Annotated in this window: 58 protein-coding genes, 3 tRNA genes and 1 other RNA gene (1 of these 62 running past the window's edge); 15 read left to right on the forward strand and 47 right to left on the reverse strand. The window is 30.2% G+C overall.

Annotation, left to right across the window (positions count from 1 at the left end):
- Positions 1–554 precede the first annotated feature (554 nt).
- On the forward strand, positions 555–1,052 hold the full coding sequence (locus H9661_RS14225; protein WP_143318119.1) for a PTS sugar transporter subunit IIA: 498 nt from the start codon (positions 555–557) through the stop codon (positions 1,050–1,052).
- A gap of 139 nt (positions 1,053–1,191) precedes the next feature.
- Here the strand turns inward: H9661_RS14225 and H9661_RS14230 are convergent, their stop codons facing one another.
- The 3 genes from H9661_RS14230 to H9661_RS14240 all read right to left on the reverse strand — a co-directional run bounded on the left by H9661_RS14230 (position 1,192) and on the right by H9661_RS14240 (position 4,965).
- The gene (locus H9661_RS14230) at positions 1,192–2,892 is read right to left on the reverse strand and encodes a PTS transporter subunit EIIC (RefSeq protein WP_191769504.1); all 1,701 of its coding nucleotides are present in this window, start codon (positions 2,890–2,892) and stop codon (positions 1,192–1,194) included.
- A gap of 268 nt (positions 2,893–3,160) precedes the next feature.
- The gene (gene glcT, locus H9661_RS14235) at positions 3,161–4,015 is read right to left on the reverse strand and encodes a glucose PTS transporter transcription antiterminator GlcT (RefSeq protein ID WP_143318117.1); all 855 of its coding nucleotides are present in this window, start codon (positions 4,013–4,015) and stop codon (positions 3,161–3,163) included.
- A complete protein-coding gene (locus H9661_RS14240) occupies positions 4,015–4,965 on the reverse strand; it encodes a GNAT family N-acetyltransferase (protein ID WP_143318116.1) in 951 nt (316 codons plus the stop codon). Before H9661_RS14240 ends, glcT begins: the two co-directional genes overlap by 1 nt.
- A 147-nt stretch (positions 4,966–5,112) precedes the next feature.
- Here H9661_RS14240 and H9661_RS14245 point away from each other — a divergent pair, with 147 nt between their 5' ends.
- Positions 5,113–6,285 carry a class I SAM-dependent methyltransferase gene (locus H9661_RS14245; RefSeq protein WP_191769506.1) on the forward strand — a complete coding sequence of 391 codons (1,173 nt, stop codon included), beginning with the start codon at positions 5,113–5,115 and terminating at the stop codon, positions 6,283–6,285.
- A 219-nt stretch (positions 6,286–6,504) separates the two neighbouring features.
- Here H9661_RS14245 and H9661_RS14250 read toward each other — a convergent pair whose 3' ends face one another.
- A complete protein-coding gene (locus H9661_RS14250; protein ID WP_143318123.1) occupies positions 6,505–7,263 on the reverse strand; it encodes a tRNA threonylcarbamoyladenosine dehydratase in 759 nt (252 codons plus the stop codon).
- 144 nt (positions 7,264–7,407) lie between these two features.
- On the opposite strand from H9661_RS14250, the gene H9661_RS14255 reads away from it, so the two are divergent.
- The 4 genes from H9661_RS14255 (at position 7,408) to H9661_RS14270 (ending at position 11,327) form a co-directional block, all read left to right on the forward strand.
- Positions 7,408–8,277, forward strand: a complete 870-nt coding sequence (locus tag H9661_RS14255; protein WP_191769508.1) for a CPBP family intramembrane glutamic endopeptidase — start codon at positions 7,408–7,410, stop codon at positions 8,275–8,277.
- A 95-nt stretch (positions 8,278–8,372) separates the two neighbouring features.
- Entirely contained in the window at positions 8,373–9,065 is a 693-nt protein-coding gene (locus H9661_RS14260) for a 5'-methylthioadenosine/adenosylhomocysteine nucleosidase (RefSeq protein ID WP_191769511.1), read from the forward strand.
- 83 nt (positions 9,066–9,148) lie between these two features.
- Positions 9,149–10,252 carry a metallophosphoesterase gene (locus H9661_RS14265; protein ID WP_143318112.1) on the forward strand — a complete coding sequence of 368 codons (1,104 nt, stop codon included), beginning with the start codon at positions 9,149–9,151 and terminating at the stop codon, positions 10,250–10,252.
- A gap of 133 nt (positions 10,253–10,385) precedes the next feature.
- Positions 10,386–11,327: a DUF2935 domain-containing protein gene (locus H9661_RS14270; RefSeq protein ID WP_191769513.1), complete on the forward strand. Its 942-nt coding sequence runs from the start codon at positions 10,386–10,388 to the stop codon at positions 11,325–11,327.
- 186 nt (positions 11,328–11,513) lie between these two features.
- Here H9661_RS14270 and H9661_RS14275 read toward each other — a convergent pair whose 3' ends face one another.
- The 20 genes from H9661_RS14275 to H9661_RS14370 all read right to left on the reverse strand — a co-directional run bounded on the left by H9661_RS14275 (position 11,514) and on the right by H9661_RS14370 (position 29,665).
- On the reverse strand, positions 11,514–11,951 hold the full coding sequence (locus H9661_RS14275) for an NUDIX hydrolase (RefSeq protein ID WP_143318110.1): 438 nt from the start codon (positions 11,949–11,951) through the stop codon (positions 11,514–11,516).
- A gap of 63 nt (positions 11,952–12,014) precedes the next feature.
- Positions 12,015–12,689 (reverse strand): HD domain-containing protein, encoded by a 675-nt coding sequence (locus tag H9661_RS14280; RefSeq protein ID WP_143318109.1) that lies wholly within the window; start codon positions 12,687–12,689, stop codon positions 12,015–12,017.
- A 261-nt stretch (positions 12,690–12,950) separates the two neighbouring features.
- Positions 12,951–14,195, reverse strand: coding sequence for a DUF1015 domain-containing protein (locus H9661_RS14285; RefSeq protein ID WP_191769515.1), 1,245 nt, complete (start codon positions 14,193–14,195; stop codon positions 12,951–12,953).
- Between the two features lie 22 nt (positions 14,196–14,217).
- On the reverse strand, positions 14,218–15,126 hold the full coding sequence (locus H9661_RS14290) for a D-2-hydroxyacid dehydrogenase (RefSeq protein ID WP_143318107.1): 909 nt from the start codon (positions 15,124–15,126) through the stop codon (positions 14,218–14,220).
- Positions 15,127–15,210: 84 nt separating this feature from the next.
- A complete protein-coding gene (locus tag H9661_RS14295; protein WP_143318106.1) occupies positions 15,211–16,284 on the reverse strand; it encodes a pyridoxal-phosphate-dependent aminotransferase family protein in 1,074 nt (357 codons plus the stop codon).
- Positions 16,285–16,505: 221 nt separating this feature from the next.
- The gene (locus H9661_RS14300; RefSeq protein WP_207706263.1) at positions 16,506–16,718 is read right to left on the reverse strand and encodes a hypothetical protein; all 213 of its coding nucleotides are present in this window, start codon (positions 16,716–16,718) and stop codon (positions 16,506–16,508) included.
- Positions 16,719–16,721: 3 nt separating this feature from the next.
- A complete protein-coding gene (locus H9661_RS14305; protein WP_143318105.1) occupies positions 16,722–17,699 on the reverse strand; it encodes an ABC transporter ATP-binding protein in 978 nt (325 codons plus the stop codon).
- Entirely contained in the window at positions 17,699–18,697 is a 999-nt protein-coding gene (locus tag H9661_RS14310) for an ABC transporter ATP-binding protein (protein WP_143318104.1), read from the reverse strand. Before H9661_RS14310 ends, H9661_RS14305 begins: the two co-directional genes overlap by 1 nt.
- 11 nt (positions 18,698–18,708) lie before the next feature.
- Positions 18,709–19,608 carry an oligopeptide ABC transporter permease gene (opp4C, locus tag H9661_RS14315; protein ID WP_143318103.1) on the reverse strand — a complete coding sequence of 300 codons (900 nt, stop codon included), beginning with the start codon at positions 19,606–19,608 and terminating at the stop codon, positions 18,709–18,711.
- An 11-nt stretch (positions 19,609–19,619) separates the two neighbouring features.
- Positions 19,620–20,582, reverse strand: a complete 963-nt coding sequence (locus tag H9661_RS14320) for an ABC transporter permease (protein WP_143318102.1) — start codon at positions 20,580–20,582, stop codon at positions 19,620–19,622.
- Between the two features lie 86 nt (positions 20,583–20,668).
- A complete protein-coding gene (locus H9661_RS14325; protein WP_143318101.1) occupies positions 20,669–22,387 on the reverse strand; it encodes an ABC transporter substrate-binding protein in 1,719 nt (572 codons plus the stop codon).
- A gap of 271 nt (positions 22,388–22,658) precedes the next feature.
- Positions 22,659–22,829 carry a hypothetical protein gene (locus H9661_RS14330; RefSeq protein WP_185966879.1) on the reverse strand — a complete coding sequence of 57 codons (171 nt, stop codon included), beginning with the start codon at positions 22,827–22,829 and terminating at the stop codon, positions 22,659–22,661.
- A gap of 297 nt (positions 22,830–23,126) precedes the next feature.
- Entirely contained in the window at positions 23,127–24,350 is a 1,224-nt protein-coding gene (locus H9661_RS14335; protein WP_143318100.1) for an ABC transporter permease subunit, read from the reverse strand.
- Positions 24,350–25,264: an ABC transporter ATP-binding protein gene (locus H9661_RS14340; RefSeq protein ID WP_143318099.1), complete on the reverse strand. Its 915-nt coding sequence runs from the start codon at positions 25,262–25,264 to the stop codon at positions 24,350–24,352. The genes H9661_RS14335 and H9661_RS14340 overlap by 1 nt, the downstream gene beginning before the upstream one ends.
- A gap of 156 nt (positions 25,265–25,420) precedes the next feature.
- Positions 25,421–25,687: a pro-sigmaK processing inhibitor BofA family protein gene (locus tag H9661_RS14345; protein ID WP_143318098.1), complete on the reverse strand. Its 267-nt coding sequence runs from the start codon at positions 25,685–25,687 to the stop codon at positions 25,421–25,423.
- A gap of 20 nt (positions 25,688–25,707) precedes the next feature.
- Positions 25,708–25,986: a DUF2508 family protein gene (locus H9661_RS14350; RefSeq protein ID WP_143318097.1), complete on the reverse strand. Its 279-nt coding sequence runs from the start codon at positions 25,984–25,986 to the stop codon at positions 25,708–25,710.
- A gap of 194 nt (positions 25,987–26,180) precedes the next feature.
- Positions 26,181–26,777, reverse strand: a complete 597-nt coding sequence (recR, locus tag H9661_RS14355; RefSeq protein ID WP_143318096.1) for a recombination mediator RecR — start codon at positions 26,775–26,777, stop codon at positions 26,181–26,183.
- 96 nt (positions 26,778–26,873) lie between these two features.
- Positions 26,874–27,218 carry a YbaB/EbfC family nucleoid-associated protein gene (locus H9661_RS14360; RefSeq protein ID WP_143318095.1) on the reverse strand — a complete coding sequence of 115 codons (345 nt, stop codon included), beginning with the start codon at positions 27,216–27,218 and terminating at the stop codon, positions 26,874–26,876.
- A gap of 81 nt (positions 27,219–27,299) precedes the next feature.
- Entirely contained in the window at positions 27,300–28,925 is a 1,626-nt protein-coding gene (gene dnaX, locus H9661_RS14365; protein WP_191769518.1) for a DNA polymerase III subunit gamma/tau, read from the reverse strand.
- Between the two features lie 185 nt (positions 28,926–29,110).
- The gene (locus tag H9661_RS14370) at positions 29,111–29,665 is read right to left on the reverse strand and encodes a biotin transporter BioY (protein WP_143318093.1); all 555 of its coding nucleotides are present in this window, start codon (positions 29,663–29,665) and stop codon (positions 29,111–29,113) included.
- A gap of 131 nt (positions 29,666–29,796) precedes the next feature.
- Between H9661_RS14370 and H9661_RS14375 the strand changes: the two genes are divergently transcribed.
- The 3 genes from H9661_RS14375 to H9661_RS14385 all read left to right on the forward strand — a co-directional run bounded on the left by H9661_RS14375 (position 29,797) and on the right by H9661_RS14385 (position 32,134).
- Positions 29,797–30,753 carry a biotin--[acetyl-CoA-carboxylase] ligase gene (locus H9661_RS14375; RefSeq protein WP_143318092.1) on the forward strand — a complete coding sequence of 319 codons (957 nt, stop codon included), beginning with the start codon at positions 29,797–29,799 and terminating at the stop codon, positions 30,751–30,753.
- Positions 30,754–30,851: 98 nt separating this feature from the next.
- Positions 30,852–31,643, forward strand: a complete 792-nt coding sequence (locus H9661_RS14380; protein WP_143318091.1) for a thymidylate synthase — start codon at positions 30,852–30,854, stop codon at positions 31,641–31,643.
- Complete coding sequence (locus tag H9661_RS14385) at positions 31,643–32,134, forward strand: dihydrofolate reductase (protein ID WP_191769520.1); 492 nt, start codon at positions 31,643–31,645, stop codon at positions 32,132–32,134. Before H9661_RS14380 ends, H9661_RS14385 begins: the two co-directional genes overlap by 1 nt.
- 153 nt (positions 32,135–32,287) lie before the next feature.
- On the opposite strand, the gene ffs is transcribed toward H9661_RS14385, so the two are convergent.
- From ffs to H9661_RS14425, 8 genes are all read right to left on the reverse strand, one after another.
- Positions 32,288–32,551, reverse strand: an RNA gene (gene ffs, locus H9661_RS14390) — signal recognition particle sRNA large type.
- Between the two features lie 3 nt (positions 32,552–32,554).
- Positions 32,555–32,644 (reverse strand) — tRNA-Ser (locus H9661_RS14395).
- A 130-nt stretch (positions 32,645–32,774) separates the two neighbouring features.
- Complete coding sequence (lgt, locus tag H9661_RS14400; protein WP_143318089.1) at positions 32,775–33,548, reverse strand: prolipoprotein diacylglyceryl transferase; 774 nt, start codon at positions 33,546–33,548, stop codon at positions 32,775–32,777.
- Between the two features lie 26 nt (positions 33,549–33,574).
- Positions 33,575–33,665, reverse strand: a tRNA-Ser gene (locus tag H9661_RS14405).
- Positions 33,666–33,671: 6 nt separating this feature from the next.
- Positions 33,672–34,112, reverse strand: coding sequence for a nucleoside deaminase (locus H9661_RS14410; protein WP_143318088.1), 441 nt, complete (start codon positions 34,110–34,112; stop codon positions 33,672–33,674).
- Between the two features lie 41 nt (positions 34,113–34,153).
- Positions 34,154–35,410, reverse strand: a complete 1,257-nt coding sequence (locus tag H9661_RS14415) for an HlyC/CorC family transporter (RefSeq protein WP_191769522.1) — start codon at positions 35,408–35,410, stop codon at positions 34,154–34,156.
- 223 nt (positions 35,411–35,633) lie between these two features.
- Positions 35,634–35,708 (reverse strand) — tRNA-Arg (locus tag H9661_RS14420).
- A 125-nt stretch (positions 35,709–35,833) separates the two neighbouring features.
- A complete protein-coding gene (locus H9661_RS14425; RefSeq protein ID WP_143318086.1) occupies positions 35,834–38,230 on the reverse strand; it encodes an HAD-IC family P-type ATPase in 2,397 nt (798 codons plus the stop codon).
- 314 nt (positions 38,231–38,544) lie between these two features.
- Here H9661_RS14425 and H9661_RS14430 point away from each other — a divergent pair, with 314 nt between their 5' ends.
- Positions 38,545–39,261, forward strand: coding sequence for a lysophospholipid acyltransferase family protein (locus tag H9661_RS14430; protein ID WP_191769524.1), 717 nt, complete (start codon positions 38,545–38,547; stop codon positions 39,259–39,261).
- Between the two features lie 123 nt (positions 39,262–39,384).
- Here the strand turns inward: H9661_RS14430 and H9661_RS14435 are convergent, their stop codons facing one another.
- The 5 genes from H9661_RS14435 to H9661_RS14455 all read right to left on the reverse strand — a co-directional run bounded on the left by H9661_RS14435 (position 39,385) and on the right by H9661_RS14455 (position 43,486).
- A complete protein-coding gene (locus H9661_RS14435; protein WP_191769526.1) occupies positions 39,385–40,041 on the reverse strand; it encodes a DUF6483 family protein in 657 nt (218 codons plus the stop codon).
- 509 nt (positions 40,042–40,550) lie between these two features.
- Entirely contained in the window at positions 40,551–41,363 is an 813-nt protein-coding gene (locus H9661_RS14440; protein ID WP_191769528.1) for a nitroreductase family protein, read from the reverse strand.
- An 18-nt stretch (positions 41,364–41,381) separates the two neighbouring features.
- Entirely contained in the window at positions 41,382–41,978 is a 597-nt protein-coding gene (locus H9661_RS14445; protein WP_143318079.1) for a TetR/AcrR family transcriptional regulator, read from the reverse strand.
- Positions 41,979–42,161: 183 nt separating this feature from the next.
- Positions 42,162–42,629: a chemotaxis protein CheX gene (locus H9661_RS14450; protein ID WP_143318078.1), complete on the reverse strand. Its 468-nt coding sequence runs from the start codon at positions 42,627–42,629 to the stop codon at positions 42,162–42,164.
- Positions 42,611–43,486, reverse strand: coding sequence for a response regulator (locus H9661_RS14455; protein ID WP_143318077.1), 876 nt, complete (start codon positions 43,484–43,486; stop codon positions 42,611–42,613). The genes H9661_RS14450 and H9661_RS14455 overlap by 19 nt, the downstream gene beginning before the upstream one ends.
- Positions 43,487–43,969: 483 nt before the next feature.
- Between H9661_RS14455 and H9661_RS14460 the strand changes: the two genes are divergently transcribed.
- Genes H9661_RS14460 through H9661_RS14480 form a run of 5 tightly spaced genes read left to right on the forward strand, consistent with a single transcriptional unit; the run spans position 43,970 to position 48,463 of the window.
- On the forward strand, positions 43,970–45,115 hold the full coding sequence (locus H9661_RS14460; RefSeq protein ID WP_191769530.1) for an ABC transporter substrate-binding protein: 1,146 nt from the start codon (positions 43,970–43,972) through the stop codon (positions 45,113–45,115).
- A 23-nt stretch (positions 45,116–45,138) separates the two neighbouring features.
- On the forward strand, positions 45,139–46,014 hold the full coding sequence (locus H9661_RS14465; protein WP_191769532.1) for a branched-chain amino acid ABC transporter permease: 876 nt from the start codon (positions 45,139–45,141) through the stop codon (positions 46,012–46,014).
- Positions 46,015–46,022: 8 nt separating this feature from the next.
- Positions 46,023–46,997 carry a branched-chain amino acid ABC transporter permease gene (locus H9661_RS14470; RefSeq protein ID WP_191769535.1) on the forward strand — a complete coding sequence of 325 codons (975 nt, stop codon included), beginning with the start codon at positions 46,023–46,025 and terminating at the stop codon, positions 46,995–46,997.
- Positions 46,998–47,756 carry an ABC transporter ATP-binding protein gene (locus tag H9661_RS14475; protein ID WP_191769537.1) on the forward strand — a complete coding sequence of 253 codons (759 nt, stop codon included), beginning with the start codon at positions 46,998–47,000 and terminating at the stop codon, positions 47,754–47,756.
- A 2-nt stretch (positions 47,757–47,758) separates the two neighbouring features.
- On the forward strand, positions 47,759–48,463 hold the full coding sequence (locus tag H9661_RS14480) for an ABC transporter ATP-binding protein (RefSeq protein WP_143318072.1): 705 nt from the start codon (positions 47,759–47,761) through the stop codon (positions 48,461–48,463).
- Positions 48,464–48,585: 122 nt separating this feature from the next.
- Here H9661_RS14480 and H9661_RS14485 read toward each other — a convergent pair whose 3' ends face one another.
- From H9661_RS14485 to H9661_RS14530, 10 genes are all read right to left on the reverse strand, one after another.
- Entirely contained in the window at positions 48,586–48,768 is a 183-nt protein-coding gene (locus H9661_RS14485) for a (2Fe-2S)-binding protein (protein ID WP_143318071.1), read from the reverse strand.
- Between the two features lie 188 nt (positions 48,769–48,956).
- On the reverse strand, positions 48,957–49,499 hold the full coding sequence (locus H9661_RS14490) for a glutathione peroxidase (protein ID WP_191769539.1): 543 nt from the start codon (positions 49,497–49,499) through the stop codon (positions 48,957–48,959).
- Between the two features lie 14 nt (positions 49,500–49,513).
- Complete coding sequence (gene trxA, locus H9661_RS14495) at positions 49,514–49,825, reverse strand: thioredoxin (RefSeq protein WP_143318069.1); 312 nt, start codon at positions 49,823–49,825, stop codon at positions 49,514–49,516.
- Between the two features lie 12 nt (positions 49,826–49,837).
- A complete protein-coding gene (locus tag H9661_RS14500; protein ID WP_191769541.1) occupies positions 49,838–50,710 on the reverse strand; it encodes an NAD(P)/FAD-dependent oxidoreductase in 873 nt (290 codons plus the stop codon).
- A gap of 26 nt (positions 50,711–50,736) precedes the next feature.
- A complete protein-coding gene (locus H9661_RS14505) occupies positions 50,737–51,216 on the reverse strand; it encodes a glutathione peroxidase (RefSeq protein WP_143318067.1) in 480 nt (159 codons plus the stop codon).
- A gap of 365 nt (positions 51,217–51,581) precedes the next feature.
- Complete coding sequence (locus H9661_RS14510) at positions 51,582–52,658, reverse strand: CatB-related O-acetyltransferase (RefSeq protein ID WP_243240453.1); 1,077 nt, start codon at positions 52,656–52,658, stop codon at positions 51,582–51,584.
- 138 nt (positions 52,659–52,796) lie between these two features.
- Complete coding sequence (locus tag H9661_RS14515) at positions 52,797–54,128, reverse strand: FAD-dependent oxidoreductase (protein ID WP_143318066.1); 1,332 nt, start codon at positions 54,126–54,128, stop codon at positions 52,797–52,799.
- A gap of 116 nt (positions 54,129–54,244) precedes the next feature.
- On the reverse strand, positions 54,245–55,510 hold the full coding sequence (locus H9661_RS14520) for an FtsX-like permease family protein (protein ID WP_191769543.1): 1,266 nt from the start codon (positions 55,508–55,510) through the stop codon (positions 54,245–54,247).
- Positions 55,511–55,521: 11 nt separating this feature from the next.
- Positions 55,522–56,499 carry an ABC transporter ATP-binding protein gene (locus tag H9661_RS14525; protein ID WP_341480434.1) on the reverse strand — a complete coding sequence of 326 codons (978 nt, stop codon included), beginning with the start codon at positions 56,497–56,499 and terminating at the stop codon, positions 55,522–55,524.
- A 477-nt stretch (positions 56,500–56,976) separates the two neighbouring features.
- On the reverse strand, positions 56,977–57,671 hold the 3' portion of the coding sequence (locus H9661_RS14530) for a S8 family serine peptidase (protein ID WP_191769545.1). 838 nt of this gene lie beyond the right edge of the window; only the last 695 of its 1,533 coding nucleotides appear in the window; its start codon lies off the right edge, out of view; the stop codon is at positions 56,977–56,979.

Consider the following 57,671-nt stretch of genomic DNA (forward strand, 5'->3'; position numbering starts at 1 on the left):
CTACTCAAAAAACTTACTCTAAAAGAATTGCTGGTTTTTAACTTATTTATATCTGTTCAATTTTCAAAGACCATTTTCTTTATCGCCCTTAAGCGACTTTCTCATCTTATCACTTTTTTCAACATTTGTCAACATTATTTTTTATGAATCTAATCATGTTTACCAAGTTGCCTTAGCGACATGACTTATCTTATCATCCATATACACATGCAAATTTGACTAAACACTTCAGATTTATAATTTAACTATCTTAATCCCCCACTTTTCTTTTAATTTCTCACTCTCTTACATGCAGATACACTAGGGGGAGTTTTTATGTAGAATACAGGTTTCTAACTACATATCAATTAATACACTTTATTTTTACAATTTAGTTGACACACAATTTTCTGAATAATATAATAATGTTATAGATGTGTAACTGTTAAATCAGGCATGAATTTTGTATAAAAATTTATGCCTTTTTTTATTTTTTGGTGAACTTTCTATAACATTGAAAAGTACAGTAATAATAATGAAAGGATGTGAATAATCCTGTTATTCAGGATAAGCATATGTTTGGATTTTTTAAGAAAAAAAATAATGAAGTAAAAAAAGGACCAGAATTAGTAGCAGCAGTAAGTGGTAAGGTTATTCCTTTATCAGAAGTACCAGACCCTGTTTTTGCACAAAAAATGGCAGGAGATGGAGTTGCTATTGATCCAACAGGTGATCTAGTTGTCGCACCAGCTGATGGTGAGTTAAGTTTAGTTTTTAATACAAAACATGCTTTTGCGTTAACTCTTGATAATGGAATTGAACTTCTAGTTCACATAGGTGTTGATACAGTTTCCTTAAATGGTGAAGGTTTCGAACAACTTGCCGAACAAGGAACTAAAGTTAAAGCAGGAACTCCAATAATCAAAATAGATAGAGAATTCATTAAAAGCAAAGGCTTCTCATTAATGACTCCTGTGTTAATAACTAATCCAGATATTGTAACTTCAATTGAGCCTATAGAAAACATAGATTCAGTTGCAGGAGAAACAACAATAGTTAAATATACTTTATAAAATAATAAAAAAGCTTTCCTATTTTAAATTAGGAAGCTTTTTTCTTTAATCAAAATTATATAAATAATACAGAAAACCAAGGTGAGTTTTAACCTACCTTGGTTTTCTGCATTATTATGATTTATATATTAAGCTTAAATTATTCAATTCCTAATATTGAATTGATTTCGTTCTTATATCTATCTGCCTTAACTCCAAATATAGCTTGCATTCCATTACCTACTTCAACTACTCCTGAAGCACCTAATTTCTTTAATTCATCCTTATTAACTTTAGACTTATCTACAACTTCAATTCTAAGTCTTGTTATACAAGCATCAACACTTACTATATTCTCAGCTCCGCCAAATGCTGCTAGTACTAAAGGTGCTTTTTCAACTATTTCATTTGAACCACCTTTTGAACTACTTACTTCATCAGCCTTATTAAGACCTTTTGCTGCTTGATAATCAGCCTTTGAATAAAGTTTTGTTTCTTCTTCATCTTCTTCTCTACCTGGAGTCTTTAAGTTAAATTTCTTAATCATGAATAGGAATAAGAAATAATAAACTACTGCATATGCTAAACCAACTAATATAATCATATACCAGTTTGTTGGCACTCCAGCTCCTGCTGGAAGTAATCCAAATAATGAGAAGTCAATTAAACCTCCAGAGAAAGTCATACCTACGAATACATTTAGTAAATCCATTAACATGAATGATAAACCAGCTAATATACAGTGAACTCCGTATAATACTGGAGCAACGAATAAGAATGTAAATTCGATTGGTTCAGTAATACCTGTAAGCATTGCTGTAACAGCTGCTGATATTAATAATGATCCTACTACCTTCTTTTTGCTTGGTTTAGCTGTTCTATACATTGCTAAAGCTGCTGCTGGTAGCCCAAACATCATGAATGGGAACTTACCTGCCATAAATCTTGTTGTTCCACTAACTATAGTTGCCATAGTATCAGAAGATGCTCCAACTAGATCTCCCATGCTTGATAATTGAGTAAAGTAAGCAGTGTTAGCACCAGCAACTGTTTGCCATGCACCATTAACTAATACCTTACCTTCAACAAATGAACTAAACCAGAATGGGGTATAGAATACATGATGTAATCCAAATGGAATTAATGCTCTTTCTATAATACCGTAGAAGAATGTTCCAACAGGACCTGCTTCTCTAACTAAATTAGCTACTCCTGCAATACCACCTTGAATTACTGGCCATGCAAAAGCTAATATCCCTCCAACTATTGCCATAGTAATAGATGTTATTATTGGTACGAATCTAGCTCCTGAGAAGAATCCAATAACTTGTGGTAATTGAATTGTGTGGAATCTGTCATGTAATATCGCTGTAATTATACCTGTTATAATACCACCAAAAACTGACATATTTAATGTAAATATTCCGAGACTCTTTGTAACATAAGTCGCATACGCTGCCTTATCTGGATCAGTAATGTTACTTGCAGTTAAAACTCCAAGTTGAGTTACACCTAATCCAAGTAATGTTGAAATAACTTGATTCATTACTACGAAACCGAATACTGCTGCTAGCGCTGCTGTACCTTTATCTTTCTTAGCTAAGCCTACTGCAACACCTACTGCAAACAATACTGGAAGATTTCCAAAAATAATGTTACCGATATCATTCATTACAGTTAATATTGCTGTAACTGCTGATATGTTAACGAAAGCTATAAGTGGTTCATATACTGCTGGTGGATTGTCTAATTTTGCAATTCCAAGTAGTGCTCCACCTATTCCTAGTAATATACCTGCTATTGGTAAAGCTGCTATTGGTAGCATAATTGCTTTACCTATTCTTTGTAAATATTTAAGCATTGATAATTCCTCCAAATCTTTATATAGATTAATAAAAATTTTTAATAAGGTATTCTTTATATTAAGCTGGCCAGCTTATATACTAAAATTGAGTAACAAAAAAAGACTTTAATAATAACTTATTATGCCCTGCATATTTTTAAATATGCAAAAACACATTTCGTTATATAAAGTCTTGCCTGCATTACCAGTTACACCTTAATTATTTGATTATGTTTACATAATACCACATGATTTTCGCTTTGTAAAGGTTTAATCGACATTTTTTTTATTGATTTAAAGAAATTCTAAATCTTTCAATGTGAATTGTTAAGAAAGTCACTTCATCATCCTTAACATGTACCTTTAGCTCTTTGCCTATTATTTCTGCAACTTCTTTTGCTATTTCATAAGATTCTTTATATGTATTTTTTATAATTTCTCCTAACTGGTTATCAACATTCTTATTTTCTAATATTCTTTGTACTGCAAATTTAATATGAGTCAAAAATCTAGCATAATCCAAAGACTTCCTATCTATTTCTATATTTAACCTATCCTCAACATGTTCAACTATGGTGCTGCCTAAATAATTATTTTTAAGCGTATTAGATATACTTCCGTTATTTATAGCCGAATGTATATGTAGTGCTATAAATCCAATTTCATCATCTGGCATATCCACTTTTGCAAAGTTAGCCACTTTATCAGCTACCATCCTTGCAAGGGTAAACTCTTTTGGATACAGTGTTTCTATTTCAACTAAAAAGGGATTTTCAATTATCTCTTTGCTCTTCATTCTCTTAATGGCAAAGGACAAGTGATCAATAAGGCCTATATGAATACTTTCGTTTAATTCCTTATTTATTTGCTTAGAGACTTCATATATTGCTTCTTCACAAACTGCAAAGAAATCTTTATGAACTTTGTCAATTATATTATTAAAATTAGCTCTATTTTCAGTATCTTCTATAGTAAATATCTTATCAACTTCAGTTCCTTTACATATAGTCTGCCCATGTTTCTTCCCAAAACCAATTCCCTTAGCAAAAAGAATCTTTTCCTTATGATCTGAATTTACCAATATAATGTTATTATTAAAAACTTTAGAAACGACTTCATCATGTTTAAGTTTTATACTCATTACGCCATCCCCTTCATACGTTTATTAGTAATATAATAAGTTATATGATCTCTCCATTTTCCATTTATAAAGAGATACTGTTCATTTACTCCTAATTCCTTGAAGCCACATCCTAATAATACATTCTGTGATTTTTTGTTTTCTACTAACGCAGATGCTTCTAATCTATGAAGTTGCAACTCTTCAAAAGCATAATTTATTGCTAAATTAACAGTTTCCTTCATGTATCCCTTCCCTTGTTCATCCTTATCTATAGAATACCCTATTGTTGCGCTTTTAAATATCCCATTAACTATATTTGAAATTTTTAACTTCCCAATAAACCTATCGTCCTTATAAATCCCAAAATCTACAGCCGTCCCATTTAGAAATTGTCTATAACTCTGACTTAATATATTTTTCTGCACTTCTATAGTATAAAAACTATTATCTCTCATAGGTTCAAAAGCCCTTAAATGTTCTTTATTATCTAGATAATACTTTAATAGTGCTTCAGAATCTTCAGGTGTTAGTAGTTTTATCATAATATTATCAGAATATAATTCTACTAAGTTATTTCTAACTCCTACATTATAATCATCTCTTGAAATCCCCATAGATATCTCATTCCGATAGATCCCTTGAGAATATATATTGTCAAAAAATATTCCTTCAAGAATAAACCCTAAATCTAAAAAAGATGATAGTGATATAGTATCTACTGTGTAAACATTAACCTTATTTATATTTATATCTTTAAACGTAGCTTTCAATATCAAACTTAAAGTTTCTTTCAACAATTCATAATCATCATTTCTATAAAATTTTAACTTAATGCTACATTTTTTATTCTCTTCATCTAAATCTACAATTGTAAATCTACCAATATTAATTTTATTTTTATCTCTTATTACATAATCTTTTGCATTATCGGAACTTCTTACAATAGTTACACCTTGTTCTTGCAACATAAAGTCATCTCCCACCACTTACATCTTATAATTATCATTATATATTATTTTTTTATAATTCAGCAATACTATGATTACTATTGATATTTAATTCTATTATGCTTATATTAGTTTATAGCAACTTTTTTATAAAGGATAGGTGATAATTTGAATAAGCAAAATATATCTAAATTGAATTTCTTCTTTTTAGGACTACAGAATAGATTTATTGAAAATAATGATTTATTTAAAAGTATTAGCATTGTATATATTGCTGGTCTAAAGAAATTTAAAGGAATAGGGACATATTATAATAACAATATAACATTCAACTTTAACGGAATAAGTTCATCCCTCACTATGGAAAATTTACTTGCTAATATATGTGAGGAAGCTGAAAAATACGAGTCTTTAACATTAACCTACTCTGAAAGAGGTACTATTATTACAATAACTGCTGATAATAAAAATGTTAAAATGACAACTAAAGAAGAAGAAAGTATCGAAGAAACTGATAATCATGAAAATACATCTACATTATTAAATAGAAATTATTTAATTAAGGTCGGAAAAGCTAATCCTCTTCTTAAAGCAATAGGAATAATGAGTAAAGATGGTAAGATATTAAACGATAAGATTAGAAAATATAATCAGATTGACCATTATGTTGAACTTATTGAAAAAGAATTAGATACTTTACCAAAAGATGAAACAATAACTATCTTAGATTGCGGTTGTGGAAAATCTTATTTAACTTTTGTTTTAAATTATTATTTAACAGAAGTAAAAAAAATCAAATGTAACTTTATAGGTCTTGATATTTCTGAAAATGTAATAAAAGCATCTAGATCTATTGCTAATGAACTTGGATACAGAAACATGGAATTTGCAGCTATAGACATTAAAGACTACAAGCCAAATAGAAAAATAAATATGGTTATGTCATTACATGCTTGTGATACAGCTACTGATATGGCTCTTGCCCTTGGTATAAAAGTAAAATCTGACCTTATCATTGCTGTCCCTTGTTGCCATCGTGAACTATTAAGTCAGTATAATTACGATCCATTCAAATCTATAACTAAATATGGAATCTTAAAAGCAAGAATAGCCGATGCATTAACTGATGGAATGCGTGGTCTTATGCTTGAATCTAAAGGTTATAATGTTTCTATTGTAGAATATATTTCGCCTCTTGAAACGCCAAAAAACCTTATGATAAGAGCACAAAAATTGACTAAAGAACAACCTAATAAATTAGAAGAATATAAAGCTTTATGTAAGTCATTAAATGCTAATCCAGCGTTATTAAGATTTCTAGAGGAACAGTGGAGATCTTAGCAATTTAGAAATTAAAGTTAAAAATTGAGAATGGTGGATTAAAATCTTTCAGAATTTCTAAAGACGTAAGACTTTTTGAAAAAATCTTACGTCTTTTATCCTCAATTCTCAATTAACTAACCATTCTCTACTGGCATTTTATCAGCATATTCTTAAGAATATTACCATATATATGGTGAAGAATATTACCATACTAGAATATACTTTAAATTATTTATCCTAATTTATACCTATTATATCCTTTATTACTTCTCCCCCAATAATCATACCTGCAACAGGTGGTACGAATGAAATACTTCCTGGTATCTGTCTCTTAGCTGCACATTTCTTAGTACCTCCAGTACACACACAACCTGTTTTACATGTAACTACATCTTCAACTCTTGGCTTTGTAGGAATTTCTTCCGAATATACTACCTTTAGTTGTTTTATACCTCTCTTTTTCAGCTCACGCCTCATAACTTTTGCTAACGGACAGATTTTAGTATCATATATATCTGCAACTTTAAATTGAGTTGGATCGAATTTATTTCCTGTTCCCATAGAGCTCATTATTCTGATATTCTTTTCATTACAATACTCTACTAATGCAATTTTAGCTGAAACTGTATCAATGGCATCTACAACATAATCTGTGTCATCTGGTATAAGATCAGGTATATTATCTTTATCTACAAATACTTGATGAGTTGTGACAATGCACTTTCTATTTATTGAAAGAATTCTTTCTTTCATAACTTCTACTTTTACTTTGCTTATAGTATCATATGTAGCATGAATCTGTCTGTTTAAATTAGTCAAACAAACAGTATCATCATCAATCAATATAAGCTCACCAACTCCAGCTCTAGTTAGTGCTTCTACTGTAAAACTACCTACTCCACCAACACCAAATACTACTACTTTACTATTTTTTAATTTATCTAAACCTTCTCTTCCTACTAATAACTCTGTTCTAGATAAGGAATGTTGTAACATACTCATATATTAAGCACCTTCTTTCCTATATATTTTATTTTATATTTTTTCTTAAAACAAGAGTTCTAATCATAAAATTATATACAAATACTCTATGTTTTGTATATAATTAAAATTAAGTTGCAAAATTAGGGAGGTTATTCTTTGAAAAAAATATTAAATTTTATTATAAATCCACTAGTTAATATAGAAAATGAGAGTTTCAATTTTAAAGTAGGTTTTTGGAAAGGTCTTGGTGCACTGTGTATAATGCAATTGCTATCCCTATTCTTTACTATCTATGCCTCAAAGATATTTGGATATGATTTTGCTACTGACAACTATACCCTTATAGCCATCATCGAGCTTCTTTCCATTCCACTTTTCATTTTTATAATGTCCAATACCTTTGGTAAACTTAAGTGGGAAAAGAACACATATAAAAAAGTTAGTAAAAAATCACTTATATTTATGGCCCTATCAATACTTGTCTTAAGGTTGCTATTCGATGCATATTTATATCCTTTAGTATCATTATTACCTGAAAGCGAGATTTTGAGCGAGGCATCAAGTATCTTTGAAAATAACTATTTTTATTTAATAAGTAGCGCATGCTTTTATGCACCTATAGTTGAAGAAGTAGTTTTTAGAGGAATAATTCTCGGAGGATTATTAAAAAAATATTCTCCTAAAATAGCTTTACCTATTTCCGCATTCCTTTTTGCCTTTGCACATTTAAATCTGCAACAAGGTATAAATGCATTTTTACTTGGATTGTTTTTAGGTTATGTATATTATAGAACAAAATCTATATTTCTTACCATTTCAGGACACTTTGCTAATAATGTCCTTGCATTAATAGCCTTTGTTCCATCTAGCCTTACTGGATTGATTATAAATGCTATAATATCTACTTTAATAAGCATACCTATTATTATTTTATTAAAAAAGAAATTTGAACTAACTTATGAAGAACATTTTGAAAGTACTTTAGATCCAAATAAGAAAATATTTATATTTAAAGAAATGGAATAGTATTTCTTAAGTAAATTTGATACACTATACTTATTGGAAACATTATTTTTTAGGCTACATAAAGTTAGCCTAATTTTTTTGGAGGTTTATAAAATATGACTTTAGGAATAATAGCCGCTATGAGCGAAGAGTTAGAAATTTTACTTCAAGATATGTCTCTTGAAGTAAAAAAAGTTAAAGCTAACATGACTTTTAACAAAGGAAAGTTATGGGGTAAAGATGTAGTTGCTGTAGTTTGTGGTATAGGTAAAGTTAACGCAGCAATCTGTACACAAATTCTTGCTTCAGAATATAAGGTTGATAAAGTGATAAACGTTGGTGTTGCTGGAGGAATCGGAAAAGAGATATATCCAGGAGACATAGTTATCGCTGACAACTTAGTGGAACATGATATGGACACTACAGCCTTTGGTGATCCACATGGTCAAATTCCAAGAATGGATACTTTTGATTTTAAATGTGATACAGAATTAGTTGAATTAGCTAGAAAAGCTTGCAAATCAATTAAAGACATAAACACATTTGTCGGAAGAATTGTATCAGGAGATGAATTCGTAGCAAGCATAGAAAAAATTCAATGGCTTGAAAAGGAATTTTCTGCCCTATCATGTGAAATGGAAGGAGCAAGCATTGCCCATGTATGTTATCTAAATAATATACCTTTTGTTATAATAAGATCAATTTCTGATAATGCTAATAATGGAGCGCATATGGATTTTGAAAAATTCACTCCAATCGCTGTTAAAAACTCCACTGCATTACTAAAAGAGATAGTTTTATCTATGTAACTTAGAAAGCGTTAACTCATCATTATGTATGAATTAACGCCTTTGTTATACATACTAAAACATTATAACCTAGGAGGGATATTATGCTTGCATTTATTATAATCTCTATATTATATTTCTTACTAAGTTTCTTAGTTGGCAACAGAATTTATAAATCTATTAATAAGGTAAACAAATTAAATAAGATTGTATATTGGTGCATATTTGCCTTTATTTCTTCTTCTTTTATAATATACGAAACTGCAACCTATAATCTTCCTAGTATATTAAACAAGGTTTTAGCTTTTATAAGTTCCTACTATCTTGCTTTTTTTGCTTATATTTTAATGCTATTTCCTATAGCTTTTATTCTAACAAAATTATTAAAGCCAAAAAACAACAAGTTAGACTTTTACATGATATCATTATTAATAACTACTTTAATAGTAGGAATTGGTACCTTTTTAGCTAATTCACCTTACGTAAAAGAATATACTATAAGTACTGACAAACAACTTAAGGATGGTAAATTAAAAATTGCTTTAGTATCCGACCTTCACTTAGGATATTTCAGAGGAAACAATAGAATAGACCTATTGAAAAGTGAATTAAACAAATTAGGCGCTGATGTAGTGATAATAGCTGGAGATCTTGTAGATGGTAACTTAGATCCTATTATTGAAGATAATATGTTTAGTCATCTTAAAGATATAAAAAGTACTTATGGGACTTACTTTGCTACAGGAAATCATGATTTTTATACAGGAAAAGTTGATGAGTTATGTACTCTCTTAACTGAACAAGGTATTCATATTTTGAGAAACGAATCAACCTTAATAAATGATGAATTCTATATCTTAGGTAGAGATGATGTTACTGCTGATCGTCTAGGTACTAAAAGACCACCTTTAGATAATATGTCTTCAAATATAGATAACAATAAATTTAGTATCCTTATAGATCATAATCCTCAAAATATAAAAGAAGCTGAAGGAGATAATATTGATCTTCAAGTTTCAGGCCATACACATAAAGGTCAGATTATCCCTGGAAATTTAATTACACATGCCATTTTCCCTTTAGATTATGGATATGGTAAATTTGGCAATACAAACCTTGTAGTTTCTTCAGGATATGGTCTATGGGGACCTCCTATTAGAACTGGAAGCAGATCTGAAATAGTTTTAATTACACTTTCTAATAAATAATAATAAAGATATATTAGGTGAAGATTCATCAGATCTTCACCTCTTTTCTATTTAACTCTAATTAGATTCACTTAATTTATTACTCTGAATATATTATATATTGTTAAAATAATAATAATATCGGGAGAACATAATGATTTCAAATCAAGAATTCATTAATCAATCACTAGAAACAAATTTATTCTTTCTAAGAATAATGAAAGAACATTCTATCTTTCTAGAAGCAGCATTCTCAATAAAAGATCAAAACCTAATTGCTCAAGCTGATTATTTTAAAAATCAATTTACTAACCTTCTTACAAATGCAATATCCATATCTAACGGTGTAATACCAGCTAGAGTATTAAACTCTAATGAAATAGTAACTAAATATACAATGGATGCTGAAAGAGCAACACAATCTGTTAGCGGTATTTATATAGACTCAAACATAACTTCTATGGAAAATTCTTTATCTGCTAATACAAATAATAATAGCAATAATAATATTGCAATGTTAACAGACTATGTTTCCAGATTAAATCAGTATTCTATAGAATTGACAAGCATGCTCATTAAATTTAAAACCGATCTTAGAGATAATGTTTTATCCTGCAAGATATTCACCACAGCTTATCCACTATTAATAGATCACATACTTAGGGAGGCAATACTTTTTAGAGAAACATTAACAAAACTACAATCGGGAATTTCTATTAGTGCGGAGAATGATAAAGATATACTTGAACAAGAAACTTTTTGGAACAGGATAATGTCAGAGCATTCTTATTTCATTAGAGGATTACTAGATCCTACAGAAGCAGAATTATTTGATATAGCAAATAACTTTGGACAAGAATTCGAAACCTTACGAGAAGAATCGTCCACAGCTGATAATATTTCATCAACACTATCTGATTTAACAAATACTACCTTAGATGAAACAATTAAATTAAGAGATTTTAAAACTCAAGGAACTGAAGGACTTTTGGGCTGCAAAATTAAATCAATAATTGTCCCTCTTCTTGGAGATCATGTCCTTAGGGAAGCCAATCATTACATTAACCTTCTTCAATTATTTAATAACTTGTCTTGATAATTTATACAAAAAAGGATAGCCTCCCCCAGCTATCCTTTTAGCTAATGTTCCTATAAAATAAAGATTGATAAAATCAACACTATAGAAGTAATGAAATAATAATTATATTGATAAAATCCTGTTTCTGCTAAATGCTTTCCACAACAATTTTCCCTCATATTCTTATTGCAAAAATACATACAATTAAACTTTATTGATAAATTCTAATACTTTCTTATGCAAAAACGGTTGAATTAACGGATAAGTTAATTCGTTTGGTATATCATCAAATAATTTAATTTCATTTATCTCAAAATCAGGCAACTTACCCAACGCTTTCACTCCTGAATAAAATAATGCACCTAAGGACTCAGTATAATCTCCTGCTTGATCACTTTCTACTGAATATATGCATACAGGAGTAAGATTAAACTCCGTTGCTCCTGTTTCTTCAAATAATTCTCTTGAAGCAGTATCATCTATATTTTCATTTGGTTCTCTATGACCTCCAGGTATTTCCCAAGTCTGTCTCTTCTTGTGCTTTACATAAATCCACCGCCCATTAAACTTTGCCATTATCACAGCAAATAATAATTTATCTTCTTTTATTGTATTTAATTTATGAAAATTGATTTTTAGCATATTCCCATTTTATCCCTCTCTAATTTTATACATTATACTTTATAAGAGTAATTTGGATTAATCTCACTTAACACCATCTATTTCTAACCTTAATCTATTAAAATATTCAGCCATAAATTTTAGTCTTTCTTTTCCTATTTCTCTTGCTTTATCCGTATACAATTTATCTGGAATCTTTTTAAATTTCATCTCGTACTCAATAAAAGGAGTATGTTTTGAAACATCTTTCAACCTTCCATTTTCAACTGTATTATCCTTAAGATATTCATTAAAAGACTCATTTGCTATTAACCTTTGTCCAAATTGTCCTGCTAACATAAAAGTACGAGCAATTCCACTTGCTCCTATAACATCAAGTTTATCTGAATCAAAAAGTATTTTAGCTTCTATTGTTTTAGGCTCATTTCCCGTTCTGAACCTATGTGTTATGATACAATGTTTGATTTTCTTTATTTTCTCTTCTTCATAACCTAAATTTCTTAATATATCCGCTGCCAACATACTACCTAAAACTGCGTGATCAATCTTTCCTGTTTTATCTTGGCTCTCTTCTACTCTGGCAATATCATGTAATAACGCTGATGGAATAAGTATTTCTAAATCAACGCTCTTCTCATATTCTGCAAGTAATAAGCAAAGATTATAAACTCTAAATACGTGATCTAAATTATGTGCTGAACACGTTAATCTTTGCTCCACAATTTCTATAATTTTTTTATATTTCTTCTCTACATTCATATATATATCCATCCTATTTAAATAGTACTCCTATGAAGAACATTATCAAACATACGTCCCTTGTCAAATTATTTTATAATTCTCATATAATTAAACTTTTCATAGATCTTTGATAAAAAAAGAGCATAAATCCGAGTTTTTCAAATCTGCTCAAAGACTTTGATTCCTCCCTTTTATGCTCTCTTCTTTTATATCTTTGCTTCTCTCTGCCTCTTTATTAGCTCTTCCTATCTCTTAGTCGAACTTCTTTGAAAGATGCAACTAACTTAATTTATGCACAAACAATCCACTTCTAAGTTTTGGCTCAAACCATGTTGACTTAGGTGGCATTACCTCTCCTATATCCGCAACATCCATTATATCTGAAACTTCTGTTGGATACATAGAAAATGCTATCTTCATATCTTTATGAACTCTTCTTTCAAGTTCTTTAATACCTCTAATTCCTCCAATAAAATCAATTCTATCAGAAGTTCTTACATCTTCTATTCCTAAAATAGGAGTTAACACATTATTTTGTAGTATAGCAACATCAAGACAATCTATAGGATCATTTTCATTATATATGCCATCTCTAGCCTCTAAAACATACCAATTATCCTCTACATACATTCCAAAAGTATGTTTTTTACTTGGCTTAACAGCTTCATTATCTTTAGATTTTGTTACTATAAACTTATCTTGAAGCTTATCTATAAGTTCAGCTTTAGTTAATCCATTTAAATCCTTAACTACTCTGTTATAATCCATTACCATTAAATCATTATCTGGAAATGCTACTGCTAAAAAATAATTAAATTCTTCTTCTCCAGTAAAATTTGGATTAGCTTCTCTTCTTTTAAGCCCAACCTTTACAGCTGAGGCTGACCTATGATGTCCATCAGCTATATAAAATGCCTTAACATCCTTAAACAACTCAATTACTTCATTTACTATAATTTCATTATCTATAACCCAAACAATATGACTTATTCCATCTTCTGAAACAAAATCATATACTGGTCTTCTTTTTGTCCATGCTTTTATAACTTCCGAAGCTACATCATCTTCTTTATAAGTTAAAAATATAGGTCCTGTATTAGCATCACAATAATCAACATGATTTATTCTATCTTGCTCTTTATCAGCTCTAGTAAACTCATGTTTCTTAATATTATTATTAATGTAATCATCTATAGATGCACAAAATACTAATCCTGTTTGAGATCTTCCTTTCATTATTTGTCTATAAATATACAGACATGGATGTTCATCTTGAACGTATTCTTTATTAATAACTTTATTATCTAAATTTTCTCTTGCCTTTGCATAAACCTTCTTATCATGTATATCTATCGATGGATCTAAATCTATCTCAGCTCTATCTACATGCAAAAATGAATAAGGATTATCCTTTACCATTACTCTTGCTTCATCGCTATTCATTACATCATAAGGAAGTGCAGCTATCTTTGACGCTAATTCTTCAATTGGTCTTATTGCCTTAAAAGCTCTAACTATAGCCATCTCGATTTCCCCCTAGTATTTATTAGATGTTAAAGAATGTTCTAATTGTAGAAACTACTTCCTCACCTATTCTATTTTGAGCTTCTTTAGTTGATGCCCCTATATGTGGAGTAACACTTACTCTTGGGTGTTTTACTAAAGCTTCATTTAATGTTGGTTCTTGTTCAAATACATCTACTCCAGCACCTGCAACTTTACCACTTTCAAGAGCTTCTAATAAAGCTTTTTCATTTACAACTTTACCTCTAGCACAGTTTATCAAATAAACTCCATCTTTCATTAAATCAAATTCTTTCTTTCCTATCAATGATCCCTTAGTTTTATCATATGGAACATGTAATGATATAAAATCAGAAGCTTTAAATAATTCTTCCATTGAAAGAAAATCATATACTAATGAATCTTGTTTACCAAACAAATCAGTATAAACTACCTTCATCCCTAAAGCAGTAGCTTTAGCTCCTAAAGATCTACCGATTCTACCCATTCCAACTATTCCTAAGGTTTTTCCGCTAAGTTCTATTCCCTCATACTTTTTCTTATTCCATTCTCCATCTCTCATAGTTACATTTGCAATATTTACAAATCTTGCAACTGCAAACATGTGAGCAAGTGCTAATTCAGCAACTGAACCAGAACTAGCATTTGGTGTATTTTTAACTGTAACACCTTTTTCATCAGCTGCTACTACATCTATATTATCTATTCCGACACCTGCTCTTACCACTAATTTTAATTTTCCGCCTTCTTCTTTATCTAAAACCTCTTTAGTAACTTTTGTTGCTGATCTAACAACTAACGCATCAAATTCTTTTAACGCTTCCCCAAGCTTGTCTTGATCTATATGCTCATTAACAACTTCTATTCCTGCTGCTTTTAAATTTTCTATGGCAGTTGCTTCTAACCCATCGTTTGTTAATACTCTAATCATATTAAATTAATCCCCCTTATAATCTTTACTTATTGTTTATATAGTTATTAGAGTTTAGAGATTTTTATCTCTAAACTCCATCTATTAAAATTCTAATATTTCATCAATGTTTTTTAATAAGTCTTTAATATCTTTAACTTGACAGTCTGCCATATGAGCTATTCTAAAAGTCTTATCCTTTAAACTTCCATATCCATTAGATATTTGGAATCCTCTTTCCCCAAGCGCTTTATTTAATGCTGACACATCAATATTTCTTGTATTCTTAATATTAGTTACTGTATTTGATAAGTGATTTTCATCAGAATATAGCTCAAAATGTTCTCTTGCCCAATTTCTAACAACTTCAGCCATTTCTTTATGTCTCGAAAACCTGTTTTCTAATCCTTCTTCATTCAATATATAATCTAGTTCATAATCTAAAGCAAACATATGCGAAAGTGAAGGAGTTGACGGATATTGATAATCTTTCTTTTGAATATACTTGTAAAGTTGTAGTAAATCCAAATAATATCCTCTATTTGGTACTTGCTCTGCTCTCTTAAGAGCTTTTTCAGAGAAAGTACAGACTGCTAATCCTGGAGGTAACCCAAGACACTTTTGAGATGATGTGATACATATATCTATACCACACTTATCTACTTCCACCTTACTACCAGCTGCTGAACTCACCATATCCACAATGTAAACAACATCTGGATACTTTTTAATTACTTCCCCAATTTCTTCAACAGGATTCATAACACCAGTTGAAGTTTCATTATGAGTTACTGCAACTAAATCATATTCGCCAGTTGCTAATGCCTTTTCGACATCACTTGGATCAACTGCTTTCCCCATTTCATATTCAAAGATATCTGCTGATACATTATTGAACTTGGCCATTTCATACCATCTCTTACCGAAGGCCCCAACTGAAAATACTGCCGCTTTCTTTAGTGTTCCACATCTTATTGCTCCTTCCATAAGACCACTACCTGAAGTGGTTGAAAGAAGGATCTCACTCTTAGTGAAAAATACTTTTCTCAAATTATCACTAATTCTTCTTTGAAGTGCTGAAGCATCCTTACTCCTATGTCCTATCATAGGTGTTGCCATCTTTTCTAAAACTTCAGGACGGACTTCAACTGGACCTGGAATAAATAATCTCTTATGCATATAGCATATCCCCCCAATTTTTATTATATTATCAAGGTTAATAGTATATTTTAACCTTTTTGTTAATTTTACTACTAATTACATTTCAATTCAATACTTTACCACTCCAAATTATCCTACAATATATTATTATTTCCCCTTAATTTTTTTTTCATCATAAAAGAAAAGGAACTGATTTATATAAGAATTAAATCTTATTTAAATCAGTTCTTTTTTCATTTCTAATACATCCATACTTTTGTCAAAAAAAGTATAACCAAGAAATATAAAAAAGCTACAATTGCTGCTATAGGAAGAATTAATTGAAATAAAGCTATTATAAGAGCTAAAATATCTTTTTTCCCTAAATTCTCACTCTTTAGTTGTTGTAATTCCTCTTTTCGTTTTTCTTTGTCTTCTATCTTTTCAAATCTCCTAATACTAAATGGATTCATCTTCTATCCCTCATTTGCTTTATGACAAGCTACAAAATGATTTTTTATTACTTCTCTATACTCTGGCACTTCATTTTCACATATATCACTTGCATAAGGACACCTAGTATGAAACTTGCATCCATTAGGAGGATTTGCTGGAGACGGAATATCTCCTTTTAATATTATTCTATCTCTTTTTGCTGTTGGATCTGGAATAGGAATTGCAGACAATAATGCTTTAGTATATGGATGCAGAGGATTTTCAAATAATTCTTCTTTATCTGTAAGCTCCATCATAGAACCAAGATACATAACACCTACTCTAGTACATATATGCTCAACTACAGAAAGGTCATGAGATATAAACATATATGTAAATCCCTTTTCCTTTTGAAGTTTTACTAACAAATTAATTATTTGAGCTTGTATAGAAACATCTAATGCCGAAACTGGCTCATCAGCTACAATAAATTCAGGATCTAATGCTAGAGCTCTAGCAATTCCTATTCTTTGTCTTTGTCCCCCTGAAAATTCATGTGGAAATCTATCTATATAATATTCTGGCAACCCACACTGACTCATTGTATCAAGAACTTTTTTTCTTAATCCATCTTTTGATACTAATTTATGATCAATTAAAGCTTCTCCTATTATTTGACCAACTGTCATTCTTGGATTTAATGACGAATATGGATCTTGGAATACTAACTGCATCTTAGGACGAAGACTTCTAAGTTCTGTCTTTTTCATAGCACTTATTTCTTGTCCTTTAAAATATACTTTGCCTGCCGTAGGTTTAAGTAATTGTAATATAGTTCTCCCAGTAGTAGATTTACCACACCCAGATTCCCCCACAATACCTAAGGTTTCCCCTTTCTTTATTTCAAAAGAAACATCATCAACAGCTCTTACATCTCCAACTCTATGTTTAAAAAAGCCCCCCATAATAGGAAAGTATTGCTTTAAGTTTTCTACTTTTAATACTAATTCCTCTGTCATTATTTCTTCTCCTCCTTTGATGCAGTCTCTTCATCATATAACCAACATGCAACCTTATGATTTTCACCAATAAGCTTCAAACTAGGTATAGAGGTTTTGCATATATCCATCACCTTATCACATCTATCACAGAAATAGCAACACTCCTTCATTCCTACTGGATTTGGAACTTGCCCTGGTATTGAATAAAGTTCTGTTTGTCTTTCTGATAATTTGGGTTTTGATTTTAGCAATCCAATAGTATATGGATGAGAAGTTTCTTTAAATATCTCCATAACAGGGGCCTCTTCTACAACTTTTCCAGCATACATAACCACAACATAATCTGCCATTTCAGCAACAACTCCAAGATCATGTGTAATCAAAAGTATGGAAGTTTTGAATTTATCTTTAATGCCTCTCATAAGGTCTAAAATTTGAGCTTGAATCGTAACATCCAATGCCGTTGTCGGCTCGTCTGCTATTAATACTTTCGGATTACAAGAAAGCCCCATAGCTATCATTACTCTTTGTCTCATTCCTCCTGATAACTCATGCGGATATGAATCTACTATTTCATTTGCTCTAGGTATTCCTACTTCTTCTAATAACTCTATAGATCTCTTTCTTGCAGCCTTTTTATCCATTCCTTCATGAATCATTAAACTCTCTGAAATTTGAAGTCCAATTGTAAATACAGGATTCAAAGAGCTCATAGGCTCTTGAAATATCATAGCAATATCCTTACCTCTTATTTTTCTCATTTCTTCATCTGACAATTTTAACAAGTCTTTGCCATCATATAATATTTCTCCACCTTCAATACTACCATTGTCCTTTGAAATTAATCCCATAATACTCATGGCAGTTATTGATTTTCCACAACCTGATTCCCCAACTATACAAACTGTTTCACCTTTTCTTACACTAAATGAAACATCATTAACTGCTTTGACTATTCCAGCTTCTATCTTGAAAAAGGTCTTTAAACTCTTTATTTCTAATAAATTATTACTCATACCTCTTCCCCCTATCTCTTCATCTTTGGATCTAATGCATCTCTAAGTCCATCACCTAATAGATTTACTCCCATAGTAATTATTAGTATGCATATACCTGGTGGTACCCAAAGCCAAGGTCTATTTTTAAAATCCGGAAGATTATTTGCAATAGTAATCATATTTCCCCATGAAGGAACAGGTTCAGCAACTCCCATTCCAAGATAACTTAAAGCTGATTCTGTTAAAATAGCTGATGCTATTCCAAGAGTTGCATTTACTATTATTACTGGAATAACGTTCGGAATTAAATGTCTTATTATTTTTCTTCTATCTCTAAGACCTAAAGCTTCTGTTGCCTGCATAAATTCTTGTTCTCTTAAAGATAAAATCTCACCTCTAACAAGTCTTGCAATAGTTGGCCAAGATAATATTCCTATTATGAAAATTAAAAATACAATCCTTAGAGAAGCACTTACCTTAAGGTCTGATAATACACTACCCAAAACTAATATTATAGGTAAGAAAGGAAGAGCTAAAAAAATATCTGTTATAGACATTAAAATAGAATCCACTTTTCCTTTATAATATCCTGCTATAGCACCTACTAAAGTACCTACTATAGTTTCTATTAATACAGCTACAACTCCAACCAATATTGATATTCTTCCTCCGAACATTAATCTAGTTAGCATATCCCTACCTAAATAGTCAGTTCCTAATACATGTCCACCTCCTGGTGGCATTTTTAGATCATCTGTATGAGTATTATAGCCATACTTCATAAAAAATGGTCCAACAAAACTAAATAAAACAATAATTATTATAAGTATTAAGCCAAGCATGGCTAATTTATTCTTTTTCAATCTATTCAACACCATTTTTGAAGGTGATATTATTTCTTGCTCTTTTTCATTAACTAAACTTTCCATTAGCCTTCCTCCTATTTCAATCTAATTCGTGGATCAACCACTGCATATAAAACATCAGAAAGCAAATTCCCAATTAAGGTCAATATGCCCATAAACATGTTGAATCCCATAACAAGTGTATAATCTCTATTAACAATAGCATCATAGCCAACTTTACCAATTCCAGGCCAAACAAAAATAGTTTCTGTTATTATAGCTCCTGCAAAAAGTGATGGTATAGTTAATCCTATATATGTAATTATCGGTATTAGCCCATTTCTTAATGCATGTTTATATATAACCACTTTTTCTTTTAACCCCTTAGCTCTAGCTGTGCGAATATAATCCTGTCTAATAACTTCAAGCATGGAAGTTCTAACATACCTAATATAGTTTCCTATATTTAATATAGTTAGTGTAGCAACTGGCAAAAACATATGTTTTAAAAGATCCATAAACTTAGCCATTCCTGTATAATTAGTCCCTGCAGTACTCATTCCTGCTACAGGAAGAATTCCAAGCTTTAATGAAAAAATATTTATAGAAACTAATGCTATGAAAAATGATGGAAGTGATATTCCTATAAACGTTAGTATGGTAAACGTTTTATCAAACTTTGAATACTGCTTGACTGCTGATATAATTCCTATAGGTATTGATATAATTAAACACAATATAAATGATACAAAAGCTAAGTAAAATGAATTCCATACATAATCTCCCAAAACCTTACTAACAGGCTCTTTATATTTTAATGAATCCCCAAAGTCCATTAGAATAGCTTTTTTAGCCCAATTAATATATCTAACTGGTACTGGTTTATCGAATCCATAAATCTCCTTCAGTTCTTGAACTTTTTCCGCACTCATATTAGGATTAGCCTTTGTATCAACAAAGTCCCCTGGTGTTAAGTTTACTATAACAAAAAATATAATAGATAAAATAAACATTATTGGTATCATTTTTAATACCCTTTTTATAATATACTGTATCATTTAACCTTCTCCATTCCACAATTAATATACTTAATCTATTAAAGGCATCATTAAAAGATGCCTTTAATAACTTTTTATTAATTCAATTAATCTTCTACAGACACCTTGTAAAGATTATAAGTATAACGTACGTATGGAGAAACTTCTAATCCTTTAACTCTTCCATTATATGCCCACATATCATTTCTTTGATACATATAGATATATGGTAAATCTTCATTCAATTCTTTATACAATTCTTTGAATAGTTCTTTTTGCTTATCTTTATCTGATTCTGCTGCTATCTTCTTATATATCTCATCAACTTTAGAATTTGAATATGCAGTTTTATTTTGTGATCCGTTTGTTCCATATATAGGACTATCATTGGGATCTGCTGTTAATACCCATGCCATGAATAACATATCCCAATTGCCAGTCTTTTGTTTTGCTGTCATTGAATTAAAGTCCATCTTTTCACTAGTGAACTTAATTCCAAGTTCTTTCCAGTTATCTGTAGCTACTGATAAAAGCGCATCTACTACTGAATTTGGAGTAGTTCCTGTAAAGTTAATTTCAAGCTTTTGACCATTTTTTTCTCTTATTCCATCTGATCCTACTTTCCATCCAGCATCATCTAACATCTTTTTAGCCTTATCCATGTCAAACGCATAATCTTTGTCCCCATCTGCATATGCCCATGAAGCTTTAGATTGTGGAACATTTATAACACTTGCATATTTTCCATATACTGAGTTGACTATTTTAGCTCTATCTAAACCAGTTGCCAATGCTTGTCTTACAGCTTTATCTTTAAATATTGGCTTAGCTTCATTAAATGCTATATATCCGTATCCGTTAGTTGGGAATAACTTATATGACATATACCCTAATCCCTCTATAGTTTCTACATTGTCTTCTGAAACAGTAGGACTGACTATATCTACATCTCCAGATTGTAACATTGGAATTTGTACATCTTCCTCAGTAATCTTATATATAAGATTCTTCGTTTTTGGTGTTCCTTTATGATATTTAGAATTTGCTTCTAAATCAATTTCTTGCCCCTCTTTGTAAGAAGTCAACTTATAAGCACCAGATACAGGTCCTGGCTTTTTATATGTTTCCTTTAATCCATCTGTATTTCCATGTCTATAGTACTTTCCATAATAACTTTCAGGAATAGGTCTAAAAACTCCTAAATCATATATAGCTGATGAACTTTTTTCTTCTAAAGTTATTTTTATAGTTTCATCATCTACAATTTGAATTCCTGATATATCTTCTGCTTTTCCTTCTTTGTAATCTCTACCACCTTTTATTTTTGTTTTTCCTGTAACAAAATCTAAAGGGCCTGTATATGTTCCATCACATACAACTTTAATAGGAAATGCTATATCTTTTGAAGTTATTTTGTTCCCATCAGACCATGTTAAATCTTTCTTTAATTTAAAAGTATATGTTAAACCATCATCTGACAAGCCATGGCTTTCAAGTAGGTTATCCTCTACTTCTCCATTTTCTGTATTAGTCATTAAATACTCATACATACTATCAGTAATATAATCGTCATTCAAACTCTCTGCATATAAAGGATTAAGTACCCCATCAGGAGCTTCCGTTCCAATTATCAATGTATCCTTTCTATTTTTAGCTGTTTCAGGATTTTTGCTCATATCAGTAGCATCATAAGTTGTAACTATTGAAGATGTTAAATCTGACTTTTCTTTACTTACAGATGAACTATTTGCTGCCCCCCCACAAGAAACAGCCATTGATGCTGTCAGCATTAAGGATAATACCATTAACACTTTTTTTAATTTCATTTTTTATTCCCCCTTATTATTTTTGATCTTTATTTATAAACCTTTTCTTTTAAAGTTATAAATCCCCAATTGCTTAGTTCTTTAATATATTAAAAGAGGTTACAATGCTTCACCGCTTCATAACCCCTTTGTTATACATCTTAAGTAATATTTAACTTTTCTGTAATATACACCTATATACTGATTAATTAATATAATAATATTATTCACCTGACATGTCAATATATTCTTTATTATATATTTCTTTATATTAATTTAATAATTATCCACATCATTTTTCAAAATATAATACCGACTCTGTTTCTCTGCAATACTTAACACAAATACATTGCGCCAATTTTCTCGGACACTTATAGCATAGACATCCCAAATCATCTCCAGCACATTCACCACTTTTCTTTTCTGGGCACTCTCCACAATTAACTCCATTACCTGCTGGCATAAAATCATCTCCTCTTCTTACTTACAATTATAGTTATATAGAATATATTTTTATAAGTCTACTAGGATAATTATACTCCAAAGCATTATAAAAAAACTCATTTAAATAAATGAGTAGAAGTAAATGAAATATTTATTTTTATATTCTCACACTATAAAGCTAGTACTTATGCTAAATACAATAAGAAAGAGACTTTCAAAATTACTTTGAAAATCTCTAGAATATCTTCTTTCTTATCATATTTTATTACGTTGAAGTATAATTATAACCTTATTAATTTCTTTTTGAGTAACAAAATTAAATTAATATATCTTTTTTACTAAATACAATGTGGGCAATTACATAAGAAAATATTATAGTTCCTATCATTAATCCAATACCTAAACTAATGTTGAAATTAGGATTTTGAAACACTCCACTAATATCTCCACTAATTACATCCCCACTTCTACCATAGTTAAAGAACATAAGGTGAGCTACTTTAGCTACTTTAGCAGATACCATACATGCCATAGTACTTGCTACTGATATTATTACAGTTAAAGCCATAGTTGTCATACTACTTTTAAATAAAGCTGATATCAAAAATACAAATGCACAGCAAGTGATAATGAATAAAACTTGTAACCCAAAGCTTTGAAGCAAAGCATCTCCTCTTGTAGCCGTAAATCCACTATTAGTCACTTGCTTAATCATAGGTTCACCCATTCTATTTAAGTTTGAATAATCAAATTCATATGTTTTATGAATTATTTCAGGTATTTTTGTTCCATCAAATCCACCTACAACTCCTACTACTCCGAAAGCTAGAAGTTCAAGTCCACCTATCATACTTACAACTGTGATAACAACTGCAATAAACTTTGATAAAATCACCTTGCCTCTTGATATAGGCTGTACCAATAAGAATTTTAGAGTAGGAGGTGTCGATTCCCCTGATACCATATCGCTCATAAATACAGCAATACCTGATACTAATATTATTAATCCTAAAACCTGAATAATATCTTTTAAATAGTTTATAGCATTAAACTTCCATGATTCAATTGGTTTTACATCATTATCTAAATAATAATTAATTGCTTCTAATCTTTCATTTTGATATTGTTTGCTTTCTTCATTTCCACTTTTGTCATTTAAAGTTTTCTCTATATTTTCTTTTTCATTTTCTAAATTCTTTTTCCAGCTATTCGGGTCATTTTCATTTTTTAACAAATCTTCTTGTATCTTAATTAATTCTTGATCTTTCTCTATTTGTTGCTTACTATTTATAACTTCTTCTTTAGCCCATGATTCAGAACTTTTTTCCGCATCTTTAATTCTATTATTAGCTAAATCTATTTGTCTATTCAACGATTCAATTTGCCCTTGTGGAGAATTTCGATATTCAGAATCCTTAGACCCATAGTAGCTAAGGAATATAGATCCTGTAATAAGAGCTAAAAACAAACCAAAGACTACCCAAGTCTTTCCTCTCCTAAGTAGCTTTATTAATTCATTCTTTATTAATGTAAATATCATTATCTCATTCCTCCTTCCACAAGTTCCATATATCTTTGTTCCAATTCACTTCTATTTCTATATATCTCTTCAACTTCTATATTTTTATTTATGAGTTCTTTTAATACAATGTTAGTACTTCCAAATTCTATTATAATATGAATTTCATTTTCCTTAATCTGTGCATCTCTGACATTACCTAAAGTTTTTAATATAGTTACTGCCTTGACTTCATCTTTTGCTACCTTCAATGTTAAACTATCTAATTCAGTTTCTACACTGTTATCACTAATTTTTTCTACTGATTGTATAATTCCTTTATTGATGAAGGCAACTCTATCACAAAGATTTTGCACTTCACTTAAAATATGAGATGAAATAAATACAGACATACCCTTTTCTTTAGCAGCCTTCTTAACTATATCTCTAAAATCCAGTATTCCAGATGGATCAAGTCCATTTGTAGGTTCATCCAAAATCAATAACTTAGGATTTCCTATTAAAGCTGCTGCAAGTCCTAATCTTTGCTTCATTCCTAATGAATACTTTCTAACCTTGTCATTAATTCTATCTTTTAATCCTACAAGTTCAATAAGTTCTTCCACTTCTTCCTTAGACACTCCTCTAATCCTAGCTATTTGCATAAGATTTTCTCTTCCTGATAAGTACTTGTATAACTCAGGATTTTCTACAACTGCTCCCACGTATCTTAGAGCCTCTTCTTTATCCTTTTGAACACTATGTCCACAAATTGATATATCCCCTTCATTTTGAGCTATAAGTCCAACCAACATTCTTATTGTAGTAGTCTTTCCAGCTCCATTAGGCCCTAAAAAACCAAATATTTCGCCTTCTTCAACTGTTAGATTTAAATCTTTTATAATTTCTCTTTTGCCTAGTCTCTTCTTTACACCTTTAACTTCTAAAACATTCATTATTTTTCCTCCTTAATACCTATAACTAATACTATCCTCCAAAACTTAATATTTCTGTAAATAACATCTTAAGAATTCCTTAACTAATTCTAAATATATTTCTGTATAAAAAAAGACCCTTCAAAATGATTCAACTCATTTTGAAGGGCTCTATCTTTACATAAATAACTTAAATATTATAAGTGCTGCTACACCAGGAATACCTAATGTACCTGCAATCAAAGCAGTTACTAAATTAATTCCTATGTGAAAATTAAAGCTCGCTCCGATTAAATTAACTATATATAAAAGTACGACTCCAAATATACCATTTAATAATATCTTTAATGGCCACTTAAAAAGTTTAAGTAAAAGAAATAATAAGACTACACCTATTAATCCATATATTATTAATCTAGTATCTGCAGATTGTAATAATTCCATTTTCTCACCTCACTACTATCCTATTCAGCTAATTCTAAAAATTTATCAACAATATACTCATTACTTACCGAAATTCCTCGTTCCCTTGCAATAGATAGTAAATGATCAAATCTCTTCATAGCAACCTCTTCTGAGTATATTGCAACTTCAATAAGCCTTGGATCTTCAACATTATTAAAAATATTTCTTGCTGTTTCAATTTCAAGTAAAGCATATTCAATTTCAGTAATTAATTCATCATCTGTTTTATTGTTACTTATTATACCTTTAACATATTCAATAATATTTCTTTTATTCATAACATGCCTCCAAATAATTTATCTAGAGTCTTGCCATTTATTTGATCAAATATACATTTTTAACATTTAAAGGTAACACTTTTAACTTAACTCACATATACTATTTCTATAAGAAGCTTTTCACTCATTATCAAACAAAACTTCTAAAACTCCCATCTATCTATTAAAGGGTCCATTTATTATTGGGCCCTCCTTTATATCTCTTTTCTTCCCTCTAAAGCTTTGGATAAAGTAACTTCATCTGCATACTCCAAGTCTCCACCTACAGGCAAACCTGAAGCTATCCTTGTGACCTTAACATCAAGAGGTTTTAATATTTTAGATATATACATAGCTGTCGCTTCTCCTTCTATATTAGGATTAGTTGCTAAAATTACTTCTTTCACTTCTTCCTTCATTCTTGAAACTAATTCTCTAATCCTTATATCTTGAGGGCCTCTTCCTTGCATTGGAGATAAATTACCATGTAAGACGTGATATGTACCATTGAATTCTTTAACTTTTTCCATAGTCATTATATCCTTAGGCTGCTCAACTACACATATTACACTATTATCTCTATTAGGATTTGAACATATAGAACATGGATCTTTATCCGTAAAGTTCCCACATACCGAACAATACTTAATAGTTCCTCTTGCCTTAACTAAAGCCCCTGCAAACTCTTTAACTTCATCTTCAGGTAAATTTAAAACATGCAAGGCTAGTCTTTGTGCTGTCTTTTGTCCTATACTTGGAAGTTTTGCAAACTCTTCTATTAACTTTTCTATAGCCACTGGATAAAAATCCATATTAATTCATTCCTTTCAAAACATGCATATTAATCTTTATCTCTAATAAAGAAGACATACAAGAATTAAGCTTGTATGCCATCAAAAGTAGATATGCTAGAATAAACCAGGCATATTCATTCCACCTGTTAATTTTCCCATTTTGTTTGAAGTTTCTTCATCAGCTTTTCTTAATGCTTCATTTACTGCACTAAGTACTAAATCTTCTAACATTTCAACATCATCTGGATCTACTACTTCAGGTTTTATATTAATTCCTAATACTTCTTTCTTTCCACTAACACGCACTGTAATAGCACCACCACCAGCTGAAGCTTCAAATTCTGCTGATTCAATTTCTTTTTGAGCTTCTTGCATTTGCTTTTGAAGCATTTGCGCTTGCTTCATTAAGTTGTTCATATTGCCTCCACCGAAGCCTCCTGGGAAACCTCCTCTTGCCATAAACAATTCCTCCTTAATACTAATCTATTTTTCTATTATATAGCATTTTTTATAACAATTCTATCACTGATTTATAATAATTTATTCATCTATTATTTCTACTAATGAATCTCCAAGAGCATCAATCAATATATCTTCAGGTCTTCTCTCATCTTCCCCAGTTTTCTCTACGGTAAACTTTACTTTAATATTCTCTCGCATGACTTCAGATATTACTTCATTTATAACTTTATAGTTATCAGGTTTTTCTAATCTCTGCTTATTAAAAGCATATTCATCATCATACTGTATAGTTAATATTCCACCACTACAAGCTACAGGTTTTCCAGTAACTATTGATGCATATACTACCATTGCTCTCCTAGCTTTAAAGGCTTCTAAGATATCTTTCCAAGCTCTTTGAATATCCCCAATAGTTGTAACTGAATCACTATTCTCTTCTAAATCAAATTTATTTTCTTCATGTACTGAATTTGCAGATACTTTTGCTGAAACCTTATTAGTTTTAACTGCATCTTGCTGCATTCCTGCTGATGCAGCTACAACTTTCACTTTTCCACTTCTCAAAGCTTCCTCAAGTTTATTTACTCTAGCTAATATAACCTCATTTGAAGTGTCATATTCAATTTTGCACATTTTAATTGTAGCTAATTCTAAATACAACCTAGATTGTTTGCTAAGCTTCGCATTATTTTCAGCTTCTTGAAGTATCCTTATATCTCTCATTATTTCTTCAACTCTCATTCTAGAACCTTGTTCTTTAATAAGAGATATATTTTCTAATGCCATATCTAGCACTTCTTCAGGGTTATTAGTTACCTTAATCATAAGCAGATTTCTAAAATGGGTAATTAAATCTTTAATAAATAAGTGAATATCCTTTCCCGCAAATACTATTTTCTCTATAGTATTTATAGCTTTTTCAATGTTTCTCTCAACAATAGCTGATGTTATCTCAAATAAATACTCATTTGTAACAAGTCCAAGCATTCCAATAAGTGAATCATAATCCACCTTTCCATCTCCCATGGCAATAGCTTGATCTAATATACTTAAAGAATCTCTCATAGCTCCATCTGATACTCTAGCTATTAAGTCTAAACTTTTATCATCTGCTAATACGCCTTGTGCCTTAACAATTTTTCTAAGTCTATCTGTTATATTTTTACTACTTATTCTTTTAAAATCAAATCTTTGACATCTTGAAAGAATAGTTATAGGAAGCTTTTGTGGATCTGTTGTAGCTAAAATAAATATTACATTAGCTGGAGGCTCCTCCAGTGTCTTCAAGAAAGCATTAACAGCTCCTATTGATAACATATGAACCTCATCCAGTATATAAATCTTAAATCTAGCCTCTTGAGGAGGATATTTAGAATCATCTATAATATCTCTTATCCTATCTATTCCATTATTCGATGCAGCATCTAATTCTGTTACATCAATAGCTAAACCTTCATTTATCTTTTTGCACATTTCACATTCATTACAAGGTTCTCCATCTATAGGATTCAGGCAATTCAAAGCCTTTGCCATAACCTTTGCTGTAGATGTTTTTCCAGTACCTCTAGTCCCACAAAAAAGATAGGCATGGGCTATTCTATCATTTAATATTTGATTTTTCAAAGTGGTAGTAATATGCTCTTGTCCAACTACATCCTCAAAATTTCTGGGTCTCCATTCTCTATATAACGCTGTATACGCCAAGGGCTTTCACCTCTCTATCATCATAAATACTTTAATTTTTATTATACACCAATTATAAAATATTTAATATATTTTATAATTGCCATTATAACCAACCACAAAGATTCAACTTATGCTATATAAAATAAATGTTAACATTAAAATTGAGGATATCCAAAAAACAAATTTTTTGAATATCCTCAATTCTATAGATATGAAGTACTTGATTGTAACAACCTATTTTGAATTCTGTACCCTATTATTACTGCTAAAACTACTTTAATAATATCAAATGGTATGAAAGGTATAACTCCCGCCATTAAAGCTCCCTTAAATGTCAGATTTGCTACAAATGCAAGTTGTATTGTTCCTATTATGTAACTTATTCCAACTGCCAGAATGCACGCTAACGAAATCATCAAATAGTTCTTTTTATATTTACAAGAGCAATATCCAATAATTGCTGCTACCACCGGAAAGGAAATTATGTATCCTCCTGTTGGGCCAATTAATGTTTGAAATCCTCCTGTAAATTGCGAGAATACAGGAATCCCAATTGCCCCCAAAAGAATATAAATTAAAACTGACATTGTTCCAAGCCTTCCTCCTAAAATTACTGCTGTTAGGACTATTGCAAAAGTCTGCATTGTAATCGGAACCCCAGTGAAAGGAAGTGGAATTGATATTTGTGCTAAAATTGCAATTATTGCCGCGAAAATTGCACATATAATCTGTTTTCTTAAACTTATTGTCTTATTCATACTTTTATCCTCAACCAATTAATTTTTATGTACAAGTTTATAGTAATATAGCTCGTTTGTATTGTCAACTTGAATATTTTTATAGGTTTACAATCCTTTGTGCTATAATCATAGGCAGGAGGAGATATTACATGGAAGAAAAAATTTTAGCTGAACTTAAAAAAGCCAAAGATTATATATCAGGAGAAACATTAAGTTCAAATTTAATGATTTCACGTGCTGCAATTTGGAAGCATATTAAAAACTTAAAAGCAAAAGGATATGTAATAGAAGGGGTATCTAATAAAGGTTATAAATTAGTTTCAACTCCAGATATAATTAGCCCTAATGATGTTTTGGAATCTCTCACTACATCTAATCTTTGGAATGATATTATCCACTTTGATACAATAGATTCAACTAATAAAAAGGCAAAGGAACTTGCTTCTAAAGGAGCTAAAGATGGTACAGTCATAATTTCTGAAATCCAAGAAGCAGGCAATGGTCGCTTTAAAAGAATATGGTCATCTCCTAAAGGCGGCATATGGTTTTCGTTAATTTTAAGGCCTAATATTATTCCAACAGAATGCCCTAAAATTACTCAAATAACAGCTGCTGCTATGCATAAAACATTATGTAACCTAGGTGGCAACTTAGAAATCAAATGGCCTAATGATATTATTCTAAACGATAAAAAGTTATGTGGAATACTAACAGAACTTAAATGCGACCTAGAAACTGTAGATTATTTAATAGTTGGTATTGGACTAAATGTAAATATAGATAATTTTGATGATGAAATATGTTCTATTGCTACGTCACTAAAATTAGAACTTGGCAAACACTTTAATAGAGCTGAAATTTTATCCTCATTTTTAATAAATTTCGAAAGATTATATACCCACTTCATTACTAATGGCGATATAAGTGAAACCATAACTATTTGTAGAGATAACTCAAATTTATTTGATAAGAAAGCTCGACTTATCACATGTAATACAGAAGAGTCCGTTACATGTCTAAGGCTTTCTGATGATGGAACTTTAATTATTAAAGACACCTTTGGAAATGAGAGAGCTGTGTTATCAGGAGAAATTACTTTTAAATAAAATCTTATAAATTAACATATTATTTTTTGCCTATACAGATTATAATTAGTATAAAAGTTAACAGTTAAAACATATTGTTATTTAGAGGAGGATACTAAATGAGTATTTATGACAAAAAATATTTATCCATAGTTAGAAATATCTTAGAAAATGGATATTATGATAAAAATAGAACTGCAGTGGCTACATATAAATTACCACATCAAATAATGCAATTTGATTTACAAAAAGAATTTCCTATTCTAACAACTAAATTTGTTGCATTTAAGACATCTATAAAAGAAATGCTTTGGATATATCAGAAACAATCAAATATTGTTGAAGAGCTTAGGAAAATGAACGTTAAGGTTTGGAATGAATGGGAAGGTGAAGACGGAACAATTGGCAAAGCTTATGGATACCAAGTTAAAAAATTCAACCAAATAGATAACTTAATTGAAGCATTAAAAAATAATCCTCAAGATAGAAGGATGATGATTAATCTTTGGAATTGGGCTGATCTACCAGAAATGAACCTTGCCCCTTGTTGCTTCCTTACTATGTGGGATGTAACAGATGGAAAACTTAATTGCATGCTTGTTCAGCGTTCAGGAGATATGGGCTTAGGTGTTCCTTTTAATACATGCCAATTTGCAGTGCTAACACATATGCTTGCCCAAGTTTCAGGACTAAAACCAGGCTTATTAACTCACGTAATTAATAACGCTCATGTATATGACAATCAAGTTGAAGGATTAAAATTACAGTTAACAAGAGAAAATGATGCATACGATGCTCCAAAATTTTGGATAAATCCTGATATTAAAGATTTTTATGCATTTACTCCAGATGATTTTAAATTAGAAGATTATAAACATCATGAATCTATAAAAATGGAGGTAACAGTATAATGCTTTCTATAATAGTTGCAAAAGCAGAAAATAATGTTATTGGTGGTGACAACAAATTACTTTGGCATATATCAGAAGATCTTAAAAGATTTAAGGGAATAACAACCAACCATACAATTATAATGGGAAGAAAAACTTTTGAGTCTTTACCAAAAGTTCTTCCTAATAGACATCATGTCATTATAACAAGAGATGCTAACTATAAAGTGGATTCTGACCAAGTTACAATATTGCATGACCTAAATGAAGTTTTAGATAAATATGAAAACTCTGAAGAAGAAGCTTTTATTATAGGTGGAGGGGAAATTTATAATTTATTATTCCCTTATTGTAAGAAACTTTATCTTACAAAAATAAATAAAAACTTTGAAGGTGATACTTATTTCCCAAATATTAATTTTAATGAGTGGGGTGTTATTGAATCATCTGATGAAAAGATCAATGATGAAGATGGTCTTAAATATGAATTTATTAACTTAATAAGAAAATAAGAAAAAGAGGGTATCCAAACTAAATTGGATTCCCTCTCTTTCTTGTCCTATTGTCCTATATTGTTAATCCTATTGAAGAGTAACCTTAAATTATATTTCTCATAAAAAAAGCCTTCCTTTTATTAAGAAAGGCATTTCTAACAAAATTATGAACCGTGCACCCCAGTTCGACTATAACTCGTATGCGTTACCCATGTAGTTAGCTCAAGCCAGATAGATCCACGGCACACGGAAGTGACCACTTATCGCTGCTTCCTTCCGGACCTGACGAGGTTCATGGGTTCCGTTGCGTGGGACCCGACTATCAACACCACTTGCATGGGGCAGACCATATTCATTATAGCCTCTCTGGGGAATTCAATCCTGCTATAGCGGATTGCAGGTTACAAGGCACCGCTAACTCCCCATCTAGCACGGCATTGGCGGAGAGAGGGGGATTTGAACCCCCGATAGAGTTGCCCCTATACACGCTTTCCAGGCGTGCTCCTTCGACCACTCGGACATCTCTCCATGCTCTAATCAACTTTCATAATATTTGCCTAATCAAGACCAACTATTTGGTTTTGACACTTTTTCATTCTAGCATAAATATTATTCTTGTTCAATAGAAACATTTTCTTTAAAAGGTTCTATTATTATTCTAACTTATCTTTTTCCCTTTAATGCTAATTACTATAATACCAATAATTCCTGCAACAATACCAATAATACTAACTAACTGTGCCACTCTTAATCCCATAAACATTAAGCTATCTGTCCTTAAACCCTCAACAAAAAATCTGCCTAAAGAATATAGTGAAATATAACTACAGATAACTATCCCATTATGTTTTTCTTTCTTTTTATATAAGATAAATAATAATATTCCACAAACAAGTAAATTCCATACCGATTCATATAAAAATGTAGGATGATAATATGCTCCTTGTATGTACATGCCTTCTTTTATAAACCCTGGAAAATGACTTATAAAAGATTCACTTACAGGCCCTCCATGAGCTTCCCTATTCATGAAATTTCCCCATCTTCCTATTGCTTGCGCTAATATAATTGATGGCGCTGCAAGATCAACATATTCTATCAAATTCATTTTCTTAACCTTCGCAAATATAAATACCACTAAAAAAGCTCCAATTAAGCCACCATGAATGGCTAATCCACCTTCACGTATATTAAATACATCTATCAAATTATCTCTGTAATTATCAAATTCAAAAATAACATAATATAGTCTAGCTCCTATTATTGCAAATGGGAAAGCCCATAAAAAACAATCTGTCACCAAATCAAAACTCAAATTTTTCTTTTTGCAATTGTACCAAGCTAAACCTAATGCAAGTATAACTCCTAAACCAATTAATATACCATACCATCTTATTTCTAAACCAAAGACCTCAAATGCTACTGGATTCATAACATTTCCTCCTATATGTTGTTTTTTGGCGGAGAAAAGGGGATTTGAACCCCTGGTACCTTATAAAGGTACAATAGTTTTCGAGACTACCGCTTTAGACCACTCAGCCATTTCTCCATAAAATCACTTTTTCCTTCTTGTAGAAAAAAACTTTTTTAATAATTCACTACATCTATCATCATAAGTCCAAATAGTATTTACAAAACTATTTAAACTTCTATTATCAATTAAATTAACTACAGAACCACAAGCTCCCATATCTTTATTAAATGTTCCTATATATAATCTAGAAATCCTACTTTGAAGTATTGCTCCTGCACACATTGGACATGGTTCTAATGTTACATACATTTCTGAACCATTCAATCTCCAATCACCAATAATTTTACAAGCTTCTTTAATAGCTATTATTTCTGCATGCTCCGTAGGATCATTGTTCATTTCTTTTTTATTATACCCTTTTCCAATTATTACACCATTCTTTACAATGACAACTCCAACAGGAATTTCCCCATTTTCTAAGGCTTTCTCGCCTTCTTCTATTGCATAATCCATATAATTCATGATTCTCCACCATTATAACAAATAAAACTTCTACCTTGTCATTAAGTATATATTCTTACTTTCTTTATACGATTCTTTTCCATTTCTTCAACTACAAATCTGAGGTTGTTGATAAATACTTCTTCTTTATTTTCTGGAATTCTCCCTAATTCTTCAATAATTAATCCGCCTACAGAATCTAGATCGTCAGATTCCATATTAACCCCAATTAAATCGCTAATTTCGTGAATTTTTGCACTTCCATCTACAATATATTCCCCCTCTTTTACAACTTCTATTATACTACTTTCTTCATCATATTCATCTTCAATATCTCCAACTATTTCTTCTATTATATCTTCTATTGTTACAATTCCAACAGTCCCACCATATTCATCTAAAACTATAGCAATCTGATTTCTAGTTTTCTTCATCTCTTTAAAAACTTCAGTTATCTTCTTAAATTCAAAAGTGTAAAAAGGTTCTCGTACATAATCCTGAATATTAAATTCTTCACTAGTCCCTTCTGTGATTATCAAATCTTTAACACTCAGTATACCTACTATATCATCTATAGTCTCATTGAAAACTGGAATTCTTGAAAATTGTTCTATTTTAATGGTCTTTATAACTTCCTCGTAAGTTGTTTCTATATCAAGGGCAACTATATCCACCCTTTGAATCATAACATCTCTAACCTGCATATCTGCAAATTCAAACACATTAAATATCATTTCCTTTTCAACATCTTCAAGTACTCCTTTTTCTTCACCAACACCAACCATTGTTTTTAATTCTTCCTCTGTAATAAATTGTTCTGCTACTTTAGGATCATCCCCACCTAACAATTTAATGAATATTGAAGATATTCCTGAAACAGCTGCTATAAGAGGTTTAAAAAAGAATACAAAAAATTTAATTGGCTTACTTATGAATAAAGATACACTTTCTGACTTTTGCTTTGCCAAAGACTTTGGCGTTATCTCTCCAAAAATAAGAATTAAAACAGTCATGACTGCAGTAGCAATAGCAGCAGCACTAAATTCACTACTACCAAGTAACTTAGCCGCTACTGTAGCAGCTAATGCAGCTGCTCCTATATTAACTATAGTATTTCCTGTTAGCATAACTTCCAAAAGCCTATTAGGATCTTTTAAAAGTGTTTGTACAAGTTTTGCATCCTTTACACCATCTTCTACCATATGTCTAATTCTAATTTTACTCAAAGACATTAAAGCTGTCTCTGACATCGAGAAAAAACCTGATAGTATTAATAATATAATTAACAGAAAGATATCTCTCACGTAGCTAGAATCCAACTGCAACCACTCCCTAATTTTACTAATTTTTTATTTAACATTATATCATATTGCTATTCTTTTTAATATAAGGTATTCCTGATTGAATTATTTATATACTTATGAGTTGCCAATTTATCAGCATATTCTTAAGAATATCACTTTCAAATCACATTTTGTTCTAGGTACACTTAAATGAAAGAATGGCCCAAGCCTAATGCTTGAGCCATTCTTTCATTTCACTTGGTATCCCCAGTAGGAATCGAACCTACATCTATCCCTTAGGAGGGGACTATTCTATCCATTGAACTATGAGGACATATTTATTTAAATTACATATACGATTTTATTATACTTACCTATAGATGTCAACATTTTCTACCGAAAGTATAATTATAATAAATAGCTGCTCTATATTAAAAACAGATAAAGCAGCTATTTTACTTATATAACTTGAGTTTTTCTTTTCCCTATAAATCTTCTAGCTATTCCCACTGATATAGCTAACATAGGCCATGATAGTGCTGTAAATCCAACCGCTAACATCCATTGCCCACTTGTTATTGGTGTTAAGCTAAATACTATTTGCCCTATCGGAGTAACATAACAAATCATTGCACTAATCATCATAGCTAACACCAAAAATAATTTAAATGGTGTAAAAGGAAGTGCTACTCTTAATAAAATAACCAAACTTATTCCTAAAAACACAAGTACTGCCACAGATCTGCAATGTTCCAACCTTGCACCTGATAAATATGTTATTACAAAAGCACTAACAGTAAATAACACCATAATTATACCATTAGGTATACTTGCAGTTAAAATTCTCTTTAGGAATCCCTTTTTAACTCTTCCCTTTGATGTCTCCAATGCTAAGAAGAATGATGGTATTCCAATAGCACAACTACCAACTAATGATGTTTGAATAGGTAACAATGGATACGGCAACAATAAAATTGACATTATTAATGATAAACTAACAAAAAATACTGTCTTGGAAAGAAATAGTTCAGCCACCCTTTCCAAATTATTAATTTGTTTTCTTCCCTCTGCAACAACTTTAGGAAGTGCTCCAAAATCAGAATTTAATAGCACTAGTTGAGCCACTGCTTTTGTTGCTTCTGAACCATTTCCCATTGCTATTCCACAATCTGCTTCCTTAAGCGCAAGCACATCATTTACTCCATCACCAGTCATAGCTACCGTATGTCCTTTGGCCTGGAGGGACTTTATTATATCCTTCTTCTGATGAGGTGTAACTCTTCCAAATATGCTATAGTCATCAATAACTTCAACTAAATCTTCTGTTTTAGTCGGTAATGTCCTAGCATCAACATATCTATCTGCTCCTTCAACCCCAGCTCTCATAGCTACTGCAGATACTGTTACTGGATTATCTCCTGATATAACCTTTAAATTCACTCCTTCCTTATTGAAAAACTTCAACACTTCTGGAGCTTCCTCTTTAATAACATCTTCAATTAATATAATGGCAGCTTCCTCTACAGGTTCTAGAATACCTTTTTTTAAACTTATTTGCTTAACTTTCCCAAGCAATAGAACTCTTCGTCCCTTTTTAGCTTCTTGTTCCACTTGTTCACTAAAGTTATCATACTTATCACCTAACAAAATTTCTGGTGCACCTAACACCCATGTTCCATATCCTTTTAAAATTATTCCTCCCCACTTCCTTCTAGATGAAAATGGTACCTTTTCTAATATTTCAATATTAGAATCATAATCATAATATTCTAGTATGGCCTTTTGAGTAGGATTCTTACTTGGAAGATTATGCACTAATGCAGCTAATACTTCGTCTACCACTTCTTTTTTCATTTTACCTATAACTTTAATATCAACTAGTTTTAACTTTCCTTCTGTTATTGTCCCAGTTTTATCTACGCAAAGAACATCTACTCTAGCTAGTACTTCTGTTGCTGATAGTTGCTGTACTAATGCATCATATTTTGCAAGCCTTACTACTGAAACTATAAAAGTTGCACTAGTTAATAATACTAAACCTTCTGGTATCATTCCAACAATACCAGATACTACTCCTATAAGCGCTTCTCTCCATCCTGCTTTAGAAAAAAATATTTGTGTTGTCGTTAAAATAATACCTAGTGGAACTATTAACGCCAACAACAATTTAATTATCTTACTTATTGATGTTTGAAGCTCTGAATTTATTATTTTAAATTTTCTAGCTTCATCTGCTAACTTTGATGAATAGGTTTTTCCACCTACTTTAGTTATTTTTGCATAACCTTCTCCAGCAACTATAAAACTTCCAGATAATATCTCATCTCCAGATTTTTTATATACAGGATCAGCCTCACCAGTTAACATAGATTCATCAACTTCTAGTTCATCACTTTGAATTAATTCACAGTCTGCCAATACTTGATCTCCACTAGATAGACAAACTACATCATCTATAACCAAATCTTCAATAGATACTTCTTTTTCCTTACCATTTCTCAATACCTTGGCATAAGCCATACTTAAAACTGATAACTTTTCAAGTGTTTTCTTAGCATTAAGTTCTTGCCCCACCCCAATGATGCTGTTAACTAAAATAACAGCTGCAAATATTGCGTTTTTAGGGGATCCTGCTATTATTACAATACCAGCCAGTACAATATTAAGAGCATTGAAAATATTAAAAAAGTTCGCTCTTATCATCTGCCAAATTGTTCTTGATGGAGCTGTTGGCAATGTATTTACCTGTCCATTCTTAATTCTTACCTGTACTTCTGTATCTGTTAAACCAATCAATTTGCTCTTATCATAATTATTACAATCTACATCCTTACTTTCCAAATTATTACACTCCATAGACTCTCCTCTTAAAAGTTAATTATTATATCCCTACAATTCATTCTAATTTATTAATCTTAAAATACTCTTAAATATTTAATATAAATTATTAAAATTTCCTTTTTTTAATTAACTTATTAAATATAAATCTTTATGCTCAATACATAAATTCTTATTTGCAGCAAACCAATTATATCATATATATTATAAAAAACTTCTAAATTAACAAATCGTTAAGTTTTTAATAACTAAACTCTTTCTACTTTAATTCTTTCCTATCTTGTAATATACTATTCTATATTAATCTATTTAATTTAGAAAGGATAAAAACTATGTTAAGATCATTATTATTCTACCCAAGTGTAGTAATAAGTTTAGTTGTTGTTTTTATAAATACTATTAAAATTAATTATTTGGAACGTAAAGGTAGAACTGAAGAAAGAATTTTACTTATTCATAGAATCACTCATAAATGGGCTAAATTTGTAATGAAGCTTAGTGGATGTAAAGTTACTGTTACAGGACTTGAAAATATTCCAAAAAACCAAACGGTATTGTTTATATCAAATCACCAAAGTTACTTTGACATTCCTCTATTAATGAGCTCAATAAATATTCCAAAAGGATTCATAGCTAAGAAGGAACTTGCTAAATGGCCCGGTATAAGCATGTGGATGAGATATATGCAATGTATCTTTATGGATAGAGATAATATGCGTAAATCAGCTGAAGCAATAGTTGATGGAATTAATATCCTAAAGAGCGGATATTCTATGGTCATTTTTCCTGAAGGTACGAGAAGTAAAGGAGGACAACCTAGTGATTTTAAAGGAGGAAGTTTTAAACTTGCTCTTAAATCAAAAGTTCCAATAGTCCCAATTACTATAGATGGTACTTACAAAGTTTTAGAAGCAAATAATAGTAAGATTAAAGCTTCTTCAATCACTGTTAAAATTCATCCATCAATTGATGTAACTTCTCTTTCTAAGGAAGAAATAAATGACTTGCCTAACAAAGTTGAGAAAATAGTTTTAGATGAGTTGAAATAAAAAAAGAAGGATTTCAAAGTAAAGATAAAATCCACCCTAAAAGAGTAGACTCATAAAAGGTCTACTCTTTTTTATTATCCTTAACAAAGGGTAAACTTTATTTTTTATTTTGAAATCCTTCTTTTATTCTGTCATAGATTTTAAATTTTCTAGCCCATCCATAACTTCATCTAAAGGTAAATTTCCTTCTTCTAACACATGTTCATCCATCTTCTTCAATCTATTATAGAATTCTATTCCTCTAGAAATAACGTTCTTATCTTTATCACTATCTTTTATCATATGAAACAAAACATCTTCTGCCTTATCTAGCTGATTACTAACTTCATAGAATCTAAATATTCTAGCATTATCCTCAACACTAAGTTCATATTGGGATAAATCTTCAACTATATTCATAATATCATCTAAATATTTCTTTTCTATATACTCTTCTTCTATATATGCACAGTAAAAACTCTCCAAAGATTTTTGATAATAATCTATCTTTCTACTATCATCACTTAAAGCATTATACAGGTATCCTTGAAAATAAAGTAACTCTCCAAAAGCTATATATCTTTCTGAATTATACTGATTCTCTTTTCTCACTAGCTCAATAACATCAGAAAATGCTAGGGTATTAATTGTATCTACTTCTAATCCCACTAAAGCTTTCACTTCTTTATTTATCATATTAAATGCTGTATCTGTTTCCCCATTTAATATACTTTTGTCAACCTCTTCTTTTATGTTTTTAAGGGTTGTTTCAATTTCTTTCATATAATCATTTTTTAACATACATACACCTCTATCTAAGCATTTCCTCGGAAATAAATATTTTTACTTATATTATACAAATATTAAAAGCTAAGTTAAATAACTTAGCTTTTAATATTTTTCACAAACCAAAATTCCCACTTAAATTCCATAGTTGTTTCCCACGAAAACTTCAACAAATAATAATAAATCAACTTATTATTCCTCCTTAACTTTACCTCACTTTTTTTCTCAAATCAAGTATAATTATAGTTTCTATAAGGATTTATTGAAAAGTTCGCAAAAAACCTCTAATTCAATTCAAAATTTATCAGTGGTTATTTTATATTTTCACTATTCATTTCTAATACAATTCAACTTCTGCGGAAACAAAACTATTATTAATAAATATTTCTTTGTCGCTTTTTGTCTTTTAATTTTTTTTATATTTCGTCTGCTAACTATATTATTGAATTCTACTTCTTCGTATTTTCTTTCCTTATATAATCACTAATAGTATAACTTTTATATAAGTATTGTTTTATGCTTTTTTACTTCCACAATATATTCGCATCTTTCCTAGGTACTGTCCTTTGATATGTTACATTTGGATATCCTATAACCATACAAGTTACTATTTCTTCCTTTAACTCTAGTAAATCTGCAATCTTTTTACTGTTTTTTGCAGCCATTGCAAAAAATCCACTAAAGAATGTTCCAAGGCCTTGTGCATCAGTCATAAGCTCCATATTGGATGATGCAAGAGATGCATTAACTGTTGATCCAGTAACTATTATTATTGCCGGAGCATTAAAGAATAGTTTATCTCCTTTAATTGGATCTTCCTTATATTCCTTATACATCACTTGCCAAAGTTCTGCATATCTTTTAAATTTCATAGTTTCCGGTGTTAAATTATCCAGCATATGGGTTCCTAGTTCATTAAGGCTTTCAAAAGCCAATTCTTTTAATTCATTTAATTTCTCTTTTACAACTATATAAGAAACATCTTGAGCATTTGTTCCTGTTTGCGTGAATCTTCCTGCTTCAATTATCTTAGAAATCTTTTCATCTTCCACATCTTTATTTTTAAACTGTCTTACAGTTCTTCTGAATTTTATAAAGTTTAGCAGTCTTTCTGCATCTATATCAAATTCTTCTAGATTATATTCCTTTACCTCTTCCATATTATATTCGTCTGTTGATACCGCACCTTTTGGACATATAGCTATGCAGTGCCCACATTTAAAGCAAGCTTCGTTTTTAATATTGGCCTTGCCATCAATTATTTCAATATCTCTAGGAAAACAATCCTTAACACAAAGTCCACATCCAATACATTTTTCATTATTAACATTCATCATATTTAACACTCTCCCTAATTACTTACAATCGTACTTATCATTAATTATTAAATCACTTACTAAATTGTCAATTGCCTTGTCTCTTTGATCTTTATTGTAAAAATTAAATCCAATTTCTTTCTCTATGCTCTCTGCTTTTAGAAAAATATAATTCAAATAGCTTGCCATCAAATAATTTTTTACTGAACGTTTATAGGTATCTTCTTCATAAAGTTCCTTAAGACAATTTTGATATAACTCTTCATTACTTAATAAGTGGGATTCTCCTTCATTATTTTCAAGGTTATCTAATATTGCAATTTTGGCCACTTCTGAATTTTTCGCAATAAAATCCATACATTCTTTTAATATTAAAACCAACCTTTCATGAGCAGGAAGATTTTCTTTTGCTTTCATTTTCTCTGCTAATAATTTTCTTGCACAACTCATAACTTTCTTTACAGCTACTCGAATTAAATTATCCTTGCTTTGGAAATGATAATTTACCATTCCATTGCCAACCTCAGCCTTTTTAGTTATATCTGCTACAGTAATCTCACTTGGTTTTTTTCCTTCACAGATCATTTTAATAGTTACATCGACTAGCCTTTGCTTTGCTGCATCTTTTTCTCCCATCTATTTCATCTCCTTTCCCAAACAGAATGCTATACTGTATATAATACAGTATAGCATATTATTTCTTTTATTCAACCTCCTAAATATTAAAATTATTTTCCTTATAAAAAAGGAGTTGAAATCATTTTTGATTTCGACTCCTTTTTGTAATTTATTTTTAACCCTATCAGAAAGGCTCTTTGTTTAAATTTTACCGCTTTCAATTGAAATATTTACATCAATAACCACATCATCCACACCCATTTTAACACATATAACCTTATCGCATGTAGCATTGGCTGTAAATTCTCCTTGAATAAGTGTTGGTGTAGATATGTCAATAATTATATTATATTGAGAGAAATTTGTTGTAGCATTAGCTGTCAACATATTTATAAGTTCTGAAATAGCACTTTGAGCCAACTCATCAAAATTCTCTACTGGCATCCCCATCATCATTGTTGATGCAATCTTTTTTGCATCCTCTACGCTCATTCCATAAATTATGTTACCTTTAACATCTCCAATAAGCCCAATAATAATAACTACCCCTGGACTTTCTATATATTTTTCTCTTAAAGAAACTCCTTTTTTTTCAACACTTTTAAAACCAAGTTGAGGCATTACATTATTAAATGCATCTAAAATGGAATTTAAATGATTGACATCCATTCTCCCTCACCTCTTTTAAATCCTATATTTATTGATAAATCTCCAAATTGAGATTTAATATGCGCTGAATAAGTATTTTCTAAATCAGCCTTTGAAATATTTATTGATTCTCCATGAAATGTAGTTGGTGGTGCAACTCTTAGTCCAAATAATTTATTCTTTTTATTTATCATTGAACATGCATTACCTGCAAACATATTAGCTATTTCTGACATGACATTAAGCAATTCTTCATTATTTTTAGGTTCTCTTTTTAATAATACAGTTGCCAACTTCCCTGCTGTTTCAAATGACATATCGAAAATTAGTCTCCCTGCGTATTTTCCTATAATTCCCATTACTATTGATATACCTTCACTATGTATACCCAAATCAACGTTGCTCTCATCTGTAAATTCTGGAACTGTCTTAGTAAGTTTATTAAATAAATCTAATATAGCCTCCTTAAACACAGATGAATAAATTCCTTCTAGTTCCAAGTATAATTCTTCATTAGCCATAATTCTATTAATTAATAAGGCTAACTCTTCAGAATCAAAAGGTTTTTGAATATATCCAGATACAGATGTTCTTTTAGCTTTTTTAATTAACTCCTCATCCATCATTGAACTAACAATTATAACTTTAATATTGCTATCAATTTTATGAATTTCTCTTGTGCATTCAAATCCATCAGTTCCTGGAATAGTCATATCCATAGTTACTAAATCAGGTTTTACTTTATTAACTTGTTCAATAACTTCTTCTAAAGATTGCGCCTCTCCAACAACATTAAATCCACTTTCAGTAAGAGACTCTCTTAATAACGCTAATTGAAACGGTGAATCATCGACAATTAAAACTTTTACATTTTCCATAACTTCCTCTACCCCTTTTTAATGTTATACCAAATATTTTAGCCACTTAATGTTATTCATGCAATAAGGCATTTTAACTTTTTATAAATAACCTAATTATTAAGTATTCTTATATTAATTATATTTAATTTTTCGATTTTTTTCAACATTTTAAGACTGGTACTTAAATATAGTTAACGTTTAATTTTTTGCCTTTGCTTTAAACGTAATAAAAAATTACGTTTATTGTTTAAACTTTCATATGCCTTTCTTCATTATATAAAACTTCTCTATGTCCAGATTTATTTTTTAATGTTGGTATTGTTTTCATGATTTTTTTATTATTTTTTCATCAAAATATTAAATATCTTTATTGTAGTTCTTTGTCCATTATGGTATTATATCAATAATATAAATATATTTTTTGTGACAATTTATTAAATCTTATTCATTTTATTTGTTATTTTATCATTTATATATTGCGATAAAGGGGAGGAAATATTTATGAAAAAAACTTTACTTTCAGGAGTTTTAGCTTCTGTTATAACAATGACGGCTCTTGTTAGCTGCGGAAATAATACTGGTGCTAATGGAGATGTAATTAAAATCGGTGCTATTGGACCATTATCTGGTTCAGCTTCAACATATGGTGTATCAGTACAAGAGGGAGCTCAACTATTAGAGAAAGAGGTTAATGATGCCGGGGGGATTAATGGCAAAAAAATTAAATTTATATTTGAAGATGATCAAGCAGACCCTAATTCAGCGATGCAAGCCTTCAATAAGTTAGTTGATGATGAAAAAGTTTCTGCAATCTTAGGACCTGTAACTTCTGGTGCAACTCTTGCAGTAGCTCCAAATGCAACTTCAAGGCAAATTCCAATGATTACCCCAACAGGTACTGAACCAACAATAACAAAAGTTGGTGGTGAATATATGTTTAGAGGATGTTTCATAGATTCATTCCAAGGAGAAGTTTTAGCAAAATACTCAACAGAAAAATTAAAATCCAAAACTGCTGCTGTGCTATATAATGCTGGTTCAGATTATTCCAAAGGGATAGCTGATACATTTAAAGATAAGTTTGAAGGAGCTGGCGGAACAGTTGGTGAATTTCTCACTTACAACGATAAAGATACTGATTTCAAAGCTCAATTAACAAAAATTAAAAATTTAAATCCTGACATAATCGTATTACCTGATTACTACAACGTTGTTGGTCTTATAGCTAAACAAGCTAGAGGTATGGGAATACAATCTCAATTCCTTGGTGGTGATGGTTGGGAATCAGAAGAATTAACTAAAATTGGACAAGATGCGGTAAATGGTGCTTTATATATTAATCACTATTATTCTAATGATGAATCTTCTGAAGTAAAATCCTTTGTTGATTCTTACAAAAAAGAATATAATAAAGAACCTGATTCTTTCGCAGCTCTTAGTTATGATACTTCAAAACTTTTAGTTAAGGCTATTGAGAAAGCTGGTAAAACAGATGGTGCTGCTATTAGAGATGCTTTAGCTAGCATGGAATTAGATAGTGTTACAGGTAACATTAAATTTAATAGTGAAAGAAATGCTGTTAAAAGTGCCACTATCATTAAAGTTGATGGAGGTAAAAAGGTATTAGCTGATAAAGTTAATTCTTAATATTTAATAAGGAGAAATATACTATGGAATTTTTACAACAACTCATTAATGGTTTAGCTTTAGGTAGTGTATATGCCTTATTAGCATTAGGTTATACAATGGTATATGGTATCATACAACTTATAAACTTTGCTCATGGCGAAATATATATGATAGGAGCCTTCGCGGGCTTCTATTCTGCCTCAACTTTAGGATTACCATTAATCCCAACATTACTTATAGCTATGATTGCTTCTGGACTAGCAGGCATTATAATAGAAAAAATTGCATATACGCCGTTAAGAAATTCTCCAAGAATAACTTTGCTTATTACTGCAATTGGAGTATCTTTATTTCTACAAAATGCTATGAGAATTTTGGTTGGTTCTAATCCTAAACCATTTCCAGACTTAATTAATGCAGGAACATTAAATATAGGTCCTATTCAAATTGAGTGGAAAACAATCTTGATGTTTGTAGTTTCTGCAGCTCTTGTTATTCTACTTCAATTTATTGTTTATAAGACTAAGATTGGAAAAGCTATGAGAGCATCTTCTCAAGACATGGAAGCTGCCTCTCTTATGGGTATAAATGTTAACAATACTATTTCACTGACCTTTGCTATAGGTTCAGCCCTAGCTGGTATAGCTGGAGTTCTAGTTGCAATATCTTACCCAAGTATTACTCCTTATATGGGAGTTATGCCCGGGCTCAAATCATTTGTTGCAGCAGTGCTTGGGGGCATTGGAAGTATTCCTGGAGCTCTTGTTGGTGGAATTGCTATTGGAGTACTTGAAACTTTTTCAAAAGCTTATATATCTACTAACTTTTCAGATGCAATAGTATTTGGAATTTTAATTATAATACTTTTAATTAAGCCTTCTGGTCTATTAGGGAAAAAGACCAATGAGAAAGTGTAGGTGCTAATATGAAAAATTTTATTAATAAAAAAGCAGCTATCATTATAGTAGGCACACTGATTACATATGGAATTTTATTGGGATTAATCAGTACAGGTGTCATAAATTCTTACTACACAGGTATTATTACCCTATCCTTAATAAATATCGTTTTAGCTGTTTCTCTAAATCTAATAGTTGGATTTACAGGGCAATTAAGTTTAGGTCATGCTGGATTCATGTCAATTGGGGCATATGTATCAGCAATAATAACACAAAAAGCAGGTATTCCATTTATTCTTTCAATAATTATTGGTGCAATAATTGCCTGTATATTTGCAGCATTAATAGGATATCCTACCCTAAGGCTTACAGGAGATTATTTCGCAATAACAACTTTAGCTTTTGGTGAAATTATTAGAATAATTATTATGAATATTGACGCAATCGGAGGTGCCCGTGGTCTTACTGGCATTCCAAAGAAAACAACTTTTACTTTGGCATTCTTGTTCATGGTAATAGCGATCATAGTTATATATAATATAATTCATTCATCGCAAGGTAGAGCAATGTTATCTGTTCGTGAAAATGAAATTGCTGCTGAATCAATGGGAATAAATGCATTTAAATATAAAATGATTGCATTTATAGTAGGAGCTTTTTTTGCTGGTATGGCTGGTGGACTCTATTCACATTACATGGGATATATCCAACCAGTATCGTTTGACTTTAATCAATCAATAAATTATTTAACTTTTGTTGTTTTTGGTGGTATGGGTTCCCTATCTGGTTCTGTTATTGCTACTGTTATGCTAACTTTCTTGCCAGAGCTTTTGAGAAGTCTTGGAGACTTCAGAATGTTAATATATCCTTTATCTCTTATTATTCTTATGATATTTAGACCTCAAGGATTATTAGGTAATAAGGAACTTTCACTTAAAATATTCAAGAGAGCTTTTCCTATGAATAATTCAAAGTCAAAAAATGAAAGGGGGATTAAGTAAATGCTAAATGTTGAACATTTATCTATTGAATTTGGTGGATTAAAAGCAGTATCTGACTTCAACCTAAATATAAAAGCTAAAGAAATTGTTGGACTTATTGGTCCTAATGGAGCTGGAAAAACCACAGTCTTTAACATGCTAACTGGAGTTTACACTCCTACCGAAGGTACTATAGCTTATTTGGGAGAAAAAATACAAGGTCTTAAACCTTATAACATTACAAAAAAGAAAATAGCTAGAACCTTTCAAAATATACGTTTATTTTCTAATCTTACTGTTCTTGATAATGTAAAAGTTAGTTTTAATTATAGAGTTAATTATTCTCTTTTTGATTCTATTTTTAGAACACCAAAGTTCAGAAAAGAAGAAGCTGAAATTACTAACAAAAGCATTAAATTATTAAAAGTCTTTTCTCTTCATGCAAAAATGAATGATTTAGCTAGTAATCTTCCTTATGGAGAACAAAGAAAACTTGAAATAGTAAGAGCTTTAGCAGCAAAACCTTCATTATTATTATTAGATGAGCCTGCTGCTGGGATGAATCCACAAGAAACTATGGAACTTATGAACCTTATCAATTGGATTAAGGACGAATTTCATATATCAGTTCTCTTAATTGAGCATGATATGAAACTCGTTATGGGAATTTGCGATAAGATAGCAGTTCTTGACTATGGAAAAAAGATTGCAGAAGGTACTCCTAATGAAATTAAAAACAATCCAAAGGTAATTGAAGCTTACCTTGGAGAGGGGGTATAAAAGTGCTAAAGATAGATAACATTAATCTATATTATGGCGTAATACACGCATTAAAAGATATTTCTCTTGAGGTAAGACAAGGAGAAATAGTGACATTAATAGGAGCTAATGGAGCCGGAAAAACTTCTACCCTTAGAGCTATCTCTGGTTTAGAACCTATAAAATCAGGTACTGTTACATTTAAAGGATCCCACTTAAATAAGATACCTGCTAATAAAATAGTGTCTTTAGGACTATCTCATGTTCCTGAAGGAAGGAGAGTATTTCCAACCCTAACTGTTATGGAAAACTTAGAATTAGGTGCTTATCTAAGAAAAGATAAAACTGAAATAAAAAAAGATATGGAAATGGTTTTTGCTAAATTTCCAAGATTAAAAGAAAGAGAAAAGCAACACGCTGGTACATTGTCTGGTGGCGAACAACAGATGCTGGCTATAGGTAGGGCTTTAATGAATAGACCAGAAATGCTTATACTTGATGAACCATCGATGGGCCTTGCACCACTTGTTGTTAAAGATATATTTGATACCATCGTTGAAATCAATAAATCTGGTACAACTATTCTCTTAGTTGAACAAAATGCTAACATGGCTCTTGCTATCGCTGACAGAGCTTATGTTCTTGAAACAGGGAAGATAGTTCAATCTGGGGATGCTAAGATACTTCTAAATGATGATAGTATAAAGAATGCCTATTTAGGTGAATAATAAAAAAATCTGTGATACAAATAGTATTACAGATTTTTTTATTTATATGTGAAATCTTTTCTATTCTTTAATAATAATTTCTTTTAAAATAGCAGTATAAAAAAATAAATATTTTTATCCTTCTATTTCTCTGCTAATAACTCATCTACTAATTCTCTAACACTCTCTTCGCAAGCTCCACATCCAGTAGCAACCTGTGTAGCTTCTTGTACATCATCAAAAGATTTAGCCCCATTATCAATAGCATCTTTTATATCTCGTACAGTAAGCCCCATACAATTGCATATCATATCATTATCTTCCATCTTGTTCACTCCTTTATTTAAGTATTTTCGAACTATTATATGCATTTTGAAGTTGAAATATTTTCATTTTCTATATACATAATAAAATTCCATTATCAATGTTATAGTATCACCATGAAATCTAATATTATACCATTTCTCCATGCAAAAAGCAGAACCAGTACTAGAATATCAATGGTTATTCCTATTTATAATTGCTTATTAAGCAGCTCTTTAATTTGTTCTTCAATCTTTTCAGGTTCATATGTTGGTGCAAACCTAGCAACAACACTTCCTTCTTTGTCTACAAGGAATTTTGTGAAATTCCATTTAATATCTTCCCCTGTTGTGCTAAAACCCATTTCCGATAACTTGCTATATAATCCTTCTGATGCTGCATCTTCAACAGCCTTAGGAGCTTCCTTCTTTAAAAACTTGTATAATTCATCTGCATTCTCCCCATTCACATCTATTTTGGAGAATGTTTCAAAAGTTGTTCCATAATTTAATTGACAAAAATTTACAATATCTGAATCACTTCCCGGTGCTTGCTCAAAGAATTGATTACATGGAAAATCTAATATCTCAAAGCCATCATTCTTATATTGGTCATAAAGTTTTTGAAGTCCTTCATACTGTGGTGTAAAGCCACATCCTGTAGCTGTATTAACTATTAACAATACCTTCCCTTTATATTGCTCCATTGAAATTTTTTTACCTTCTACATTTTTAACTTTAAAATCATATATCATAATAATCTCTCCTTTTATATATATTGTTCTACTTTTTCCTTAATTATTTCCTTTGGCGAAAAACCAACCATTGAATCTACTTTTTCTCCATCTTTAAAAATTAGCATCGCTGGTATATTGGTTATACTATACTTACTTGCAATATCAGGGCTTTGATCTACATCAACCTTTATAAAGTTAGCTTTTTCTTCTAACTCCGCTCCTAATTCCTGAAAAATTGGAGCTAACATCTTACACGGTGCACACCACTGTGCAAAAAAATCCACTACCACAACTCCATCTTTTACTTCATTTTCAAAATCTACTGAACCTATTACCTTTGCCATTTATTCTTCCTCCTAATTTTTTTTCCTTCTTAATTCATCTATATATGCAACGGCTGACAATGCAGCTATATTTCCTTCTCCTGCAGCCTTAATATATTGATATGGTGTCCCTACTATATCTCCTGCTGCAAAACACCCTTTCAGATTAGTTTTCATTAATCTATCAACTTCTACATGTCTATCTTCAATTCTTAGTCCTGGGACTAATTGTTCTGGTGAAATGCTCTCTCTTAATATAAAAATTCCATCAGTTATTATTTCTCTATTTTTAAGAATTAATTTTTCAACTACTTTATCTCCTAAAATTTCTATAGGAAGATCATTTACAATCTCTATTGAAGAATCTACCTCTACTTCTTCCTTATACATAGGAATATAATATACTTTTGAAGCTATAGTTGATATAAAGTTAGCTTCATCTTCTTCATGCTTATTATATGCAATTATTGTAACAACTTTATTCTTATATAATGGAGCATCACAAGTAGCACAATATCCTACACCTTTTCCCAATAGTTCATCTTCACCTTTGAATGGCTTTCCAAAGTTAACTCCTGTAGCTAATATTATTGAAGTTGCTTCATACATCTTATCATTTGCCATTAATGCATAATAATCTCCCATTGGATATACATTATTTATCTTTTCCTTAGTAATTTGTATATCCATAGATTGTAAATGACTCATAAATTCATTTTTAAGTTCTGTTCCGCTTTTTCCGTATAATCCTAAGTAATTATTAATCTTATGAGCTTTCACTAATTTGTTACTAACCTCTTCTCCTCCAAAAATGATAAACTTTTTATTTCTTATCTTTGCATTTAGTGCTGCAGATAATCCTGCCACTCCAGTACCTATTATTGCAATATCATATCTTTCATTCATATTATTTTCTCCTTAACCTATTAAATTTATTTCTTCAATAGATTTTCTATATCACTTTTAATCTTTAATGGTTTTACTGTTGGGGCATACCTTTTAACAACATTTCCATCTTGATCTATTAAAAACTTAGTGAAATTCCATTTAATTTCCTTACTTAAAAAACCTTTTTCTTGTTCTTTTAAATATTTATATAAAGGATGTGCATCTTCCCCATTAACTTTTATTTTTTCAAACATTGTAAAAGTTACTCCATAATTTAATTTACAAAATTGATTTATCTCATCATTGCTTCCTGAATCTTGTTTAGCAAACTGATTACATGGAAATCCTAATATTTCAAGACCTTGCTCTCTATAATCCTTATATAACATCTCCAATTCTTCAAATTGAGGTGTCAATCCGCACTTACTTGCTGTATTAACAACAAGAACAACTTTGTTTTTGTATTCCTCCATCTTCACCTCTTGTCCATTCATCTTTTTAGCTGAAAAATCATAAAAATTCATAATTAATTATCTCCTTTCTTTTACTAAAGATTGCTTAAATTCTATTTTTATAAATTTAATTTTATTCAATTCATATGACTAAAAAAAATTACTTATCCTAGCATAACTTTTTCAACAGTATCTTTAAAGACTTCTCTTGACGCTACATATAATGGAAAACATAATTTATTATCTATATTTTATATATTTATAATTATCCATGCTTTCCACTTCATTAATATTTCACAAAATTAAATTGTGTCAAATATATTCATTGGCTTAATTATATATTCTAAAATCCTAATTGTCAATGTACTTTTTCCAAAAAAAATGTTATCTCATTTTTAACTTAGATAACATTTATAATTATATTCTTTTATTTAAAATTAAAATATTATTTCATCCACACCTGACAGTATTTCTACATTGTTTTCATCTGCATAACATGAATGAAGTATAGTATCTTTGCTTCTAGTTGTAATAAAGTAATCTGTGCTTTTAAATATTGCTCTTTCATTTTCTTTTGTATCTATACATATAGTAATGCTACACTTAGCACAATTATTCAATAACACTTTATCAATATATAAATTAAATGTATTGACAAGTTCACTATTGGTGTTTGCAAATTCTTCTTCTATATATAATATCAATAAACAATCATCATTTTCTTTAAAGGTATCTGCAAATTGTTGTATTACTCTTTCCCAAACATAAAATTGTTCTATAAAGTCAGGGAAAAATAAATATGTATATTTCAATTTATCAATATTCAATTCCTTTACTTTTTTCTTTTCTTCTAATGCTTCATCATAAAATCTATCACAAAACTTATTTATATCTTCATTATAAAAATATTCACTATTCTTTTGTATCTTTTCACTATTCCAATTCCACCATTGAATAGTAAGAAGTTTATCTATTATGTCCTTACTAAATCTATACTTTATTATTTTAGCAGGATTTCCACCTACTATAGCATAAGGTGGAACATCTTTAACAACATGTGAATTGGCAGCGACTACCGCACCATTATGTATTGTCACTCCATGCATTACACTCACACTCTGCCCTATCCAAACATCATTTTGTATTAATATTTGACCTTTCATCTTAAATTCTGATTTAATTTCATCATCTTTTTCAAATAAATTTGACACTCCCATAGCTAAATTTAAATAATTATGATTCATTGCAATATTATACTCTCCATAAGGAGCTATTGAAACAAAATTCCCTATTTGTAAATTATGAATTGCATAACCTTTTGAAATAGTAAACTCTATTCCAGTATGGAGCTTTGCACCCCAAACATAACTATCTCTACCTATACATGCTATTGGAAAATTAATATCCCGTAAACCTTTGTATATTGCTGGGAAACTATTATTTTCACAAATATTCTGAAACAATGTAGTTGGTTCCTTTATCACTCTATCTGGCACCGTAAAATCAATTACCATCCATATCCCCCCTAAATTATATAATTATACCACCATTCTAAATCTTAGGACAAATTAATTTCTCAAGATACTCCATACATATTAATAAAACCTCCCTAAAAGGAAGGCTTTTTATTAATGTTTTTATATATGAACAAACTAAATTGCTTTTAAAGCTACTGTATTTAATATATTCCATGGCTTATTAAACTGTGGTTGGAAAAAGAAATCTGTCATTGCCAATTCCTCTAAAGTCATTTCATTTTGGATAACTACCGATATAGTATTCATACTTTGAGTTAAATCTACTTTTGAAATTATTTGTCCTCCAATTATCCTTTTAGTATCTTTATCAAAAACAAGTTTTATTGTCGCTGATTCATGGGTAGGCATAAACTCTGGTCTATAATTTTCTGTGACAATTACACTTCCTACACTTATAGATGTTGTACTCTTTGCAACTTCTTCAGTCATTCCTGTAGATGCAATACACTGATCGTATATTTTAATACCTGATGTCCCTTGAGTCCCCATATATCTAATTGTTGGTTTACTAATATTCATAGCAACCAAAGTTCCCATTCTAACTGCATTTGTGGCTAATGGAATATACCTTGTATCTTTTGCTGGATTAAACTTAACAACACAACAATCTCCAGCGGCATATACATCTTCCCTACTTGTCCTCATATATTCATCTATTATTATAGCTCCATTAGGTAATGTTTCTAACTTATCTTTTACAAGTTTAGTATTTGGAGCAAACCCAATACATAGAACTACTAAATCACCTTTATAAGAACCTTTTTCAGTTACAACTTCTGTTACCTTACCATCTTCACCTTTAAATTTTTGAACTTTCTCTCCTAAAACTAGGTTCACTCCCCTACCTCTAAATTCATTTTCTGCTACATCTGTAAATTCCTTATCTAAATATTTAGCCATTATCCTATTTTCTGCATCAATTAAAGTTACTTTTTTACCTTGAGATTCAAATGCTTCTACTAGTTCAACGCCAATATATCCAGCGCCTATCACCACTACATTTTTAGCATTATCAGACTTCTCTATTATATTTATAGCATGATCATGATTTTTACATAATACTATGTTTTCTAAATCCCCACCTTCAAATTTAGGCACTATTGGCCAAGATCCTAAAGTAAGAACAAGTTTATCATAGCTATCTTCAAAAACCTTATTTGTAACTAAATTTTTTACACTTATCTTCTTATCATCAAAATTAATATCTAGAACTTCATGTTTCATATTTGTAATAACACCTAATTTTGCAAGGCTTTCAGGTGAATTATAAAAAAGACTCTTAGTATCTTTAACTACCCTTCCTACATTTAATGCAATTCCACAGGATAAAAATGATATATTATCATTCTTTTCATATATGGTAATTTCACTCTCTGGATAAAGTTCTTTCAAGTTAACTACAGTTGCAGTTCCTGCATGTGTACATCCAACTATTATTATTTTCATACTAATACCTCCATACTGAGAAATACTTCCACTTCTCATTGTTTATCTTTTAACAATCTTTATAACTATATTATATTCCTTATCTCCAAAAAGTAAATACTAATTAATAATTATTTTTAATTAAGCAATGCAATTTTTTTATATTCACCAAGCGATACCATTGCAGTTGTCAAAAATATAATTATATATTCCATTACCACAACTATTGCCAATTTAATACTCATTAAACCTGCCATAGCACTGCCTAACGCTACTATTAAAATATATAAAAGCGCTAATAATATAATTATTGCATAATACACTACTACCTCTGTTTGTATTATTTTCTTTATCTCACGTTTTGTATATCCAAGTAATTTTAATTGCTCAAAATTTTCCTTCCTGGATTTTGCTTCAATTAGAAACTTATAAACTACTGTAATGCTCATAATACCAATTATCAGAATATAGCAAGCAAGTGACATAGTATTAACTACGGTGCCCATCCTATACTGTCCTGCTGTAGATATTGTTAAAACACTTGAAACCACCAAAAATAACGTTAAAACAATAGACTTTTGTATTGAGAAAAATAAATTGCTTGCGATTATTAGCTTGCACTTATCTGCTATCTTTTTACCATTCCTATAATTATTTATGACCCCTGGTATTACATATCTTATAATGCCCTGAATTCCAAAAATCCCAATAATAATAGCAAAACTTATATTTTTAATTCTTTCTTCTGGAGATGTAGGTATTACTGCTACTGCCAATGGTAATAAATAAATTATTATATATATAATAGGATTAATTTTTACCCTTCTATTGTCTGGAATATATGCTCTCTTTTTTCTATTTACTAATTCATTTATACTCTTTTTATATATTGATCCAGTGTTGATAAGAAACACTGATTCCAGTTCTGTAAATATGATTACGGTTGTTAATATTAACGCTTCCACTGAAATATAGTTACCATTAATATTTACCCCTACTAGTTTAGAAATTCCATTTAAAACAAAAACGCTAGTTATTGCTCCTAACAAGCACCCTATAACTATAGAAATAGCAGTAACTATAAAGTTTCTAATAACTACAATAATACAAATTTCCCCAACTGACTTCCCTGAAAGAGTAATAACAGCATATTCTTTAAACTTATCTTCTAAGTAATATGAGTTAGCAAATGCAATAAACATAATAGATACTGCTAAAATAATAAACACTAACTTAGACATGTCCATGTATTCCTTACTTCTATATGCAACTATTTGTTCATTAAAAATTATATTGAATGTATTAAAAATTATAATTATCGAGAACACCATTACTGCAATATATAGTACGCTTTTTTTTATATCATCTATAAATGTCATCTTTATATATCTTAAAACTCCCATATCTACTCCTCCTATAAAATATCAATTAAGTTTTGCGATTCTTTAGAAGTAATATCAATTATTTTATGAAAGTATTCTTTTTGTGATAAATCTTCTCTCTTGAGTATCTTATCCACTCTACCATCTCTAATAAATAATAGTTTTTGTGAATAACTTGCTATCATATTATCATGAGTTACCATCAATATTGTTGTACCTTCTCTATTAAGTCTTTGCAGCATAGTTAAAAGTTCATGAGAATTCTTAGTATCTAAATTCCCAGTAGGCTCATCTGCTACGATTATCTTGGGACTAGTAACCAAGGCTCTAGCACATGCTACCCTCTGATTTTCCCCACCAGAACACTCATAAGGATATTTATTTAGCAAATCCCTAATGTCTAATTTCTCAACTATCCTATTTACTTTATACTCTATTTCTTCCATGGAGTTAGAAGCCAAAAGCATTGGAATCGAAATATTTTCTTTTATAGTAAGGTTGTCTATAAGGTTAAAATTTTGAAATATAAACCCTAAGTTCTCGTATCTAAACTTTGCTATTTCACGTTCACCCATAGATAATATATTCTTTCCATTAAACTTTATAGTGCCTCTTGTGGGCTCATCTATTGTAGATAAAAGATTTATAAGAGTCGATTTACCTGATCCTGAAGGTCCCATAATACATATAAAATCTCCTTCATGAACCCTTAGGGTTACCCCCTTTAACGCTGCTGATTCTTCTTTATTATTTCCATATAACTTATATAGATTATTTCCTACTAATAAATCTGTTTCTTTTTTACTATCTTCTTCAACCTCATCTTCTCCCTTAAATAGTAAAACTTTAAGTCCAGAATTAAGTTTCTCAAATTCCTCTAAATCCATTTTAATATTTATATTTACCTTAGCATAAGGAACAAAAAACATTTTCTTCTTAGGTATAAATCTTTGATTTTTTATATCAATAAAAACATTATCTCCAATAACCTTATACTTAAATCTTTTCACTACCTTACCTTGCTTAAAAAAATAACTAGAATCTGACCCTTCAACATAGATATATATATTGGCTAAATCACTTATATATATGTCTACATCCTTAATTTCATTTATTTAACTACTATTAATATTTTTACCATAATCAATGGATATATTTTGTATTTTATGAAAGATTACATTTTCATCCTCTTCTAACATTTCTTTTATTTGAATTAATATCTCACCCATTCCAATCACTCCCCATATTATTTATACTTATAATTATTAATTCGTTATTTCTTTAATCATATGTCACTTTTTCTAATCTTCTTAATTTAATTTCATTAAATACTCTAAAACCATTCCCATTTGATTCTTATTAACTTAATAAAAATGACTAACAAAAAGAGAACCTATCTTATACAGACTAAGTTCTCCTATACTCTCCTAATATATACTATAAAATTGTAATTAGTGAAAAACCTCATCAATTGATTTTTAACTTCATTATTCTTCGAATAAATTAAATATATCATTATATAACTTATTTAAATCTACATTTTCATTAACAAAAATTATGTTTTCATTTAATGCAATAGAAACATCAAGTTCAATAATGCTTTTTTCACTTTCTATAATTACTGTTACATCTGGCTGCAAATCAACTTCGCATCTTAAATTATTAACACAATATATGTATATATCTTCATTGTAAATATTATTTGTGATCATACCTAATCTATCGACCGGTACATATTCCAGTCCATATATAATACCTTTTACTTCATTTGTACCAGCAACGCAGTAATACCCATTTGCCTGAAATAATTTTTTCAATCCAATGGCTACAATGCTTGATAAATTTCCTACAAAATCATATATAACTATCAAAGGACTATTTTTATTGTTACTAATTTTACGCTTAATGTTTTTATATAAAGATTGATGCCAAATTTTTGTTCCTATTGTATTTTTAAGTTTACTTAACTCTAACTCATTTTCCCCATTATCAATGATAATTAGGTTTTTTCCATAACAATTAAGATAAGCTATTAATTTAAATATATCTTCTTGGAATTTTGTTATACTGTAATGCTCCATTAATATTATTATTGTATCAATCACTTTCATCATAGTAATGTTATATTTTATATATCTTATTAAGTTCCTTAGCTTATCTTTTATATCAATTCCTTTTAGGT

The organism is Clostridium cibarium (assembly GCF_014836335.1).
Classification (GTDB): Bacteria; Bacillota; Clostridia; order Clostridiales; family Clostridiaceae; genus Clostridium; species Clostridium cibarium.

Bases quoted from the DNA above. Each gene is read 5' to 3' on its own strand.
- H9661_RS14425 (WP_143318086.1), bottom strand. From the start codon at position 38,230: ATGGAGTGTAATAATTTGGAAAGTAAGGATGTAGATTGTAATAATTAT.
- H9661_RS14500 (WP_191769541.1), bottom strand. From the start codon at position 50,710: ATGAATGAAAGATATGATATTGCAATAATAGGTACTGGAGTGGCAGGA.
- H9661_RS14440 (WP_191769528.1), bottom strand. From the start codon at position 41,363: ATGATGAATGTTAATAATGAAAAATGTATTGGATGTGGACTTTGTGTT.
- H9661_RS14385 (WP_191769520.1), top strand. From the start codon at position 31,643: ATGCTTTCTATAATAGTTGCAAAAGCAGAAAATAATGTTATTGGTGGT.
- H9661_RS14265 (WP_143318112.1), top strand. From the start codon at position 9,149: ATGCTTGCATTTATTATAATCTCTATATTATATTTCTTACTAAGTTTC.
- H9661_RS14285 (WP_191769515.1), bottom strand. From the start codon at position 14,195: ATGGCTATAGTTAGAGCTTTTAAGGCAATAAGACCAATTGAAGAATTA.
- H9661_RS14410 (WP_143318088.1), bottom strand. From the start codon at position 34,112: ATGAATTATATGGATTATGCAATAGAAGAAGGCGAGAAAGCCTTAGAA.
- H9661_RS14230 (WP_191769504.1), bottom strand. From the start codon at position 2,892: ATGCTTAAATATTTACAAAGAATAGGTAAAGCAATTATGCTACCAATA.
- H9661_RS14305 (WP_143318105.1), bottom strand. From the start codon at position 17,699: ATGACAGAGGAATTAGTATTAAAAGTAGAAAACTTAAAGCAATACTTT.
- H9661_RS14325 (WP_143318101.1), bottom strand. From the start codon at position 22,387: ATGAAATTAAAAAAAGTGTTAATGGTATTATCCTTAATGCTGACAGCA.
- recR (WP_143318096.1), bottom strand. From the start codon at position 26,777: ATGGATTTTTATCCAGTGGCTATAGAAAAGTTAATAGAAGAGTTTGCA.
- H9661_RS14450 (WP_143318078.1), bottom strand. From the start codon at position 42,629: ATGGATGTCAATCATTTAAATTCCATTTTAGATGCATTTAATAATGTA.
- H9661_RS14290 (WP_143318107.1), bottom strand. From the start codon at position 15,126: ATGATTAGAGTATTAACAAACGATGGGTTAGAAGCAACTGCCATAGAA.
- H9661_RS14515 (WP_143318066.1), bottom strand. From the start codon at position 54,128: ATGAAAATAATAATAGTTGGATGTACACATGCAGGAACTGCAACTGTA.
- H9661_RS14260 (WP_191769511.1), top strand. From the start codon at position 8,373: ATGACTTTAGGAATAATAGCCGCTATGAGCGAAGAGTTAGAAATTTTA.
- H9661_RS14460 (WP_191769530.1), top strand. From the start codon at position 43,970: ATGAAAAAAACTTTACTTTCAGGAGTTTTAGCTTCTGTTATAACAATG.
- H9661_RS14340 (WP_143318099.1), bottom strand. From the start codon at position 25,264: ATGAATGTTTTAGAAGTTAAAGGTGTAAAGAAGAGACTAGGCAAAAGA.
- H9661_RS14475 (WP_191769537.1), top strand. From the start codon at position 46,998: ATGCTAAATGTTGAACATTTATCTATTGAATTTGGTGGATTAAAAGCA.
- H9661_RS14275 (WP_143318110.1), bottom strand. From the start codon at position 11,951: ATGCTAAAAATCAATTTTCATAAATTAAATACAATAAAAGAAGATAAA.
- H9661_RS14465 (WP_191769532.1), top strand. From the start codon at position 45,139: ATGGAATTTTTACAACAACTCATTAATGGTTTAGCTTTAGGTAGTGTA.
- H9661_RS14310 (WP_143318104.1), bottom strand. From the start codon at position 18,697: ATGAGTAATAATTTATTAGAAATAAAGAGTTTAAAGACCTTTTTCAAG.
- H9661_RS14345 (WP_143318098.1), bottom strand. From the start codon at position 25,687: ATGGAATTATTACAATCTGCAGATACTAGATTAATAATATATGGATTA.
- H9661_RS14520 (WP_191769543.1), bottom strand. From the start codon at position 55,510: ATGGGAGTTTTAAGATATATAAAGATGACATTTATAGATGATATAAAA.
- H9661_RS14380 (WP_143318091.1), top strand. From the start codon at position 30,852: ATGAGTATTTATGACAAAAAATATTTATCCATAGTTAGAAATATCTTA.
- H9661_RS14240 (WP_143318116.1), bottom strand. From the start codon at position 4,965: ATGTTGCAAGAACAAGGTGTAACTATTGTAAGAAGTTCCGATAATGCA.
- H9661_RS14455 (WP_143318077.1), bottom strand. From the start codon at position 43,486: ATGGAAAATGTAAAAGTTTTAATTGTCGATGATTCACCGTTTCAATTA.
- H9661_RS14320 (WP_143318102.1), bottom strand. From the start codon at position 20,582: ATGATACAGTATATTATAAAAAGGGTATTAAAAATGATACCAATAATG.
- H9661_RS14430 (WP_191769524.1), top strand. From the start codon at position 38,545: ATGTTAAGATCATTATTATTCTACCCAAGTGTAGTAATAAGTTTAGTT.
- H9661_RS14375 (WP_143318092.1), top strand. From the start codon at position 29,797: ATGGAAGAAAAAATTTTAGCTGAACTTAAAAAAGCCAAAGATTATATA.
- glcT (WP_143318117.1), bottom strand. From the start codon at position 4,015: ATGAGTATAAAACTTAAACATGATGAAGTCGTTTCTAAAGTTTTTAAT.
- H9661_RS14490 (WP_191769539.1), bottom strand. From the start codon at position 49,499: ATGATATATGATTTTAAAGTTAAAAATGTAGAAGGTAAAAAAATTTCA.
- H9661_RS14445 (WP_143318079.1), bottom strand. From the start codon at position 41,978: ATGGGAGAAAAAGATGCAGCAAAGCAAAGGCTAGTCGATGTAACTATT.
- H9661_RS14350 (WP_143318097.1), bottom strand. From the start codon at position 25,986: ATGAATAAAAGAAATATTATTGAATATGTTAAAGGTATAATAAGTAAC.
- H9661_RS14470 (WP_191769535.1), top strand. From the start codon at position 46,023: ATGAAAAATTTTATTAATAAAAAAGCAGCTATCATTATAGTAGGCACA.
- H9661_RS14280 (WP_143318109.1), bottom strand. From the start codon at position 12,689: ATGAATGTAGAGAAGAAATATAAAAAAATTATAGAAATTGTGGAGCAA.
- H9661_RS14335 (WP_143318100.1), bottom strand. From the start codon at position 24,350: ATGATATTTACATTAATAAAGAATGAATTAATAAAGCTACTTAGGAGA.
- H9661_RS14435 (WP_191769526.1), bottom strand. From the start codon at position 40,041: ATGTTAAAAAATGATTATATGAAAGAAATTGAAACAACCCTTAAAAAC.
- H9661_RS14505 (WP_143318067.1), bottom strand. From the start codon at position 51,216: ATGAATTTTTATGATTTTTCAGCTAAAAAGATGAATGGACAAGAGGTG.
- trxA (WP_143318069.1), bottom strand. From the start codon at position 49,825: ATGGCAAAGGTAATAGGTTCAGTAGATTTTGAAAATGAAGTAAAAGAT.
- H9661_RS14485 (WP_143318071.1), bottom strand. From the start codon at position 48,768: ATGGAAGATAATGATATGATATGCAATTGTATGGGGCTTACTGTACGA.
- H9661_RS14225 (WP_143318119.1), top strand. From the start codon at position 555: ATGTTTGGATTTTTTAAGAAAAAAAATAATGAAGTAAAAAAAGGACCA.
- H9661_RS14360 (WP_143318095.1), bottom strand. From the start codon at position 27,218: ATGGCAAGAGGAGGTTTCCCAGGAGGCTTCGGTGGAGGCAATATGAAC.
- H9661_RS14510 (WP_243240453.1), bottom strand. From the start codon at position 52,658: ATGGTAATTGATTTTACGGTGCCAGATAGAGTGATAAAGGAACCAACT.
- lgt (WP_143318089.1), bottom strand. From the start codon at position 33,548: ATGAATCCAGTAGCATTTGAGGTCTTTGGTTTAGAAATAAGATGGTAT.
- H9661_RS14300 (WP_207706263.1), bottom strand. From the start codon at position 16,718: ATGAATCCATTTAGTATTAGGAGATTTGAAAAGATAGAAGACAAAGAA.
- H9661_RS14270 (WP_191769513.1), top strand. From the start codon at position 10,386: ATGATTTCAAATCAAGAATTCATTAATCAATCACTAGAAACAAATTTA.
- H9661_RS14250 (WP_143318123.1), bottom strand. From the start codon at position 7,263: ATGTTACAACATTCCTTATCTAGAACAGAGTTATTAGTAGGAAGAGAA.
- H9661_RS14370 (WP_143318093.1), bottom strand. From the start codon at position 29,665: ATGAATAAGACAATAAGTTTAAGAAAACAGATTATATGTGCAATTTTC.
- H9661_RS14330 (WP_185966879.1), bottom strand. From the start codon at position 22,829: ATGCCAGCAGGTAATGGAGTTAATTGTGGAGAGTGCCCAGAAAAGAAA.
- opp4C (WP_143318103.1), bottom strand. From the start codon at position 19,608: ATGGAAAGTTTAGTTAATGAAAAAGAGCAAGAAATAATATCACCTTCA.
- H9661_RS14295 (WP_143318106.1), bottom strand. From the start codon at position 16,284: ATGCATAAGAGATTATTTATTCCAGGTCCAGTTGAAGTCCGTCCTGAA.